Source organism: Microbispora sp. H10836 (assembly GCF_012999525.1).
Classification (GTDB): domain Bacteria; phylum Actinomycetota; class Actinomycetes; order Streptosporangiales; family Streptosporangiaceae; genus Microbispora.
In genome coordinates, this window is sequence record NZ_JABBWU010000013.1 from 169,446 (window position 1) to 227,116 (window position 57,671).

Sequence of the window (57,671 nt, forward strand, 5' to 3'; positions counted from 1 at the left end):
GCTCGACCGAGCTGATCAGGATCCTGGGCCGCTTCCTCGCCCAGTAGAGGCCCTTGATGGCGAGGTTGTCGGCCTCGGTGCCACCGGCCGTGAACACGACCTCGCTCGGGCGGGCGCCGAGCGCGCAGGCGATGGTCTCGCGCGATTCCTCGACGACCCGCCGGGCGCGGCGCCCGGCCGCGTGCAGGGACGAGGGATTGCCGACCTGTCCGAGCTGGGCCGTCATCGCCTGGATCGCCTCGGGCAGCATCGGCGTGGTCGAGGCATGGTCCAGATACGCAGCTCCCACGACCCCTCCCTGACACGTATTCAGCCCACCAAGCGTATCCGGGTAGACGGAGGACACCGATAACGTGTCGCAACTAAACCGTCCAGACGGTACAGTAGACGGCATGAGGAGGGACGAACTGCTGGACGCGGCCGAGGGCCTGCTCCAGGACCAGGGCGCCCAGGCCCTGACCCTGGCGGCGGTGGCCGAGCGCGCCGGCGTCAGCAAGGGCGGCCTCCTCTACCACTTCGCCAGCAAGGAAGCGCTCGTCAAAGGCATGATCGAGCGCCTGATCGCCGACTTCGACGCGCTGATCGAGGCGCAGTCGGAGAGCACCTACACCCGGGCGTACCTCGCCGCGACGTTCGAGGCCGTGGAGACCGGCCGGCTGCGACGATGGGCCGTGGTCACGGGCGCGGCCGGCGATCCCGAACTGCTCGCGCCGCTGCGCGGGGCGATGGCCCGCTGGATGCGGGACGGCCTGGACGACGAGCCCGATCCCCTGGCATCCCAGGTCGTACGGCTGGCCTGTGAGGGCGTCTGGGAGGTCGCCACCCACTGTGCGGCGATCATCGACTACGCCGCGATCCGCGCCAGGCTGCTCGCCCTGCTGTAGCGCGTCTCTTGTAAGCCCCCGAACTCCCACTTGGTGGTCGCCCTTCCTTCCGGCATTGCCGTGAAAGGGCGACCTGCTGGTGTCTGCCCGTAAATCCGGGCTCGGAAACCCGCTTGACACACCTGGAAAGGAAGCTGTGATGACCCGCGCTTTGAGGAAGGCCCGTCACGGGGCAGTCCTCACCTTCGTCCTGGCCGGCCTGATGTGTGGAACCTTCACCGTGCGCCTCCCGGCGCTGGCCGACCGGCTCCGCCTGCCGGAGTCGTCGGTCGGGCTCACCCTGCTCAGCTGGGGGCTCGGTGCGCTGCTCACCATGCAGCTCATGCGCGTCGTCCTGGCCAGGTTCGGCAGCCGCGGCGTCCTGCGCGCGGCCGCCCCTCTGTGCGCGGCGTCACTGGTCCTCGTCGCGTTCGCGCCGTCCTTCCCCGTGCTGGCCGTGGCCGCCGCGTTGTTCGGCATGGCCTTCGGCGCGGTCGACGTCGGCATGAACGCCCAGGGCTCGGCCGTCGAGCGCGCGTACGGCCGCCCGATCATGAGCGGCATGCACGCGGGATGGTGCGTCGGCGCGATCTCGGCGGGCCTGCTCGGCACGGCGGCCATCGCCCTGGGGCTGTCCCTCACCGCCCACATCCTGGTCGTCGCCCTGGTGTCGGTGCCGGCCGCGCTGGCTCTCAGCCGCATGCACCTGCCCGATGCCGCGCAGCGGACGGCCGGCGCCGCGTCGTCCGCCCGCTCCCGGCGCAGGCTGCCCGGGGTCGTCTACCTGCTCGGTGCGATCACCTTCGCCGCGTTCATGGTGGAGGGCGTCGTCGCCGACTGGAACGGCCTGTACCTCATCGGCACGCTGCACGCCTCCGAGGCGGTCGCCGCGCTCGGCTACCCGGTGTTCGAGGCGGGCATGCTGCTCGCCCGGCTGGCCGGTGACCGGCTGCGCGGCCGCTACGGCGCCCGCGGGCTGGTCGCGTTCTCCGGCGCCGCCACCGCGCTCACGTTCCTCGTGGTCATCGCCGCGCCGGTGACCGTGGCGGCCGTGGCCGGACTGTTCTTCATCGGGCTGTCGGTGGCGACGATCTCACCGATGGCGCTGTCGCTGGCGGGGACCGCGACGCCCGAGCCCGGCCCGGCGATCGCGCAGGCGAGCGCCATGGGCTACGCGGGCCTGCTGCTCGGTCCCGTGGTGATCGGCTTCCTGTCCAGCGCGGCGTCGCTGCGGGCCGCGATGGGTGTGGCGGTCGTCCTCGGCGTCGTCATCGCCGTGGCCGCACGACTGCTGCCCGCGTCCCGTACGGAGATCATCCCGCTGCCGGTCCGGCCGGGGGACGAGAAGACCCGCCTCCGCGCGGCCGCCTGACGCGTGGGCGGCGCTCAGGTCGGGGACCGCCGGGTGACCTGACACCCCGCGAGCGCCGACGACGAGCTCCCAGGCCCGTGCCGTGTGGACACACGGCACGGGCCGGACGCGTCACTTGCGCTTGTCGACCTCCTCGGTGAGCTGCGGCACGACCTGGAACAGGTCGCCCACGACACCGAAGTCGGCGATCTCGAACAGGGGCGCCTCGGCGTCCTTGTTGATCACGACGATGGTCTTGGAGGTCTGCATGCCGGCCCGGTGCTGGATGGCCCCGGAGATGCCGGCCGCGATGTAGAGCTGCGGGGACACGGTCTTGCCCGTCTGCCCGACCTGGAACTGGTGCGGGTACCAGCCGGCGTCGGTCGCGGCACGCGAGGCGCCCACGGCCGCGCCGAGCGCGTCGGCGAGCTTCTCGATGATCGCGAAGTTCTCGCCCGAGCCCACGCCCCGGCCGCCGGAGACCACGATCGCGGCCTCGGTGAGCTCGGGACGGGCACCCTTCTCCTGGACGACCCGCTCGACGATCCTGGCCGCGCGGGCGGCGTCCGAGAGCGCGACCTCCACCTTCTCCTCGGCGCCGGCCGCGGCGGCGGCGACGGGGGCGGTGCTGTTCGGGCGGACCGTGATGATCGGCGTGCCCTTGGTCACGCGGCTGTGGACGTTGACGCCGCCGCCGAAGATGGACTGCTCGGCGACGAAGCCCTCGCCGACGCCCACCGCGTCCGAGATCACACCGGAGTCCGTCTTGATCGCGAGGCGGCCGGCGATCTCCTTGCCCTCGCCGGTCGCGGCGAGGAAGACCGCGGCCGGGGAGCGCTCGGTCACCAGGTGCGCCAGCACCTCGGCCTTGGGCGCCGCCACGTAGTCGCCGATCTCGTCGGCCGCCGCCACGTAGATCTTCTCCGCGCCGTACTCGGCGAGCCTGGCCTTCGCGGCGTCGGAGTAGCCGGGGCCGGCCCATACGGCGGCCGGTGTGCCCAGCGACCGGGCCAGGGTCAGCAGTTCGAGGGTGACCTTCTTGACGTCACCGTCGACGTGCTCGACGAGAACCAGAATCTCACTCATCACGGGGCCCCTCAGATGAACTTCTTCGACGCGAGGAACTCGGCGGCCTTGGCCCCGCCGTCGCCCTCGTCCTTGATCACGGTGCCCGCGGCACGCGGCGGGGCGGCGGCGAACTCGACGACCTCGCTCCAGGAGTTCGCCAGGCCCACCTGGTCGGCCGCGATCTCCGCGTCGGCGACGCCGAGCGTCTCGACGGGCTTCTTCTTGGCGGCCATGATGCCCTTGAACGACGGGTAGCGCGGCTCGTTGATCTTCTCGACCACGGACACGACGGCGGGCAGCGACGCCTCGACCTTGTCGTAGCCGTAGTCGGTGATCCGCTCGACCCGGATCGAGGTGCCATCGACCTCGACCTTGCTGGCGAGCGTGAGCTGCGGGGCGCCGAGCCGCTCGGCCAGCATCGCGGCGAGCATGCCGGTGCGGGCGTCGGTCGACTCGGAACCCAGGATGACCAGGTCGTAGCCGATCTTCTTCAGGGCCTGGGAGATGGCGTAGGAGGTGCCCAGGGCGTCCGAGCCGTGCAGCGCGTCGTCGTGCAGGTGCACCGCCTTGTCGGCGCCCATCGCCAGGGCCTTGCGGATGGTCTCGGTCGCCTTGGCTGGACCCATGCTGAGGACGGTGACCTCGCCCCCATGGGCCTCCTTGAGCCGCAGCGCCTCCTCGACCGCGTACTCGTCGAGCTCGTTCACGACGCCGTCGGCGGCGTCGCGGTCGAGCGTCTTGTCATCGGACCTCAGCTTGCGCTCGGTCGCCGTGTCGGGGACCTGCTTCACGCAGACGACGATGTTCATGGCCGGTGGCCGACCTCCCCTTTCCGTACGGCTGACGCCGCGGTTCTCGGTACGTGGCGCGGGGTACGCGCACGTGATGCAAGACTGCCAGGTGCTCGCGGGCGCGCCTGTGCAGGTGGCCCGGGTGTCGAGATGACCCTGGTCCCCCCAGGCGGTATGTTACCCGTCGGTAGCTTAGGTGCAAACCTCCAGGTTTTTACGGCCGCGTCCTTCGGTTGAGGAATTCCCAGAACCCGGTCAGGCCCCACCCTACCGAACTATGTTCCAGAGGCCTCGGGGAGGTCCCTGTTGCCGGGACATCAGGGGCGGACCCGCGAGCGGAAGGTACGGCGGTAGGCGTCCGGAGGCACGCCCACCCTGCGGTTGAAGTGCCGGCGCAGCGTCGTGGCGGTGCCCATGCCGGTGGCCTCGGCGATGGTGTCGATGCCGTCGTCCGTGGTCTCCAGCAGCTCCTGGGCGTGGCGGATCCGCTGGGTCAGCAGCCATTGCAGCGGGGTGGTGCCGGTCACCGACCTGAAGTGGCGGTTGAGGTTGCGCGAGCTCATCCGCGCCCGGCGGGCCAGGTCCTCCACGGTCAGCGGCCGGTCCAGCCGTTCGATCACCCAGGGGAACAGATCGGCGAGCGGGTGGCTGCCCGGGGCCGGCACCGGCGTGGTGACGAACTGCGACTGGCCGCCGTCCCGGTGCGGGGGCACGACCAGGCGGCGGGCGACCGCGTTGGCGACCGACGAACCGTGGTCGAGGCGGACGAGGTGCAGGCACAGGTCCATGGCCGCGGCCTTGCCGGCGGAGGTGAGCACGCTGCCGCTGTCCACGTACAGGACGTCCGGGTCCACCTGCACGTGAGGGTGGCGGGCGGCCAGGTCTCGGGTGTGCGCCCAGTGGGTGGTCGCCCGCTTCCCGTCCAGCAGGCCGGCGGCGGCCAGCACGAACGCGCCCGTGCAGAGGGAGGCCACGCGCGCGCCCGACTCGTGGGCCGCGCGCACCGCGTCGACCAGATCGGCGGGCGGATCGACGTCGACGTCCGCCCACCCCGGGACGATCACGGTGTGCGCCTGCCGGAGCCGGTCGAGGCCGTGGTCGGGCTCCAGCAGGAACCGCCCGGCCCGCACGGCGCCCGGCCCGCAGACGACGAGCTCATACCAGGGATCGGCCAAGCCGGGGTCGGTCCCGAAGACCTCGTACGCCAGGGACAGCTCGAAGTGCAGCATTCCGTCGGTGACGGCCAGCGCGACAGTGATCACGTCCGAAATTGTACGAGTGATGGCGTTCCAGACACTCACGGTGGGACGCCCGTGATCGCCAGGATGTTCACAACAGATCGCGGCAGATCATGAAATAGAAGGAGAACCCATGGGATCGGGGCTCACGGTGGCGGTGTTCGGCGCGTACGGGCACACCGGGCGGTTCGTGGTGGCGGAGCTGCTCGAGCGCGGGTTCGTTCCGGTTCCGTCCGGGCGCGACGCCGGCAAGCTGACGAAGCTGGCGTCCGAATCCGGGCTGGAGGCCCGCCAGGCGTCGGTCGACGACCCCGCCTCGCTCGACCGCGCACTGGCCGGCGCGGCGGCGGTGATCAACTGTGCCGGTCCCTTCGCCACGACGGCCGCGCCCGTGATCGAGGCGGCACTGCGCGCGGGGATCCCCTACGTGGACGTGGCGGCCGAGATCGAGGCCAACGCCGACACCTTCCGGCACTTCACGGACCGCGCCCGCGCCGCGGGAGCGGTGGTCGTCCCCGCGATGGCCTTCTACGGCGGCCTCGGCGACCTGCTGGCGACCGCCGCGATGGGCGACTGGAGCACGGCCGACGAGGCGCACGTCGCGTACGGGCTGAGCAGTTGGCACCCCACCGCCGGGACACGCGCATCGGGCACGGTCTCCGGGCAGCGGCGCGCCGGCCGGCGCGTCCGTTACAGGAACGGCCGGCTGGAGTATCACCACGACGACCTGCCGACCCTGGAGTGGCCCTTCCCCGGCCCGATGGGGCCTCGTGCCGTCATCGGGGAGTTCACGATGGCCGACGTCGTCACCATTCCCAGCCACCTGTCCATCCCCGACGTGCGCACCTACATGACGGTCGAGGCGGCCAGGGACCTGTCGGCCCCGGACACGCCGGCGCCCGCCCCCGTCGACCAGCACGGGCGGTCCGCGCAGACCTTCCTCGTCGACGTCGTCGTGCGCTCCGGCGGGGCCGAACGGCGCGCCGTGGCGAGCGGCCAGGACATCTACGCCGTCACCGCGCCGCTCGCGGTGGAGGCGGTCGGCCGCATCCTCAGCGGACGGACCAGGACCGACGGCGTCGCCTCCGCCGGCGAGATCTTCGACGCCCCCGAGTTCCTCCGCGCGCTGTCCCCGCACATCTCGCTGGAACTGCGCCCCTAGCGCTGTGCGGCGACGCCGCGGGTGCCCAGGCCGGAGGCGCTGCTGGCGCCCAAGGGCGGCAGGACGATTGAGGAACTCGGCGCCAAATGGTTCTCCTAGCGGTTATTGGGTGGACTGTGACCGAAATACACGGTCGCTCTGCATACGTCGCCTTTTACGAGGTCACTACCTTTTCGCCGTTAATACCTATAAGTGACCTTGAAACGCATATACCATCGGGCCACTCGTAGGGGGTTTCGCCGACGGGGGTCGCGGATGGACGAGTTGCATGTGCGCGTGCTCAAAACCTCGTCTCTGACAGCCGGGGACGGTTCCGCCGTGCCCGTGCGATCGGCGAAGGCGAAGGCCGTGCTGTTCTACCTGGCCGTCGAGGGAACACCGCAGACGAGAACGGCCCTCGCCGGGCTGTTGTGGGGTGATCGCGCGGAGGCGAACGCACGCGGAAGCCTCCGGCTCGCCCTGATGGAACTGCGCCGGGCCGCGGGGAGCCACCTGGTCGTCGACCGGACCCACGTCGCCTTCGACCGCGACCGTCCGTACTCGCTGGACTGGGAGCACCTGGTCGAGAACGGTTCGGTGCCCACGGGCTATCGCGGCGGCTTCCTGGACGACCTCGTGGTCGCGGACGCCCCCGCCTTCGACGACTGGGTCGCCGAACGCCGGCGGCAGGCCGGGCACGCCGCGGCGCAGGCGCTCGGCGAGCGGGCGCGGGCCGCCTGGAACCGGGGCGACCGCGACGGCGCCGTACGGCTGGCGCGCCGGGTCCTCGCCGTCGACGCGCTGGACGAGAGCGCCCACCAGCTGATCATCGAGGTCATGTCGGCCACGGGCAACCGGGCGGGCGCCCTGGCGCAGTACGAGGCATGCCGCCGGAGTCTGGACCGCGAGCTCGGCGTCGCACCCGATCCACGCACCCAGGCGCTCCGGCAGCGGATCGCGCTCAATGGGCCGTCGGCTCACCCGGCTCGCGGTGTGCGGGTCGCCGCGCCGCCCCGCGAGGGTCTGCCGGGAGGTACGGCCACGCGGCGGCTGCCCCGTCCGCTGACCCGGTTGATCGGCCGTGAGGCCGAGATCGAGAACGTCTGCGCGAAGCTGCGGGACCGGGAGGTGCGGTTGCTCACGCTGACCGGTCCGGGCGGCGTGGGCAAGACGAGACTGGCCATCGCCGTCGCCGAACGACTCGACGACGAGGTGCTGTTCGTCTCGTTCAGCGGAGTGCGGCCGCACGACACCGCCGCGGAGACGGCCGCGAGCGGGGCGGACGGCGAGGTGGACGGCGAGGTGGACGTGGTCGCGACGACCCTGGCGGAGGCCGCCGGCGTCGACCTGACGCCGCCGAGACCCGCCCGCGATCTGCTGCTCGCCGCCGTACGTCGCCGCAACCTGATCCTGGTGCTGGACAACCTGGAGCACCTGCCCAGCGTGGCGCCGCTGGCCGGGGCGATCCTGTCGGCCGCGCCCGCCGTACGGATCCTGGCGACCTCACGACGCAGGATGGGCATCTGCGCCGAGCACGTCCACGAGGTGCCCGCGCTGTGTGGCGCCCCGGCGCGAGCGCTGCTTTTGGAACGCGCCAAAGCCCTGGTGCCGGACATCGCCCCGGGCACGCACTCGCTCGACCGCGTCTGCCGGGCGGTCGGCGGGCTGCCTCTCGCCGTCGAGCTGGCCGCGACGCTGACCCGGGCGATGACCTGCGAGGAGATCGCGGAGCACCTCGACCCGGGCGGTCCCGCGCCCCGCACCGCCCACGCCCCGGCGGACCTCCTGGTGCATCCGCAACCGGCGGCGGCCACGCGGCACGCCAGCATGAAGCAGGTCTTCGACACCTCCTGGCGGCTTCTCACCGCCGTGGAGCAGCGGGCGCTGGCCGCCGTCTCGGTGTTCGCCGGCGGCTTCACGCTCGCCGCCGGGATCGAGGTCGCGGACACCACCGCCCTGGTCATCGCGAGGCTCATCGATCACTCACTGGTCCGCCGCGACCACGACGGCCGGCACCGCGTCCACGAACTCGTACGGCAGTACGCCGTCGCACGCCTCGCCGACGAATCGCCCCGGGCTCGCCACGCCGCATGGTATGCCCGTTTTCTCCGGGACCGGGCGGCCAGGCTCCGCGATCACGCCGACCCGTCCGTGCTCCACGAGTTCGAGCCGGAGATCGACGACGTCCGGCAGGCCTGGCGTCACGCGGTCCACCGCCTGACCGGCCAGGATCGGGCGGCCTTCGCGGAGAGCTACTGGACGCTGTGCCTGCGCAGGCACTGCTACGCCGAGGCGCTGTCCGTGGCCTCCGACATGATCGCGGTCTTGAGGCCGGAAGACCGGGCGGCGTCGGCACGGTGGCACCGGCTCGCGGGGACGGCGCACTTCCAGTTCGAGCGCGGCGCGCAGAGCCTGACGGCCTTCAGGAGAGCGCTGGCGCTCGCCGACCGGCCGCTGCCGTCGTCCTGGGCCGGGAAGGCGAGCACGGTGGCCGGAGGGCTGGCACGCCAGGTGGTCCGCCGCACCACTCCCCTCAGCGGACGCGCCCGGCAAGGCCCGGCGCGCGAACTCGCCGCCGAGGCCGCGCACACCCTGTCCGTCCTCGGCGAGCTCGGCTACCACCGGCAGGAGCAGGACACGATGCTGCTCAGCGTGGTGCGTCACCTCGACGCGGCCGAGCGGGCGGGCGGCCCGGTCGAACGCGCCGAGGCGTACGCGAACTTCGCCGTCGTGGCCGCCCTCGCCGGGTCCGAGGCGGTGGCCCGGCACTACGGCCGCCTCGCCGACGAGGAGATCGCCACGGTGCCGGACCCTGTGGCGGTCTCCCGTGCCCGTCTCGTGCGCGGGCTGCGGCTCACCGCGGAGGGGCGGTTCACCGCCGCGCAGCGGGTCCTCACGCTGGCCCGCCGTCATCCCGCCGATCCCCGGCTCGCGGAGCACTGCCTCGGGCTCCTCGCCGACCTGGAGATCCAGCGAGGGCGCTACGCGGCCGCCGCGCCGCTGATGGCGGCGGTGGCCGAGACGTCGGTCGCGCGGATGGGCGAGACCCTGTCCGGTTACTGGGGCCTGACCGGGCAGGCGGAGGCGCTGCTGCGGCTCGCCGATCGTGACCCTGCCGACGTGAGCGCGGTCCTGAAATCCGCCGAGGAGGCGACACGGGCGTTGCCCGCGCTCGGCGAGGACCACTTCGCCCGGGCCGGGGCCAAGATCCCCGAGATCCAGCGGCTGCGGCTCGGCGTGGCACAGGCCCGGTTCCACCTGCTCGGCGACGACGCGCCCGCCGCCCGCCTGGCGCTGGACGACGCGCTGCGTACGGCCGACCGGCCGGACATGCCGCTCAGGGGCACCCTCGAGGCGTGGACGGGGCTGGCCGAGGTGCTCTGGGCGCTGGAGGCGGACGACCCGGCCGTACGGAGAGTGCTGCGCCACATGGCCCGGCTGGCTCGCCGTACCCCGTCGGCGGCGGCCCGCATGGGCTGGGCCGCGGCGCTGACGCACGAGGCGGCCGGTCGGCGGCCGAGGGCCCGGCGGGCCGCCGGGCGTGCTCTGGCCGCCGCTCGCCGTCTGGGCATCGCCTTCGACGAGGCCAGGTCGCTCGAAGTCCTGGGCGAGACCGGGGAGGCCGCCCGGATTCACGCCCGCCTGGGCACCGCGCCGCTCACCCGGCCCCGCTGAGGGCCGCCGGTCACGCCGGGAGACGGTGTCCAAAAGCGGCGGTTTCCCCGGCGTCACCGGCCGCCCGAGCCTTCAGCCGGCGAGAACGTAGCCCCCCACCGAGGACGGGATGACGAAGGAGTCGAGCCGGCGCAACTGGTGCGTGGCGCGGTTCACCCGATACCAGGTGTGCGTCCTGCGCAGGTCACCGTGCACGTGACGGTCGGACCGGGTCAGGACGTCGAGGTGGCCCGCTCTGTCCCAGCGCGCCTTCAAGGCCTCCTCGCCCGCGTGAAGCCGGATGGGGATGCTGCTCTTCTTCGCCGTGGCCAGGTTGCGGGTGAGGACCACGTTCTTGACGGAACCGCCGGCCTTCGTCCACTTCGGCGAGGCCACCGTGACGCCGTCGGGGCCGAGGTCACCCCGCATGTAGACGGACCGGCGCAATTTCACCGACCAGGTGCCGGTCGCGTAGAGCACCGCCGTCCGGTTGTCGCCGGCCATCATGCGCTTCCCGTCCGGGCTGAAGTCCCAGGACTGGTACCCCCTCGGCAGCGTGAAGACCTTTCCACTGGTCGTGTCCGCGATTCGCTCGATCTCCCATTCGGCGGCGTTCACGCCGCGCATGCCGACGAACCGGCCGCCCGGGGAGAGCGTCAGCGCGTTCATCTGGAGGTCGTCCGGCCATGTCACCGCGGGGATCTCACGTGCCCTGCCGGTGGCGGCCTCCCAGATCGTGAGCACGCCGTCCTTCCCCGCGAAGTACGCGGCCTGGGCACCGTCCTGGGAGACCGCGACGACGGCGGCGACGGTGTACTCGCCGGGCGCCACGGTCCTGCGTGCGCCGGGGAGCGCGACGACGCGGCCGTTGCTCAGCCAGAGCTTCAACGGGCCGCACGGCTGCCGGCCCCCGTCGGCCTGAAGACAGGACCCGAGACCCGCGTAACGGATCACGGGCTTGGCCGCCGCGGCCTCGGCCTGGGGGATCGTGACGAACGTCGCGGCGGCCGTCGCCGCGGCCAGCGCTACTCGGGACAGCATTTCGACATCTTCGCATAATGCGGATATCAAGGATCTCGGTCGCGCCCGGGGACGTGCAGGGCGGCAGCGGGTTCAGCTGGCGAACACGAGCATCACGAGCAGGAACAGGACGGTCCCGACGGCCATGAGGAGCGTCGCCGTGCTGAACAACGCGGAAAGCAGCGCCCACACCGCGACGGCCCCGGCACCGCCCGCGAGGTCCACCACGAGCCGCCGCCTGGACTTCCCCAGCAGCCCGAACCCCGCGTCCACCAGCAGGCCGATGCCGTAGAGCACCAGCAGGAGAAGCGACACCTCGGGGAGGTCGGCGCGCGCGGCGGCGGCGAAAAGGCCGACGACCACCGCGGAGCCGATCACCCAGCGGCGGTGCAGCCTCTCCCGGCGCGCGGCACGCGTCTCGTCCACCTCTCCCCGCCGGGTACGCCGGGAAGGCTCGCGGTCACTCTGGCGCCGATCACCGGGCCGCCACTCCTGGGTCGGCGCCTCGGACAGCGCGGGCCGCGCCGGCTCGATCCCGTCCAGCGCCGGCGCCGCCTCCTTGAGGAGCCCGGTCAGCTCCTCCGTCGCCGGCCGGTCCGCCGGGTCGGTGCTCAAGCACCGCTCCAGGAGCGGACCCAGCCAGGACGGCACGCCCGACAGGTCGGGCTCGCGGTGGACGACCCGGTAGGCGATCGCCGCGGCCGGCCCCGTCCCGTACGGCTGCCGCCCCGACGCGGCGAAGGCCAGCGTCGCCCCCCAGGCGAACACGTCGGCCTCCGGCCCGGCGTCCCGGCCCTCCAGCACCTCGGGGGCCAGGTAGCCGGGCGTTCCGGCCACCGCGCCCGACGCGGTGACCGAGGCCGACTCCAGCGCGCAGGCGATGCCGAAGTCGATCACGTACGGCTCGCCCTCGGAGACGATCACGTTCGCCGGCTTGAGGTCGCGGTGGACGACGCCGGCCGCGTGGATGGACTCCAGCGCCTCCGCCAGCCCCAGGGCGAGCCGCAGCAGGCCGGCCCCGGCGACGGAACCGTCATTGGCCACGACCGTGCTGAGCGGCCTGCCCTGCACGTACCGCGTGACGATGTAGGGCCGCTCCCCCGACAGCGAGGCGTCCAGCACCTCGGCGACGTGCGCCCCGCGAACCCGCCGCATCGTCTCCACCTCGCGGGCGAGACGGGCGATCGCGAAGCCGTCCGAGGCGACGTGGGGATGCAGGACCTTCACGGCGACCGTACGCCCGTCGGGATCGAGCGCGAGATGGACCTCTCCGAACCCCCCGGCGCCGAGCGCGGAGACCAGACGATAGGGACCAAGCTGTTCCTGAGTACCCAAGTTGTGTCTCCCCCGCTTCGCCGTACGGGACCGGGTGGGTCAGGTCCAGAAGGTCAGGAAGCGCAGGCCGATCCTGTCCATGAAGTCCCCGACCACGCCGCCGATCAGGTTGACGACCGTGTCCTGGCCCCTCTGCTTGAGATCCGCGACGATGTGGTCCACCGCCACGGACGGCGGCCGCCAGGGGACCCAGGAGGCGTCCGCGGACAGCGCCGTCATGACCGCGAACAGCGCGACCGTGCCGACCGCGATCGTCACGATCATTCCCGCTCCGGGGCTCCGGATCACCGCGCTCAGCGTCCGGGACACGGCCTTGCGGGGGGCCTTCCCTCCGGGGAGGAGGAACAGCCCGGCCACGAAGGCTCCCGCGGCGTACGCGGCGGCGGGGTCGGGCCTGACTCCGCCGAGGTAGTGGAAGCCGCCCCACACGCACATCGCGAACATCGCGGCCAGCGGGACCTGGACCACCGTCGCCAGCCCGGCCTTGATCAGCGCCCACGGCGTGCCGAGCACCGCGAGGAGCGGGTCGGTCCCGCTCGCGCCCCGCGTGGCCCGGCGGTCGGCGAGGTCGCCGATCAGGTACTGCCCCACCCGCAGGCACAGCGCCGCCACGACGGCGAACAAGCCCACCACGACCGGCAGCAGGCAGGCCAGCGCCACGAGCGTGGCCAGCAGCAGGGCCGCGAGCACCGGATGCGGCGCCCGGTAGGGGGCCCGCTTCCGCTCGGGTTCGTACGGCGCGGCGGGAGCCGGCGGCGGCGCGACCCGGGGCTCCGGGTAGCCGGCCACCCGCTGGTCGGGATACGGCGGCGGCGGGTACACCGCGGGCTGGTACGGCGGCGGGGGCGGGCCCCCCTGCCCGTACGGCGGGGCCTGCGGATGCGCCGGCGGCGGCGCGGACACCGGGCGGCGCTGCCTGGGCGCCCGGGGCTCCCGGCGGGGCCGTTCCGGCTCCACGTAGTTCACCGGCGGCAGCAGGTCGGAGTAGCTGTCCTCGTTCGCCGGGAGCTTGCTGGTCCGGCTCGCGCCGCCTCCGTTCACCCGGCCGCCCGCGTCCGTCCGCGCCACCTCGTCGAGCACCCGCGTGCCGTCGAGGATGCGCGTCCCGCCGTCACGCGGCGTCTCGCGGGCGCTCTCCTGGAGCACGGTGACCGAGGGGTCGAGCGAGCGGCTGTGCCGCAGCAGCGACGCGGCGCTGGGACGCGACGAGGCGTCGGACGCCAGGGCGAGGCGCAGCCAGCCCCGCAGCCAGGCCGGCGCGAGGTCCACCTGCGCCTTGCCTTCGAGGATGTTGTAACAGACCGACTCGAACGTGCCCGAGCCGAACGGCGCCTTGCCGGTGGCCGCGAAGAAGACCGTGGCCGCCAGCGCGTGCACGTCGGCGGCCTGGGTGATCTCGGTGTCCCGGATGATCTCCGGGGCGAGGTAGCCGGGCGTGCCGACGAACATCCCGGTCTGGGTCAGCCGCGTGGCGTTGACCAGATGGGCGATGCCGAAGTCGATCACCAGCGGCTCGCTGTCCACGAGCATCACGTTGGCCGGCTTGAGGTCGCGGTGGATGACCTCGGCCGCGTGGATGGCGACCAGGGCCTCGCACAGGCCCACCGCGAGCCGGATCACGTTGTCGTCGGCGAGCGGCCCGTCCTCCAGCACCGTCTGCTCTAACGTCCGTCCGGGGGCGTACCGCGTCACGATGTACGGCGCCGCGCCGGTCAGGTCGGCGTCGAGCACCTCGGCGACGCGCCTGCTGCGCACCCGCCGCATGGTCTCGACCTCGCGGGTGAGCCGGTCGCGGGCCTTGAGGTCGGTCGCGACGTGCGGGTGCAGGACCTTGACCGCGACCTCGCGTCCCTCCGTGTCCAGGCCGAGATGGACCACCCCCATGCCGCCCTCGCCGAGCTGCCGCAGCAGCCGGTAGGGCCCGATCCTCTCGGGAGCCTCAGTAGCCGACATGTCGTCCCCCGTCACCCATTCCCCGCCTGGTTACGCAGGTCTTCCAGCCGTTCCTGTATTGACAGAACGTCGATCGGGCCCCAGAAGTGCCCTGCTGTCTGTTTACCCAGGAGGCTGGAGATCGCGATCGCCGCCGTCAGCACCGCGAGTGCGCCGACCCCCCAGGCGAGTCCCTTGGCCGCTCCCTCGCCGGGCACCAGCGAGGCGAGCGTCCGCCGCATCTGCCTGCTCGGGCCCACCACCCCGGGCCCCGCGCAGATCGTCCACAGCGCCGTCGCGACCCCCCAGCTCAGCGCCGCGATCCGGAGCGCGGGCGTGTCACCGAAGAGGACGGTGAGCAGCAGCGTCACCGGCAGCCCCAGGACCAGCGCGTACGGCACGAGCGCGATCGTGACGCCGATCGACTTGACGAGCTCCGCGGGACGGCTCAGCACGCGCAGCACGTCGGCCGCCGCGGCGCCGGCCGGACGGCGGGAGTTGAGGTGCGGCTGAGCCATGTCGGCGGCCCGCAGCAGCACCGCGACCGGCACGGCCACCAGGCACACCAGCAGCGGCGCCATGACCGCGAGAGACGTCATCACGACGAGCAGCAGCGCGCTCGTCACGCCGTACGCCCTCGAGCGCTGCAGCAGCCCCCCGGACGGGAACGGCATGGGCGGCACGGTCGGCGGCGGCACCCGCACCGTCGGCATGAACGGCGCGGGGTTCGGCTGGTGGATGTGCGGAGTCCGCTCGTAGATCTCCGGCACGCTCCCGAACAGGGCCCGCTCACGCGCCGCCGCGTCCCCGTGCTCGCCGATCCCCTGGTGAGGGGACGCCGCGCCGCGCGGTCCCATGGTGTCGCCGGTGACCGCCTGGCGCACCTCCTCGGAGGTCACCCGGCGCGTGGGGATGTCACCCTCCGGGCGCAGCATCGGCGTCTGCCACTCGTCCGGCTGGGCGCGCGGCGGCACGGGCCCGCCGGTGACCGGGCCGGAGACCGGAGCCGGGCCGGTCCCGGAAGCGCCGGGGAACGCCGACGGGCCGGTGGTGCGGGGCGGGGGCATCCGGGTCGGGATGTCGCCCTCCGCGGGGTCCTGTGCCGGACTCCCGGGCGGGCCGGACGGTCCGAGGCCCGCCCTGCGCAGGTCCTCTCCGGTCACCCGTACGGTCGGGAAGGGGTCGCCGCCCTGGCCGCCCTGACCGCCCTGGCCGCCCTGGGGCGTCTCGCGCAGCAGCGAGACGAACTCCTCGGCCCGGCCGCCCGCGGTGGACGGCGCGCCGGCGACCGGCCTGCCCGGAAGAGACGGGTTCGCCACCGGTGCGCCACCGGTGGGCGGACCACCCGCGGAGCCGAAGCCGGGCACCTGCTGGCCGCCCGTGTCGTCGACGTTGGGCACCGTGGTGATCTCGTCGGGCACCCGGGGCCTGCCGCCCGGAGACTGGGGCATGAGCCGCGCGAGCTGCCGCACGAGCTCGGCCGCCGTCGGCCGCCTGGCCGGGTCGCGGTTGAACGCGGCGCGCAGCATCGGCTGGATCGGCGCGGGGGCCGCCTCGACGTTGGCCCGGCCCGAGGTGATGTTGAAGAAGATCATCTCCAGCGTGCCCTTGCCGAACGGCGGCTGGCCGGTGGCGGCGTAGAGCACGGTGCCCGCCCAGGCGTGCACGTCCACCTGCGGCCCGGCCTCGTGGCCCTCGATGATCTCCGGGGCGAGGTAGCCGGGCGTGCCGATGAACATGCCGGTCTGGGTGAGCCGGGTGGCGTCGACCGCCTGCGCGATGCCGAAGTCGATCAGCACCGGCTGGCCGTCCAGCATCAGCACGTTGCCCGGCTTCAGGTCGCGGTGGATGACCCCCGCGGCGTGCACGGCGGCGAGGGCCTGGGCCACCCCGACGGCCACCTTGAGCACGGCGCCGAGGGGCAGCGGCCCGTCGTTCTTGACGACCTCGTCGAGCGGCCGTCCCGGCACGTAGCGGGTGACGATGTACGGCCTGCGCCCGGTGACGTCGGCGTCGACGACCTCCGCGATGTTCGGCCCGCGCACCCGCCGCATGGTCTCGACCTCGCGCGACAGACGTCTGCGCGCGACGTCGTCGCCCGCCACCTCCGAGCGCAGGACCTTGACGGCCACCTGCCTGCCCTGCGGGTCGAGGGCGAGGTGAACCACGCCCATGCCGCCCTCACCGAGCCGCCTCAGCAGCCGGTACGGGCCCAGTCGGTCGTCCTGATTCATCGCCTAAGCACCATACCGACTAAAAGAACGCCCATGAGTGAACCATCGCGCCACATCTCCGCTCCGCACAACGGAGGAAAGACGCGAACGGGTTCCAGGCGGACGGTCAAACGGTGAGCGCGAGGATCTCCCCCCGGGTCGCCGCGACCAGCGCCTCGCCGGAAAGCGCCAGCTTGGAGCGGCGGACGCCGCTGCCGATCACGACGAACGGCCGCCGGGTCACGTTTTCGTCAACGAGCACCGGCCAGCCCTCGGGCAGCCCGATCGGGGTGATGCCGCCGTACTCCATTCCGGTCAGTTCGACGGCCTCCGCCTGCGGGGCGAAGGACGCCTTCCGCGCGTCCAGGTGACGGCGCACGATCCCGTTGATGTCGGCGCGCCCGGTGGCGAGCACCATGACGGCGGCGTACCGCGTCTCCCCGCCCCGCTTCGCGGCGACGATGACGCAGTTGGCGGAGTCCTCCATCGCCACGCCGTACCGCTCGCAGAAGGCGGCGGTGTCGGAGAGCTCGGGGTCGATCCCGGCGACCTCCACCTTCACATCGAGAGAGGCGACGGCCTTGGCGACCGGATCGGCGAGCAGGTCCGGCCGGTCGGACGCGGGAACCCATTCGAGCGGCATTCAGCCCTCCTTGACGGCTCGCTCGTGCAGTCGGGTGACCACCTTACGGGCCGACTCCAGTGCCCCCGCCTGCCAGGCGATGAGGTGGGTGAGCCAGTCGCCCGCGAAGTACACCCGCCCGGCCGGTTCCTGCAGGAGCGCGAAGGCGCCCTCGTAGGAGGGCCAGGCGACCCAGGCGCCCTCGATGTACGGCTGCCGCTGCCAGGCGATCGAGACGCTGGACAGCAGCTCCGACCGGTACTTCTCGCCGTGGATCTTCTTGCCCTGCGTGAGCGCCCGCCGCTGCCGCTCCGCGTGGGTGAGCCGGCCGTACGCGTCGGCGTCCTCGTCGAGGTTGTAGTAGCCGACGACCAGCCCGCGCGTGCCGTGGAAACCATACGAGGGGTACCAGATGTGGGCGATGTCCAGGTCGGTCTCGGTGATGCCGCCGTAGATGCGGTCGTCGGTCTCCCACCAGCGGCGGCGGTACTCCAGCCCGATCTTCCCGGCCGACACGGGGGTGGGCGTGCGCAGGGCCGCGACGACGCGGGCGTCCAGGTTGCCGGGGACCCGCGCGAGCACGTGCGGCGGCAGGGCCGCGACGCAGTAGTCCGCGCGGGTGCGGCCGCCCGTGTGCTCGACCTCCACGCCGTCGGGCAGATTGGTGATCTTCTTCACCTCGGTCGAGGTGCGGATGCGGTCGCGGCCGACGGCGTCGGCCAGCGCGACCGCGATGGCGTCCATGCCGCCGACCGGCTGGAACATCGGCATGGCCTGCTCGAAACCGAAAGGGAACGCGATCGACCGGCCGAGTCCGTAGCCGAGCACCTCCGACAGGGCCGGCGGGCCGCCGAGCGGCACCCCCGCGCCGGCGCCGGGGTACGTCGCGAAGCCCCTGCGCTCCGACCCCGTGTAGACGTAGCGCCTGCCGATGTCGCCGAACTCCGACAGGAAGTGGAGCAGGCGGTCCTTGTCCGCCGCCGACAGCCGCCGGTCCAGCGCGCCGGTCCTGGTGGCCTTGGCCAGCAGCTCGCTGATGTAGCCGTAGGTGTCGGCACGCGCGGTACGGGCCCGCACCGGGGCCTTCATCACGTGGTTGTAGACGTACGCGCCGGAGTTCTCGTTGACGAACAACTCGATGGGCACGCCCAGCTCACGGCAGTAGTCGAGGGTGACCATCCACTGGGCGATGCGGGCCGGCCCGGCGTTGAAGTAGACGCCCTCCCCGAATTTCGCCTCCTGTGTCTCACCGGACAGCTCGGGCAGCCGGTCGCCGCCGCGCAGCGTGAGGCTGCGCCCGCCGACCCGGTCCCTGGCCTCCAGGATCGTGCAGTCGTACCCCGCCTTGCCGAGTTCGTAGGCGGTGGCCAGGCCGGCGATCCCCGCGCCGAGGATCACCACGGACCCGGCGCCCCTCCCGCTGAGCGCGAAGTCGGAGCGGCTCGGCGGCGTGTAGTCCTTCGGCTGTTGGTCGGGCGCGAGCCCGAGGGCGCCCATGGCCGCGTACATCGCCCCGGCGCCTCCGGCCGCGCCGACCCCCACCAGGAAGGCGCGCCGCGTCAGCGCACCCGTACGTTCACGGGTCACGCCGTCGCTGCCCACCCTGCCTGCTCTTTCTTCTTGGGGGAAGCCGGATCCGGGGGGGATCCGGTGTCAGCCGTACCGGCCGCTGCCGCAGGCCACCTGACCGCCGATCATGGAAAAGATACCGAACAACGCCATGATCTCGTGGTAGTCGTCCGTGGTGAACTCCGTGTGCCGGGGCCCAGCTAGCCGTACGCCGGGCACGATCGAGCAGGCCGCGGCGATGGCGGTGGAGTTCCACTCCACGCCCAGCGTGTACGGCGGCTCGACCACGTAGGGCCGGAAGTCCGGCAGCCGGCCCAGGGCGCGCGCCGTGGCCTCGCGGATGCGCCGCCAGGCGACCGCCGGGGGCAGCAGCTCGGCGGAGAACTTGTCGATGCCCTTCTTCACGGCCACCGTCTCGACGTCGCCGAGCAGTTCCCCGGCCTCCTCGCACACCGCCTCGTCGCCGGTGACGAGCGCGACCGGCACGCCCATCGAGCCCGCGAAGCCGGCCACGAGCCGGGTCTCGCCGCAGATCTCGCCGTTCAGGTAGACGTTGTGGATCTCCTTGCCCATCCACGTGTGGTTGAGCACCCCGTGCGGCACGCCCGCGCGCGCGTGGTACCCCGCGAAGCAGGCGGCGGCCATGTCGGGCGCCAGGCCCTGCCCCATGCGGTGCGGCTTGCCCGGGCCCCTGACCAGCGTGGCCCGCTCGTCCAGCAGGTCGATCCTGAGGTTCTTGGTGGACCCGTGCGCGTCGTTCACCAGCACGGACGCGGCGCCCGCGTCGAAGGCGCCCTGGACGACCGCGTTGGCGTCCCCGGTCATCAGCTCGCAGCCCCGCTCGTACCCCCGGCCCCCGAGGTGCATCTCCTCGGGATCGGTCAGCCCGGTGACCCCCTCCATGTCCACCGACAGGTAGATCTTCATCGTTCCCCCCACGTCTCCACCCGGCGCGCCTCGTCCTCCGTCATCAGCCCGACGTGCTCACCGACGTACGCCTCGACCCGGGCGCGCCAGGGCTCCGGGATCTCCCGGAGCGCGGGCGGATAACAGTGCTCCAGCCACCGTACGGACTCCGGGGTCGCCCCGAGGAACTCCGCCGCCCTGGCGAAGGGGGTCTCCTCGATGCCCGGGACGTGCGCGCACCCGTATTCGATGGTCTCCTGGCCACCGTACGGCGGCGGCTCCTGCCATACGCGCGCGGCGGGCATCGCGGCGGTGATCGGCGTGTTCAGCGGCCGCCGCTCCACGGCCGCCAGGATCAGCTCCTTGCGCAGGCACTTGGAGCACTTGGCGCAGGGGCCGTCCATGTCCCCGCGCAGGCACCAGCGGACCAGGTGCGCGAGGTCGGACTCCATCGCCATCCGCATGGTCACGGGCTCGCTCAGGCCGCCGGCCGGGAGGACCATCGCGACGCCGGCCGCGGCGTACAGGCGGCCCCACGGGCCGTCGGCCGCCCACATGGGGTTGTCCGGGCTGTAGCGGTGGGTGTACCGCTCACCGCCCAGCCAGCGCGACCCCAGTTCGTGGCCGAAGGCGACGCCGCCGAGGTCGAGGTCGTCGGCCAGCAGCAGCGCGCCCGCCGTCACCGCCTGGTGCTCGGGGAACCCGGGCCGGGGCCGGCTCAGCACGAACTCGAGGTCCGACTGGACGACGTGCACCTCCCGCCCGGCCTTGTGGACGAGCTGCGCCAGCACCTCGGAGCGGTAGTGCGTCCACCGGTTGGGCACCCGAGGGTGGCTCACCCGCTGGAAGTGCACGAACGGCGCGTCGGGAAACATCGTGGCCACCGCCATCGAGTCCGCGCCCCCGCTGTAGGAGATCGCCAGCCGGGCGCCGGTCCGCGGATCCGCCCCGACCGGCCCGGCGTCCACGCCCCACCCCGTACGCATCGCCTCGGCGAGCCCCGGGGAGATCGGCCGGTCGAAGGTCACCCGCCGCCTGGTCCACGGCGCGACGACGGTCCACGCGGCGACGGCGAGCAGGTCGGGGTGCGGGGACGCGCCGGCGGCCCCGGTCCGCACGTGACAGGAGTTGGTCCGCAGCTCCATCGGGTGACCGTCGGTGCAGGCTCCCGTGGTCTCGTCCTCCGCGTCGAGCAGGAAGACCAGGCGCCAGACCTCCGCGTCACGTGTCCACCGCACGCGCACGACCGGCTACCTCGCCCGTCCGGGAGCGCCGACCCGCGCCGACAGGTCGTCGATCGCCTGCCAGATGCGCATCTCGTTCTGCAGCAGCGTGTCCACCGCCTCGGCGGTCTCGGTGGCCAGCCGGTGCGCCTCGGCGGCCTTGGGGTCGGCGGTCGCCTTGGGCGGCGCGGCCGGCTTCACGGGCGTCGCGGCGGCCCGCCGCAGCCGGTCGACCTCGTCGCGCAGCGCCACGACCTCCCGGCGGAGCATCTGCACCTCCCACAGGGCGTCCTTGAGGTCCTGCCGGTGGTCGGGCTTGGAGACGTACCGGGAGTCGAGCCGGGACAGCAGCGCCCGCCGCAGCCGCGACAGGCCCAGCACTCGCAACCGCATCATGGGCCGCCACGATAGCGGCATTTTGGATCGTTTCTTGACGCAAAGTGCGGAGTCGCTCAGAGGTCGCTGGGAATCCGCCGTCCGCCGCCGCGCAATACAGTCTGCGGTTGTGCTGTACGGCAGATCGGTGGAAACGGCCGCGATCGACGAGCTGATCGATCGGGCGCGGAAGGGCTCCGGAGGCGCGCTGGTGCTGCGCGGCGAGGCCGGCGCCGGCAAGACGGCGCTGCTCGACCAGGCGGCCTCCCGGGGCGGCCCCATGCGCGTGCTGCGGACCACGGGGGTGGAGGCGGAGGCCGATCTGGCGTTCGCCGCCCTGCACCAGTTGCTGCTGCCGGTGACCGGGTTGCTCGACGCGCTGCCGGAACCGCAGGCCCAGGCCGTGCGCGGCGCGCTCGGGCTGGCCCCGGCCGGTTCCGGCGACCGGTTCCTGCTGGCGGCCGGGGTGCTGTCGCTGCTGGCCGAGGCCGCCCCGCCGGACGGGCTGATCTGCGTCGTCGACGACTTCCAGTGGGTGGACCGGCCGTCGGCCGACGCCCTGCTGTTCGCCGCCAGGCGGCTCGGCACCGAGCCGATCGCGATGCCGCTGGCCGTACGCGGCGAGATGCCGGTGAAGGGCCTGCCCTCGCTGGAGATCGCCGGGCTGGCCGGAGCGGCCGCCGCCGAACTGCTCGACGCCGGTTTCACGCTCGCGGCGCGGGTCCGGCGTGACCTCGTGGCGCTGACCGGGGGCAACCCGCTGGCGCTGCGCGAGACGGCCCGGCTGCTCACCCCCGCCCAGCGGGCGGGCCGGGAGCCGCTGCCCGATCCCCTGCCCGGCGGTGCCCAGCTCTTCGGCGACCGGGTGGCCGCGCTGTCGGCGGGGGCGCGGCTGACCGCCCTGCTGGCGGCGGTCGAGAGCGACGTCGACCTGGTGCTGCGGGCCGCCGGGCGGCTGGGCGCGGGCGAGGCCGCGCTGCCCGAGCTCGAGTCCGCCGGGCTCATCGCCGTGTCCGGGACGCACGTGCGGTTCCGCCACCCGCTGATCCGGTCGGCGGTGCACGAGACGGCGTCCCCCGCCGGACGCCGCGAGGCGCACGCGGCGCTGGCCGAGCTGTCCGGCGGGGACCGGCGGGCCTGGCACCTTGCCGGGGCCGCGCTCGGTCAGGACGAATCGGTAGCCGCCGCGCTCGCGCTGGCCGCGGAGCGTGACCGGGACCGGGGCGGGTACGGCGCCGCCGCCACCGCCCTGACCAGGGCCGCCGAGCTCACCCCCGAACCGCTCGTGCGCGCCCGGCGGCTCAAGGACGCCGCCGTGGCCGCCTGGCTCGGCGGGCGTCCCGGCCAGGCGGAGTCCCTGCTGGCCGAGGCCCGTGAGTTCGCCGGGACGGACGCCGCGCTGACCATGGAGATCGCCCAGCTGCGGGGGCGGTTCGAGCTGAACTCCGGCGACGCCGCCGAGGCCGTGCGGATCCTGTCGGCGGGCGACACCCTGGACATGCTGGCCGACGCGGCGGAGGCGGCGTCGTACGTCGGCGACACCGCGGCCATCGTCGAGATCGGGCGGCGGGCGGCGGCCTTCCCGGAGGGGTTCCTGCGCGACGTGCTCGCCGGCATCGGCGCGACGCTCGCCGGCGGCGACGGGCACGACCTGCTCAGGCGGGCGCTCGGCCGCACGGGCGAGCTGCGCGAGGCGGCCGATTTCCTGTGGGCGTCGGCTGCGGCCAGCCATCTCGGCGAGGTGGACCTGTCCGCCGAGCTGGCCGAGCGGGCCGGGCGAGTGGCCAGGGTCTCCGGGATGACGGGCCAGTTGCCCGTGGTGCTGGAGTTCGTCGCCACCGCCGAACGGCTGGCCGGGCGCCTCGCGGAGAGCCGGGCCGTCTCCGAGGAGGGCCTGGAGCTGGCCCGCGAGGCCGGATACGCCAACACCGTGGCCGCGCACCTGGCCAACCTCGCGGCCGTGGCGGCCCTGCGCGGCGAGGAGGAGCCCTGCGGCCGGTACGCCAGGGAGGCGCTGGCCATCGCCGTCCCGCACCGGGTCGGCCTGCGCGCCGGACTCGCGGCGTACGCCCTGGCCATGCTCGACCTGTGCCTGGGCCGGTTCGGCGCGGCGCACGACCGGTTCACCGCGATCGTCACCGCGGGCTCCGGAGCCGGTCATCCGACCGTGGTCTGGCGGAGCACGCCGGACCGGATCGAGGCCGCCGCCGGCGCGGGCGACGCCGACGCCGCCCTGGCGGCGCTGGAGGCGTACGAGCGCTGGTCGGCCCACGCGGGGACGGCCGAGTCGCGGGCGCTGCTCGCCCGGTGCCGCGGCCTGGTCCTGCCGGACGACCGGGCCGTCGAGGCGCTCGGCGAGGCGTCGCGGCTGCACGCCAACCCGTTCGAGGCGGCCAGGACGGGGCTCCTGCTGGGCGAGCGGCTGCGCCGCACGCACCGGCCGGGAGAGGCCAGGGCGCACCTGCGCGCGGCGCTGGAGACGTTCCGGCGCGCGGGAGCCGCTCCGTGGGCGCGGCGTGCGTACAGCGAGCTGCGCGCGGCGGGCGAGAGCGTCCGGCGGGAGAAGGACGCGCCGGCGACGCCCGAGGTGGCGCCGGACGTGCGGGGAACGGCGCTGGACGCGCTCACCCCGCAGGAACTGCGCATCGCCACCCTGGTGGCGGACGGCGCGACCAGCAAGGAGATCGCCGCCCGGCTGTTCCTCAGCCCGCGCACGGTCGAATACCACCTGTACAAGATCTATCCGAAGCTCGGCATCACCTCGCGTACTGAACTGGCGCGGCTAGTAGTTCTACGGAAGGCGCCGGCGGCCCCGCACAGCATGCTTTAGCCCATGCCAAACATCTGGAGTGAAGAGTTCGGGGCCGCGGCCGACGCGCCGATCGTGCTGGTGATGGGTTCGATGTCGCAGGGGATCCTGTGGCCGGACGAGTTCGTGGGCCGGCTGACCGCCGGCGGCCGGCGCGTGATCCGTTACGACCACCGCGACACCGGGATGTCCGACGTCGTCGACTTCGAGAAGGATCCGTACACATGGGACGACATCAAGGACGACGTGCTGCGGGTGATGGACGCGCACGGGCTGGACAGCGCGCATCTGGTCGGCCATTCGGCGGGCGGGCTGCTCGGGCAGCTGATCGCGGTGGAGCGGCCGGAGCGCGTGCGGACGCTCACCGTCATCGGCTCGTCGCCGCTCGGCGGCGGTGAGGGCGCGGTGATCATGCGGGCGCTGATGGGCGAGCCGCAGCCCGAGGGCAGCCTGCCCGAGCCCACGCCGGAGTTCGTCGCGTTCTACCGCGAGCTGATCGCCGCGCCGCCGCCGCGGGACCGGCGCGAGCGGATCGAGCGCATGATCGCGGAGGACCGCGTGCTGCACGGCACCGGCCTGCCGTTCGACGAGGACGCCTCGCGCAGGCTGGCCGAACGCCTGTACGACCGGGCGCGGGACCTCGACGCGGCGGTTAACCACCGGCTGGCGGCGGCGGCGAAGCCGGACTTCGAGCCGGTGGGCGTCCTGCACCGGATCACGGCGCCCACCCTGGTCGTCGAGGGCACGCACGAGCCCGCCAAGCCGGGCCACGGCGCCCTGATCGCCGAGCGGATCCCCGGCGCCCGGCTGATGACGGTCAAGGGCATGGGCCACACCCTGCCGCCCGAGGTGCACGAGGAACTGGCCGACGCCGTCCTCACCCACACAGCGGCCGGGTGACCCTCTCAGCGGCCGGTGAATTTGGGGCGGCGCTTCTCGGCGAAGGCCGTCATGCCCTCCCGGGCGTCCTGGGTGGCGAACAGGCCGGAGAACTGGAGCCGCTCGATCTCCAGGCCGGTGTCGAGGTCGGTCTCGAGGCCGTGGTCGATCGCGAGCTTGGCCGCCCGGACCGCGACGGCCGGCCCCTCGGCGAACGTCGCGGCGAGTTCGAGCGCCGCCGTGTAGACCTCGCCGTCGGGCACCACGCGGTCGACCAGGCCGATGGCGAGGGCCTCGGCGGCGTCCACGTGCCGCCCGGTGAAGATCAGGTCCTTGGCCCGGGCGGGTCCGACGAGCCGGGGCAGGCGCTGCGTCCCGCCCGCGCCGGGGATGATCCCGAGGGTGATCTCCGGCTGACCGAGCTTGGCGCTCTCCCCGGCCACCCGGAAGTCGGCGCAGAGCGCGAGTTCGCAGCCGCCGCCCAGGGCGTACCCGGTGATCGCCGCGATCACCGGCTTGCCGATCCGCGCGACGGCGGTGAAGCAGTCCTGCAAGGTGCGCGAGTGCACGGCCATGTCGGCGTAGGACATGACCGCCATCTCCTTGATGTCGGCTCCGGCCGCGAAGACGCGTTCGCCGCCGTAGACGATGACCGCGTGCGTGGCCGGATCGGCGTCCACGAGCCGCGCGGCCTCCGCGATCTCCTCCTGGACCTGCCGGTTCAGCGCGTTCATCTTCGGCCGGTCGAGCGTGATCGTGGCGATGTGCTCGGAGATCTCCACCCTGACGAATTCACCCATGGCCCCACCATAGAGGGGTGATCAGCGCCCGAGCGGGAGGGGCCTTCGAGGACCGGCCCGCGCGGCGGCCTTCACCTCGCGGTAGACCCGCTCGTAGCCCTCGACCATCACGGGCACGTCGAAGTGCCTGACCACGCGGGCCCGCACGGCGTGCGGGTCCAGCGCGGAGACCGCCTCGATCGCGGCCGGCAGCTCGGCGGGCGTGTCACGGACGTAACCGGTCACCCCGTCCGCCACGACCTCGGGCACCGCGCCCCGCCGCAGCGCCACCACCGGCGTGCCGCAGGCCATCGCCTCGATCATGACCATGCCGAACGGCTCGTCCCACGACAGCGGGAGCACCAGGCACCGGGCCCGGGAGAACAGCTCGCTCTTGAGCGCGCCGTCCGCCTCCCCCAGGTATTCGACGTCGGGTCCGAGCAGCGGCTCCACCCGCTCGCGGAAGTAGGCCTGCTCGGCCCGCTCTGCCCGCCTGCCGACCAGCACGATGCGGCGCCCGGCCGCCCGCGCCGCCTCGATCGCGAGGTGCGCGCCCTTGTCCGGGCTGAGCCGCCCCAGCCACAGCACCCAGTCGTCCTTGCGCTCCCGGAACGGCCACGCCGCGACGTCCACCGCGTTGTGCACCCGTCCCACCCAGTTGAGGTCGGGCGCGTGCGCCCGCTGGGCCGAGGAGACGGCCACCAGGGACACCTCCGCGCCGAGGCCACGGTAGTAGTCGCCGAGCTCCCCGCTCACGTCGTTGTGGCAGGTGACGACCGTCGGCACGAGCCGCCCGGCGGCGGTGAGCGGCCCGGCCAGCGAGTGGTCGTGCACGACGTCCACGACCAGACCCCGCAGGAGGCGGGCCGCCTGGGCCGCGTGCACCACCTCCGGATACGACTCGCCGATCCGCGCCGAGGGCGGCTCCTCGTAGGTCCGCAGATCCACGCCGCGGCCGGCCCCGACGACGGTGACCCGGTGCCCGCGCGCCCGCAGGCCGCCGACCAGGCCGGCGATCACCGCCTCGATGCCGCCGTACGTGCGGGGCGGGACGTCGTACCACGGCGGCGCGACCATCGCGACGTGCAGGGCCCGTGCCATGGTGCTGGTCTACCCCTCTCACCTGCGGCGAAAGCGGGCGAGAGGGGTGACCGATCAGCGCAGGGTGCCGTTGGTCATGCCGACCGGCTCCTCCGGGACGGCGACGAGGCCGAGCTCCGCGACCGACGCCATCAGCGGGTGGAGCGGGACCACGCGCACGCTGTAGCCGAAGGCTCCCGTGCGGTCCAGCGGCACGACGCCCGTGTAGTGCGCCCGGCCGTCGTCGCCCGCCGAGTCGGCCTTGAGCGTGACATAGCCGGGTGACAGCAGCTCGTCGTGCGCGCCCACCCGGCCGTAGGCGGCCTGGACCTGCACGTCCTCGGGCGACAGCTCGCCGAGGGCGATCGTGGCCCGCAGCTCCAGCCGGGCCCCCAGCTCGGGGGTGTCCCCCACGCCGGTCGCCTCGACGTGCTCGACCCGTACGCCCGGCCACGCCTTGGCCACGCGCAGCTTCCAGGCCGCGAACAGCCGGGCGTCGCCGTAGCCGTCGGCCGCGAGCGTGCGGGCTGAGGCCGCCGCCGGGGTGTACAGGTCGGTGACGTAGTCACGCAGCATGCGCCCCGCGAGCACCTTCGGCCCGAGAGAGCTCAGCGTGTGCTTGACCATCTCCAGCCAGCGCCGCGGCAGGCCGTCGGCGGCCCGGTCGTAGAAGCGGTCGGCGACCTCACGCTCGATGAGGTCGTACAACGCCGTGGCCTCCAGCTCGTCGCGGCGATCGGGGTCGTCCACGCCGTCGGCGCTGGGGATGGCCCAGCCGTTGTTGCCGTCGTACCACTCGTCCCACCATCCGTCGCGGATGGACAGGTTGAGGCCGCCGTTGAGCGCCGCCTTCATGCCGGACGTGCCGCACGCCTCCAGCGGGCGCAGCGGGTTGTTCATCCACACGTCGGAGCCCGTCACCATGAGCTGGCCGAGCGCCATGTCGTAATCGGGCAGGAAGACGATGCGGTGCCGCACGTCCTCGGAGTCGGCGAAGCGGACGATCTGCTGGATGAGCTTCTTGCCGCCCTCGTCGGCCGGGTGCGCCTTGCCAGCGATGACGATCTGCACCGGCTTGTCCGGATCCAGCAGCAGCCTGCGGAGCCGGTCGGGCTGGCTGAGCATGAGGGTCAGCCGCTTGTAGGAGGGCACTCGCCGGGCGAAGCCGATCGTCAGCACGTCCGGGTCGAGCGCCTCGTCCACCCAGCCGAGCTCGGCCTCGCTGGCGCCGCGCTGCCGCCACGACTTGCGCAGCCGCCGGCGCGCCTCCTCGACCAGGCGGGCCCGCAGCGTGCCCCTGATGCCCCAGATATCGGCCTCGGAGAGCTTGTGCACGCCCTCCCAGCCCTGCGCCTTGTCGATCAGCGAGGGCAGCTCCTTGCCGGCGAGCTCCATCATCTCCCGGCCGACCCATGACGGGGCGTGGACGCCGTTGGTGATCGAGCCGATCGGCACCTCGTCCACGTCGAAGCCCGGCCACAGGCCCTGGAACATCTCCCGGCTGACCTGGCCGTGCAGCTCGGACACGCCGTTGACCCGCTGGGCCAGCCGCATGCCCATGACCGCCATGTTGAACACCGACGGGTCGGCGTCGGGGCCCTCGGGTTCCGCGCCGAGCTCCAGGATGCGGTCGACCGACACCGTCGGCCAGGCGTTCGAGCCGCCGAACTGCCGGGCGATCATCTCGGCGGGGAACCGGTCGATGCCCGCGGGGACCGGCGTGTGCGTGGTGAACACCGTCCCGGCGCGTACGGCCTCCAGGGCCTCCTCGAACGACAGGCGGGCCTCGGTGAGCTCGCGGATGCGCTCGAGGCCCAGGAAGCCCGCGTGGCCCTCGTTGGTGTGGAACACCTCGGGCTCCGGGTGGCCGGTGATCCGGCAGTAGGCCCGGATGGCCCGCACACCGCCGACGCCGAGCAGCAGCTCCTGCATCAGCCGGTGGTCGCCGCCCCCGCCGTACAGGCGGTCGGTCACGTCCCTGGCGACCGCGTCGTTCTCGGCGACGTCGGAGTCGAGCAGGAGCAGCGGCACCCGGCCGACCTGGGCCACCCAGATCTGGGCGTGCAGGACGCGCCCCTCCGGCAGGCCGATCTTGATGCGGGCCGGAGCGCCGTCCTGCTCCTTGAGCAGCGTGAGCGGCAGGCCGCCCGGGTCGAGGGACGGGTAGTGCTCCAGCTGCCAGCCCTCGGCGGACAGCGACTGGGTGAAGTAGCCGTGCCGGTAGAGCAGGCCGACGCCGAGGATCGGCACACCGAGGTCGCTGGCGGCCTTGAGGTGGTCGCCGGCGAGGATGCCGAGGCCGCCGGAGTACTGCGGCAGGGCGGCGGAGATGCCGTACTCGGGCGAGAAGTAGCCGATCGCCTTCGGCGCGCCCTCCAGCGACTGGTACCACCGGGGGGCGGTCATGTACTCACGCAGGTCGTCGGCGGCGTCGGCCAGGCGGCGCAGGAATCGCCGGTCCTGGGCGAGCTCGCGCAGCCTGCCGGCCTCGACCGCGCCGAGCAGCGCGACGGGGTCGTGGTCGACACGCTCCCAGACCTCGGGATCCACCTCGGCGAACAGGTCCATGGTCTCGGGGTGCCACGACCATCGGAGATTTTGGACCAACTCGCCCAGAGGTGCGAGCTGTGAGGGAAGGACGGTTCGGACAGTGAACCTGCGGATAGCTCTCACGGGGCCAGACCCTAGTTACTCAGCGCCACGACGCGCGACCGAATCAAACTTGTCGTACTGCGATGCCAGTTCTCGAACGCTCTCACCCCCATCAAACCGGTTCAAACCTCACCAAAGTACCTTTGACCTGGTGATGTGCACGCCGGACGATCTCCAGCGGCACGCAATGATCGATCTCCCCGGGAGACCGTCCCAAACACGGCGAGCGGTCTTTCGTTCGGCAGGGGTAAGAGTGGACTATTAGGGCAACCCCTGTATGAACGAGGAGAGGACCGCGGCCAGCGGGTCCCCGCCCTCCGTGCTGCCCGCCTGACCACAAGTAGTTCCTGCCCCGCAAGCCCCGGTGGCACCCGGTGTGCCGCCCCCGGATACGAAGTGACGATGATCGGACGCATTCCCATCCAGGACATCCAGCCCGTCGTCGACTGCGGCCAGTGGCCCGCCAAGGCCGCCGCGGGAGAGACCTTCGAGATCAGCGCGACCGTGTTCCGCGAGGGACACGACGCGGTCGCCGCCGGCGTCGTGCTGATCGACCCGAGCGGCACGCCGGGCCGGATGACGCCCATGCGCGAGATCGCGCCGGGCACCGACCGGTGGAGCGTGGAGGTGACGCTCCCCGCCGAGGGCCTGTGGCAGTTCCGGGTCGAGGCCTGGGGCGACCCGATCGCCACCTGGATGCACGACGCGGGCATCAAGATCCCCCGCAACCTCGACGCCGACCTCATGTGCGAGGAGGGCGCCCGGCTGTTCGAGCGGGCGGCCAAGGGCGTGCGGGCGGCGGACTGCGCGGCGGCGGAGGCGGGCGGCACCTGCGGGCACCGCGCCGCGCTGCTGGCCCTCGCGGCCCGCCTGCGGGACGAGGCGGTGGACCCCAGGGCGCGCTTCGCGGTGACCCAGCTGCCCGAGACGGCCGCGTTGATCGCCGCGCACCCGCTGCGCGACCTGCTCACCCGCTCCGGCCGCAACCGCGTCAGGGTGGACCGGCGGCGGGCGCTGTTCGGCTCGTGGTACGAGTTCTTCCCCCGCTCCGAGGGGGCCGTGGTCGGGCAGGAGGGCGTCGCGCCCAAGTCGGGGACGTTCAGGACGGCGGCCAAGCGACTCCCGGCGATCGCCCAGATGGGCTTCGACGTGGTCTACCTGCCGCCGATCCACCCGATCGGGACGCAGTTCCGCAAGGGCCGCAACAACACCCTGACCCCCGACCAGTACGACCCCGGGTCGCCCTGGGCCATCGGCGCGCAGGAGGGCGGACACGACGCGATCCACCCCGACCTGGGCACGCTCGAGGACTTCGACGCGTTCGTCGCGAAGTCCCGCGAGCTGGGCATGGAGGTCGCCCTCGACCTCGCGCTCCAGTGCTCCCCCGACCATCCCTGGGTCAAGGAGCACCCGGAGTGGTTCAACATCCGGGCCGACGGCTCGATCGCGTACGCCGAGAACCCGCCGAAGAAGTACCAGGACATCTATCCCCTGAACTTCGACAAGGACCCCGAGGGGATCTACGCGGAGATCAAGCGGGTGGTCCGCCACTGGATGGACCACGGGGTACGGATCTTCCGGGTGGACAACCCGCACACCAAGCCGGTCCGGTTCTGGGAGCGGCTGCTGTCGGACATCAACTCGACCGACCCCGACGTGCTGTTCCTCGCCGAGGCGTTCACCCGGCCCCCGATGCTGCGGACGCTGGCCAAGATCGGCTACCACCAGTCGTACACCTACTTCACCTGGCGCAACTCCAAGCCGGAGGTCGAGGACTACCTGCGGGAGCTGGCCCACGAGACCTCGCACTACCTGCGGCCGAACCTGTTCGTCAACACGCCCGACATCCTGCACGAGTACCTCCAGCACGGAGGCGTCCCGGCGTTCAAGATCCGGGCCGTTCTGGCCGCGTTGATGGCTCCTACATGGGGTGTGTACTCCGGGTATGAGCTGGCCGAGAACGTCCCGGTGCGTCCCGGCAGCGAGGAGTACCTCGACAGCGAGAAGTACCAGTACAGGCCGCGTGACTGGGCGGAAGCGGAGCGTGAGGGCCGCAGCCTTGCCCCGTTCATTACCCAGCTCAATTTGTTGAGAAGAGCACACCCGGCGCTCCAGGAATTGCGTAACCTACGGTTTCACAACGTCGACCAGCCGAACGTGATCTGCTTCTCCAAGCGGCTGCCCGGCGCCTACGACACGGCCACACGACGGCACGGACTAGGCGATGTCGTGCTGGCCGTCGTCAATCTGGATCCACACAACACACACGAGGCGACGGTCCGGCTCGACATGCCGGCCCTCGGTCTCGACTGGCATGCCGAGTTCGTCGTCGACGACCAACTGTCGGGCGAGTCGTACCGCTGGGGGCAGGCGAACTACGTGCGCCTCGATCCGCACGTCCATCCCGCACACATCCTCACGCTCCGCCACGGGTCAGCGCACCGTCCGTGAGCGCAGCTCTGCACATCCGGGGAGTCAACAGGTGAGCTCGACGACACCTCAGCCCAGTCACACACAGCCCATCCCGAACACCTTCAACGAGGAGGAACCCCGGGATCAGCGCTGGTACAAACGGGCTGTCTTCTACGAGGTGCTGATCCGGGGCTTCGCCGACTCGAACGGCGACGGCACCGGCGACATCCGCGGCCTCATCGAGAAGCTGGACTACCTCCAGTGGCTCGGCATCGACTGCCTCTGGCTGCTCCCGCTGTACGAGTCCCCCCTCAAGGACGGCGGGTACGACATCTCGGACTACATGAAGATCCTCCCGGACTTCGGTGACCTGGGAGACTTCATCAAGCTGGTCGACGAGGCGCACAAGCGCGGCATCCGCGTCATCGCCGACCTGGTCATGAACCACACCAGCGACCAGCACCCGTGGTTCCAGGCGTCCCGCCACGACCCCGACGGCCCGTACGGCGACTTCTACGTCTGGAGCGACACGGACGAGAGCTACAAGGACGCGCGGATCATCTTCATCGACACCGAGGCGTCCAACTGGACCTTCGACCCCGTCCGGGGGCAGTACTACTGGCACCGGTTCTTCCACCACCAGCCGGACCTCAACTTCGAGAACCCGGCGGTGCAGGACGCGATGATGGAGGTCATCCGCTTCTGGCTCGACCTCGGCATCGACGGCTTCCGGCTCGACGCGATCCCGTACCTGTTCGAGCAGGAGGACACCAACTGCGAGAACCTGCCGGCGACCCACGCGTACCTGAAGCGGGTGCGGGCCGAGGTGGACCGCATCTACCCCGACCGGGTGCTGCTGGCCGAGGCCAACCAGTGGCCGGCCGACGTGGTGGAGTACTTCGGCGATCCGGTCACCGGCGGCGACGAGTGCCACATGGCCTTCCACTTCCCGCTGATGCCGCGCATCTTCATGGCGGTGCGGCGGGAGTCGCGCTACCCGATCTCGGAGATCATGGCCCAGACGCCGAAGATCCCCGAGAACTGCCAGTGGGGCATCTTCCTGCGCAACCACGACGAGCTCACGCTCGAGATGGTCACCGACGAAGAGCGCGACTACATGTACTCCGAGTACGCCAAGGACCCCCGGATGCGGGCGAACGTCGGCATCCGGCGCCGGCTGGCGCCGCTGCTGGACAACGACCGCAACCAGATCGAGCTGTTCACCGCGCTGCTGCTCAGCCTGCCCGGCTCGCCCGTGCTCTACTACGGCGACGAGATCGGCATGGGCGACAACATCTGGCTCGGCGACCGGGACGGCGTCCGCACGCCGATGCAGTGGACGCCGGACCGCAACGCGGGCTTCTCGAACTGCGACCCCGGCCGGCTCTACCTGCCCGTGATCATGGACCCGATCTACGGGTACCAGGCGATCAACGTCGAGGCGCAGCAGAAGAGCGCCAGCTCACTGCTCCACTTCACCAAGCGGATGATCGAGATCCGCAAGCGTCACCCGGTGTTCGGCCTCGGCGAGTTCACCGAGCTGAACTCGTCCAACCCGAGCGTGCTCGCGTTCGTCCGTGAGCTGGGCGACGACCGCGTGCTGTGCGTCAACAACCTGTCGCGCTTCCCCCAGCCGGTCGAGCTCGACCTGCGCAGGTTCGAGGGATCCACGCCGGTCGAGTGCATGGGCGGAGTTCCGTTTCCCCCGATCGGCGAGCTTCCGTATCTTTTGACGCTCCCTGGGCATGGGTTCTACTGGTTCACACTGCCCGTCACGCACAGGACGGCCGGCACGAAGGAGGAGTGACGACTTCACTTCAGGGACTCCTGGCCGGCTGGATCACCGGACAACGGTGGTTCGCCGGCAAGGGGCGCGCCATCGACGAACTGTCCATCGAATCCGAGATCGAGGTCGCCGCCGGTGATCCGGCGCTGCTGCATCTGATCGTGTGTGTGCGGCAGGGGGAGCGCCGCACGCGCTACCAGATCCCGGTCGGGCTGCGCGAGCACCTGCCCGACCGGCTCGACCACGTGCGGATCGGCACCTGCCACCGCGACGGCCGCGAGGTCGGCGTCTACGACGCGCTGCACGACTCCGCCCTGACGGGGCACCTGCTGGAGGGGATGGCCGGGGACCGCCGCTTCGACGGCCTCGGCTTCCACCGCACCCACGGAGCGGAGATCGACACCTCGCTCCGCAGCCTCGTGCTGACCGCCGAGCAGTCGAACACCTCACTGGTGTACGGCGACAAGTACATATTCAAGCTGTTCCGCCAGCTCAACCCGGGGGTCAACCCCGAGCTGGAGATCATCACGGCACTCGCCGAGGCAGGCTCGGCCCACGTGGCCAAGCCGTACGGCTGGATCGAGACCGAGCTCCAGGGCGAGCCGACCACTCTGGCGATCATGCAGGAGTATCTGCAGAACGCCAACGAGGGCTGGTCGATGGCCCTGACCAGCGTGCGCGACCTCTACGCGTGCCCGGAGGGCATGCCGGCGGAGGACGCCGGAGGCGACTTCGCCGCCGAGGCGCAGCGTCTCGGGCTGGCCACCGCGCAGGTGCACCGCGAACTCGCGCGGGCCTTCCCCACGGGGACGATCGAGCCGCCCGAGATCAAGCGGATGACCGAGCGGTTCCGCCGCCGCCTGGACAAGGCGATCGCCGAGGTCCCGCGGCTCGGCGAGCACGCCGCGGTGGCCGCCGAGGCGTTCGACCGGCTGTCCGACCTCGGCCACGAGATCCCGGTGCAGCGCGTGCACGGCGACTACCACCTCGGGCAGGTCATGCGGACCATGACCGACTGGGTGGTGCTCGACTTCGAGGGCGAGCCGGGCCAGCCGCTGGCCGAGCGGCGGGCGCTCGACTCGCCGCTGCGGGACGTGGCGGGCATGCTCCGCTCGTTCGACTACGCCGCACGGCACCTGCTGGCCGGGCATCCGAACGCCGACGGACTGGAGAGCCGGGCCCGGGAGTGGTCGGAGCGCAACCGCGCCGCGTTCCTGGCGGGCTACTCCGAGGGCGGCGGCCGCATCCGCGGCGACGACGCCGTGCTGCTGCGCGCCCTGGAGCTGAGCAAGGCGGTGTACGAGGTCGTCTACGAGTCGCGGAACCGCCCCTCGTGGCTGCCCATCCCAATCGCGGCGTTCCGCTGACAAGATCAGGGTGTTCGGAGGGAAACATCTAGGGCAGGTTGGCGACATGGATTTGGACCGGCTGGCGGGGGGCGCACACCACGACCCCCACTCGATATTGGGGGCCCATCCCGGGCCCGACGGCGTCACGATCAGGGCCCTGCGCCCCTTCGCGGAGAAGGTCGAGGTGCTGGCCGACGGCTCGGCGCACGAGATGGGCCACGTCTCCTTCGGGGTCTTCGAGGTGACGCTGCCCGGCCTCGACAAGATTCCCGACTACCGCCTGCGCATCACCTATCCCGACGCCCCGCCGTACGAGACGGACGATCCGTACCGGCACTGGCCGACGCTGGGCGAGCTCGACCTGCACCTGATCGGCGAGGGACGGCACGAACGGCTGTGGGAGGTGCTCGGGGCGCGGGTGATGCGCCACGAGGACGTGGACGGCACGGCCTTCTCCGTGTGGGCGCCGAACGCGCAGGGCGTGCGGGTGATCGGCGACTTCAACCACTGGAACGGCGCCGCCCACCCGATGCGCTCCCTCGGCCGGACGGGGGTGTGGGAGCTGTTCCTCCCGGAGATCGGCGAGGGCACGCGGTACAAGTTCCAGATCCTCGGCCTCGACGGCATCTGGCGGGAGAAGGCCGACCCGATGGCCCGCCGCACCGAGATCCCCCCGGCGACCGCCAGCATCGTCGAGAGGTCCGCGTACGAGTGGCGCGACCAGGAGTGGATGACCGGCCGGGCGACACGTGACGCCCTCGTTGAGCCGATGAGCACCTACGAGGTGCACCTCGGCTCGTGGCGGCCCGGCCTGTCCTACCGCGACATGGCCAGGGAGCTGGTCGAGTACGTCGAGGACATGGGATTCACGCACGTGGAGTTCCTGCCGGTCGCCGAGCATCCGTTCGGCGGCTCGTGGGGCTACCAGGTGACGTCCTACTACGCCCCGACGTCGCGGTTCGGCTCCCCCGACGACTTCCGCCACCTGGTGGACGAGCTCCACCGGGCCGGCATCGGCGTGATCGTGGACTGGGTTCCCGCGCACTTCCCGATGGACGAGTGGGCGCTGGCCCGCTTCGACGGCACGCCGCTCTACGAGCACGCCGACCCCGCCCGCGGCACCCACCCCGACTGGGGCACGTACGTCTTCGACTTCGGCCGCAACGAGGTGCGCAACTTCCTGGTCGCCAACGCGCTCTACTGGCTCAAGGAGTTCCACGTCGACGGCCTGCGGGTGGACGCGGTGGCCTCGATGCTCTACCTCGACTACTCCCGCCGCGAGGGCGAGTGGACGCCCAACGAGTACGGCGGCAGGGAGAACCTCGACGCGATCGAGTTCCTCAAGGAGATGAACGCCGTCGTCTACCGCGAGGAGCCGGGGATCGTGACGATCGCGGAGGAGTCGACCGCGTGGCCCGGCGTCTCGCGGCCGGCGTACCTCGGCGGGCTCGGCTTCGGCTTCAAGTGGAACATGGGCTGGATGCACGACACGCTCAGCTACATGTCCCGCGAGCCGGTCTACCGGCAGTATCACCACCACCAGATGACGTTCTCCCTGATGTACGCCTTCTCGGAGAACTTCGTGCTGCCGCTCTCGCACGACGAGGTCGTCCACCTGAAGGGGTCGCTGCTGGGCAAGATGCCCGGCGACGAGTGGCAGCGCTTCGCCAACCTGCGGGCGTTGTACGGCTTCATGTGGGCCCACCCCGGCAAGCAGCTGCTGTTCATGGGCGGCGAGTTCGGCCAGGGGGCCGAGTGGTCGGAGGCGGGCGGCCTCGACTGGTGGGTGCTCGACTTCGACTTCCACCAGGGCGTACGCCGCCTGGTGCGGGACCTCAACCGCGTCTACCGCGAGTCGCCGGCGCTGTACTCCCGCGACAGCACCCACGAGGGTTTCCGCTGGATCGACGCCGACGACGCCTCGGGCAACGTGCTGTCGTTCCTGCGGTACGGCGCGGACGGCTCGGTGCTCGCCTGCGTCGCCAACTTCTCCGGCGCCCCGCACGAGGACTACCACCTCGGCCTGCCGACCCCCGGCCGGTGGGAGGAGATCCTCAACACCGACGCGTACGAGTACGCCGGCAGCGGCGTCGGCAACATGGGCGCGGTCGAGTCGGTCGAGGTGCCACGGCACGGGCTGCCCTGCTCGGCCCGGCTGCGCGTGCCGCCGCTCGGCGTCGTGTGGCTGCGGCCGGTGGAGAGCCCCACGCCCGTGAGCCCGGAGATGGACGAGCGCGCCCAACTGGAGGAGGCGGCCGGGAAGCCGGCGCCGGAGCCGGACGGCCCCCTGGTCGCCGAGCTCTGACGCCGCCGGGACGGAGGAGGCGGGCCCCGGAGAGGCCGGTCAGAGCGTGATGACGACCTTTCCGCGGGCGTGCCCCTGTTCCACGTACCCGACGGCCGCCGGGATCTCGTCGAACGGGTAGCCGCGGTCGATCACCGGGGTGACCTTGCCGTCCTCGATGAGGTCGGTCAGCCGCATCAGGTCGCCCCGCGCCTTCTCGCCGTAGGCCGTCTGGGTCACGACCACGCGCTGGGACACGAACGGCGACACCGCGAGCGTCGCGGCGATGTGGCCGACGGGTTGCAGCCACCGTCCGGCCGGCCCGCCGACGACGAGGTGCGTCCCCCGGGGCTTCAGCGCCCGCGTGCAGGCCCGTAGCCCGCGGGTGCCCGCGATGTCGAGCAGCAGGTCGTGGCGCCGCCCGCGCCGGGTGAAGTCCTCCTTGGTGTAGTCGACGACCTCGTCCGCGCCGAGCGACCGCACCAGGTCCGCGTTCCGGCCGCTGCACACGCCGGTGACCTCGGCGCCGAAGGCCTTGGCGAGCTGCACGGCGAAGGTCCCCACGCCGCCCGAGGCCCCGTTCACGAGCACCTCGTGCCCCGCCTGGACCCGTCCCTGGTCGAGCGCGATCAGTGCGGTGACAGCCGCCATCGGCACCGCGGCCGCCTGCTCGAACGACAGGTTCTCCGGTTTCCTGGCCAGTGCGCTCTCCGGCACGCACACGTACTCGGCGAAGCCGCCCTGCGTGAGCAGGGCGAACACCTCGTCGCCGGGGCGGAAGGCGGTGACTCCGGCGCCGATCGCTTCCACCTGTCCGGCCACGTCGGCGCCCAGGATGCCGATCCGCGGCCGGCGCGGGCCGAGCGTGCCGCCCATCAGGCGCGCGACGTACGGCTCGCCTCTCATGTGGTGCCAGTCGTACGGCTGGACGGAGGTGGCGCGCACCCGGACCAGCACCTCGCCGGGACCGGGCACGGGCGTGCCGACGTCGGTGAGCTCCAGGACGTCGGGCGGGCCGTACGAGCGTATGACGAAGGCCTTCATCGCATTCTCCTCGTCGCTTCGGCGGTGGGGAGATTCAGCGTAGGAAGCGCCGCGCGCAGAACGTATCGGCCGAAAGTACGCCCGATCGGCAGCCGATCGGGCGGTGCGAATCCGGCCCTTCCGCCGATGAGCCGCACCGGCCTCGCGAATCATCATCGGGGTCATGACCGAAGGAATATCGACGGAACGGCCCACACCCGCGCGGAGCGGCTCGACGGGCAGGACCCGCAGGACGGGATGGCTCGTGCCCGCCGCGCTGATCGCGCTCAGCGCCGTCCCCGTGATCGCCGGCGCCGCCCGGCTGGGGCAACTGACCGGCGGCGGGCCGATCACGCAGGACAGCGCCCGGTATTTCGCGACGCCCGCGCCCGTTGTCGCGCACATCATCACCGTCACCGTCTTCAGCCTCGTGGGGGCTCTCCAGTTCGCCCCCGGGTTACGCCGCCGCAGGCCCGCCTGGCACCGCGCCGCCGGGCGGCTCGTGGTTCCGTCCGGGCTCGTCAGCGCGTTCTCGGGGCTGTGGATGACGCTGTTCTATCCCGCACTGCAGAACGACAGCGCCCTCCTCGTGGGCCTGCGACTGGCGTTCGGCACCTTGATGATCGTGTCCCTCGTTCTCGGCTTCGCCGCGATCCGGCGGCGGGACGTCACCCGTCATCGCGCCTGGATGACCCGGGGCTACGCGATCGGCATGGGCGCGGGCACCCAGTTGCTGACCGTCGGGCCCTGGATGGCGCTGGCCGGCGAGCCCGGCCCGCTCCCCCGGGCGCTGCTGATGGGCACCGGGTGGGCGATCAACCTCGCCGTCGCCGAATGGGCGATCCGCAGAGGGACGAGGTAGGCGGCACCGGCGGCCCTTCAGGCGCGGCTCGGTGCGGGCTCCGGCTCGGCGAGCGGCGCCGCGGCACGCCGGGGGAGCAGCAGCGGGGTCGCCACCAGGAGCACGCCGGCCAGGCCGATGGCCGTGCGCGGGCCGAGCAGGCCGCCCAGCACGCCCCAGACGGCCGTCAGCAGCGCGGTCGAGGCCTTCGTCGTCACCGTCCAGGCGGACAGCGTGCGGGCGATCCGGCCGGTCGCGGTGCGCTCGAGGCGGTAGGTGGCGCAGACAGGGTTGAAGACCCCGCAGCAGAAGATGAGCCCGAGCTCGACGCCCATCACCAGCAGCAGCCCTCCGGTGCCCGGCCCCACGAAGGCCAGGCCGACGAGCCAGAGCGCGCGCAGCGCCCCGGACACGACCAGGACCTGGTGCTGCCCGAACCTGGTGACGAGCGGCCGGGCCAGCCGTGAACCGAGCAGCCCGCCGACGGAGGGCGCGGCGAAGGCGAGGCCGTACTGCCACGGCTCGAACCCGAGCCGGCCGAGCATCAGGACGGCCAGCAGTGCGTCGGCGGCCATCACCAGGCCGTTGAACACGGCGGTGTTGAAGAACAGCGGACGCAGCGTCGCGTCGGCGAGGATGTACCGCCAGCCGTCCAGCAGGTCCCCGGCCCGCATGCGCGCGGCCTCCCGGCGCTCGGGGCGCGGCTCCCCGCCGCCCGTCGCGCGGATGCCCAGGGCCGAGAGCAGGTAGCTGACCGCGTCGGCCACCACCGTCGCCACCGGGCCGAGGAGCCCGATCGCGGCGCCGCCCAGCGGCGGTCCGATGATCGTGGTCGTCCACGACGTGGACTCGAACCGGGCGTTGGCGACGAGCAGGTGCTCGGCCGGCACCAGCGTCTTCAGGTACGCGCCGGAGGCGGCGCGGAAGGTGATGTCGGCCGCCGCGACGACCACGGAGACCAGCAGGAGCTGGACGAAGGAGAGCACGCCGAGCGCGAACGCGGCGGGGATCGTCAGCAGCGCCGCGCACCGCACCAGGTCCGTCCCGATCAGCACCGGCCGCTTGCGGCGGAACTCCACCCACGGGCCGAGCGGCACCGCCACGGCCGCGCCCACCGCCGCCCCCACCGAGGACAACGCCGCGACCGCCGCCGGCCCGGCGTGCAGCACCTGGACCGCGATCAGCGGGAACGCGCCGAAGGCGAGCCAGGTGCCGAGCGCGCTGGTTCCGTACGCCGCCCAGAGCCACCCGAACCGCCGCCCCAACCGGTGCCCGTCCCGCATGTTCGACGCTCCTCGCCACCCGCCCGCACAACCGATCCGCGATCGGAACATCAAAGCGAGCATCATGACCCGAGATCAAACAACCGAAAGGCCACTCGGCCACAACCAACGGTTGTATCCATAGGGTGTCCGCATGGATCTCGACACCGTCCGGACCTTCGTCGCCGCCACCGACGCGGGGCGGTTCCAGGAGGCCGCCGCCGAGCTGGCGATCACGCAGCAGGCCGTCTCCAAGCGCATCGCCGCGCTGGAGCGCGACCTCGGCGTGCGGCTGTTCACCCGCACGCCGCGCGGCGCCGAGCTCACCATCGACGGGCAGGCGTTCCTGCCCCACGCCCGGGAGCTGCTGCGCGCCGCCGACCGGGCCGTCGCGTCCGTGCGCGCGGGCAGTCGTCCGCTGCGCGTCGACGTACTCAGCTCGCGCGGCGCGGGTTCGGGCCTGATGCGCGGCTTCCACCGCACGCACCCCGAGATCGAGCTCGACGTGGTGATGCTGCTCGACATCGAGCGGGCCGTCGCCGCCATCCGATCCGGCGCGATCGACGCGTCCTTCCGCGCCGTCGCCATGCCCGGCCGGCCGCTGCCCGAGGACATCGAGTCCGTCCGGGTGCTCGACGAGCCGCTCCAGCTCCTCACCGGTCCCGCCCACGCGCTGGCGGGCGCCCGGTCGGTGACCGTCGCTCAGCTCGCCGGGCACCGGATCTGGATGCCCGGCATCGTGCCCGGCACCGAATGGGCCGCCTACTACGCCGACCTCGTCGCCGAGTTCGGCCTCACCATCGAGGCGACCGGTCCCAACTTCGGCTCCGACGCGCTCCTCGACACCGTCGCCGACACCCCTGCCCTGGCCACCTTCATGGGCGGGCACACCCGCCTCGTCTGGCCCGCCGGCCACGGCCTGCGCCGCATCCCGGTGACCGATCCCACGCCCGTCTACCCGCACTCGCTCCTGTGGCACCGCGACAACGCCCACCCCGCGCTGGCCACCCTCCGCACCCACCTCGCCGCGGCTGTCGACCTCGACGCGGCCGGAACCTGGGCGCCGGGCTGGGCGACCCGGCGCTGAGCGCCGCGGGACCCCGGTCAGCTCCTGACGCGGCCGGTCTGATGGGCCCAGATGGCGATCTCCACACGGTTGCGGGCGCCGAGCTTGGCCATCAGGCTGGCGACGTGGGTCTTGACCGTGCTGAGCGAGATGTGCAGCTCGGCGGAGATCTCGCTGTTGGTCCGGCCGCGCGCCACGGCGGCGAGGATCTCCTCCTCCCGGTAGGTGAGCGCCTCGACGGGCTGCGGGAGCGACGAGGCGGGACCGGTGCGGGCGAAGGTCCCGAGCAGCCGGGCGGTGACGCTCGGGGCGATGAGCGCGTCCCCGTCGGCGGCGGCGTGGACGGCCTGGGAGAGCATCTCGGCGCCGGCGTTCTTCAGCAGGAAGCCCCGGGCCCCGGCCTTCAGGGCGGCGTAGACGTACTCGTCGAGGTCGAACGTGGTGATGACGACGACGGCGAGGGGGTCGGCGACGTCCGGTCCGGCGAGGGACCTGGTCGCCTCGATCCCGTCGACGCCGGGCATGCGGATGTCGAACAGGCACACGTCGGGACGCAGGCGCCGGGCGAGCTCGACGGCGCGCCGCCCGTCGGGGGCCGTGGCGACGACCTCGATGTCCGGCTGGGCGTCGAGGATCATCGCGAGCCCGGTGCGCACGATCTCCTGGTCGTCGGCGATCAGCACCCGAACACTCATGTCGCGGCCCCGTCCCGGGGGAGCACCGCGGTCACGGTCCACCCCCGATCGCGGTCCGGGCCGGCCACGCACGTGCCGCCCAGCAGGTTCGCGCGCTCGCTCATGCCGACGATCCCGTATCCCGGCGGCTCGGCCGGACGCGCGGGGCCGTCGCCGTCGTCGCGTACGCACAGGCGGACCGCCGCGTCCTCGGCGGCGACGCGCACCTCGACCCGGGTGGCGTGCCGCGCGTGCCGCAGGGCGTTGGTCACCGACTCCTGGGCGATGCGGTAGACCGCGGACTCGACCGACGGGGGCAGGCCGTCCAGGTCGCCGGAGATCTCCACCTCGACCGCCGGATGGTGGGAGCCGCCCCGGCTCGCGAGGAGTTCGATGTCGGTGATGCGCCGCCCGGGTGTCAGCTCCGCCGGCCGGTCCCGGCGCAGGACGCGGACGATGGCACGCATCTCGTCCAGGGCCCGCGCCGCCTCGGCCTCGATCACGCGGAGGGCCTCGGCCGCGGCGTCCGGGCGCGACGCCGACGTGGCGAGCCCCGCCTGCGCGCGGATGGCCATCGCGGAGACGTGGTGCGCGACCGTGTCGTGCAGGTCGCGGGCGAGCTGCTCGCGCATCAGCAGCTTGACCTGGTCCAGCTCGCGCGCCCTCACCCCGGCGCGGTACCGGAACGCGCCGCCCAGGCTGGTGGTCGCGAGCGTGACGGCGAACGGCCCGACCGCGTCGGCGGGAGCGGCGTGGTCGACGAGCACGGAGAGACCGACGGCGGTGAGCAGGATTCCCAGGCCCGTCACGATCTCGCGGCCCGACCCCCACCGGAACAACGCGTACGGCAGGATCAGCATGTATCCCAGCGTGTACACGTCGAGCGTCGCGCCGGCCACGAGGATCGGGACCAGGCTCGTGACGGCGAAGCAGATCGCCAGCATCGCCAGCGGCCTGGTCCGGCGCCACAGCAGCGTGGGCAGCAGCCCGACGGTGACGACCACCGCGAACGGCCGCATCGGAAGGTCCGGCCGCAGCACCCCTTCGAGCACCGCGAGGGGCGCGAGCACCCCGACGAGCACCCAGTCCCGCCACACGCGCCGGGGCGGATCGGGGGGACGGGGCTCGCACCATATGGAGCGGATGAGGCCGGGCACGGCTTCATCGTACGGAAGCCGGGCCGGCGGGAACCGGCCCGGACGGAGACTCCTGTGTCGCCTCCGCACCGCGCCTCCACACCGCGCCTCCACACCGCGCCTCCACACCGCGCCTCCGCACCGGGGCCCGGCGCACGGCCGGTGACCTTAGCGAAGGCTTAAGCGACGTTTAGGGGCCCGACAGGGCGTTGACCATCCGGCGAGGAATGCTTACGCTCGCAAATTAATAGGAAACTTTCCTGTCCTTTACCCCCCAAGAGCAGGAGCTCCGTTGCGCAAAATCCTCCTCGGGTCCGTGATCGCCGGTGCCGCGCTCCTCGCGCCGCTCGCGATCGGGACCGCCTCCGCCGCGGCCCCCGCCGCCGTCCCCCACAGCCAGTCGGCCGTCCTCGCGTACACGGCCTGGGCCCCCAACACCTGGTACGCCGTCGGCGCCCGGGTCACGTACTCCGGCAAGGACTACGAGGCCATCCAGGCGCACACGTCCCTGACCGGCTGGGAGCCGCCGAACGTCCCGGCCCTGTGGAGGCTCCTGTCGGGCAGCTCCCCCTCGGCCAGCCCGAGCACGTCGCCGTCCGCGTCGCCGTCCACATCGCCCTCGGCCTCGCCCTCCGCGTCGCCCTCCGCGTCGCCCTCCGCGTCGCCGACCAAGAGCCCGACGCCCCCGCCGCCAGGCGGCAAGAAGGTGCTCGGCTACTTCGCCGACTGGGGTGTGTACGGCCGCCAGTACTTCGTGAAGAACATCGTGACCAGCGGCTCGGCCGCCAAGCTCACCCACATCAACTACGCCTTCGGCAACGTCACCAACGGCCAGTGCGCGATCGGCGACTCCTACGCCGACTACGACATGGCCTACACGGCGGCCAACAGCGTGGACGGCAAGGCCGACACCTGGGACAACCCCAACGCGCTGCGCGGCGCGTTCAACCAGCTGCGGAAGCTGAAGGCGCAGTATCCGCACATCAAGGTGCTCTACTCCTTCGGCGGCTGGACCTGGTCCGGCGGGTTCGGCCAGGCGGCCGCCAACCCCACCGCCTTCGCCAACTCCTGCTACAACCTGCTGAAGGACCCGCGCTGGGCCGACGTGTTCGACGGCATCGACATCGACTGGGAGTACCCGAACGCCTGCGGCCTGAGCTGTGACTCCAGCGGTGCGGCGGCGTTCAAGAACCTGATGGCGGCCCTGCGGGCCAAGTTCGGCTCCAGCTACCTCGTCACCGCCGCGATCACCGCGGACGGCACTAGCGGCGGCAAGATCGACGCCGCCGACTACGGCGGCGCGGCGCAGTACCTCGACTGGTACAACGTGATGACCTACGACTACTTCGGCGCCTGGGCCGCGCAGGGCCCGACGGCCCCGCACTCGGCGCTCACCTCCTACTCCGGCATCCCCACCGCCGGGTTCTACTCCGACGCGGCCATCCAGAAGCTGAAGAGCAAGGGCGTGCCAGCGAGCAAGCTCCTGCTGGGCATCGGCTTCTACGGCCGCGGCTGGACCGGCGTCACCCAGGCCGCTCCCGGCGGTACCGCCACCGGCGCGGCGCCCGGCACGTACGAGGCGGGCATCGAGGACTACAAGGTCCTCAAGAACAGCTGCCCGGCCACCGGCACCGTCGCCGGCACGGCTTACGCCAAGTGCGGCTCGAACTGGTGGAGCTACGACACCCCCGCCACCATCGCCGGGAAGATGACCTACGCCAAGAACCAGGGTCTCGGCGGGGCCTTCTTCTGGGAGTTCAGCGGTGACACCGCCAACGGCGAGCTGATCAACGCCATGGCCGGCGGCCTCAAGTAACACCGTCCAACGGCTCAAGTAGCGCCGTCCAACGGCCTCAGGTAGTCCGGCGTCGGCCCCCGCGCACGTGGCGCGGGGGCCGACGCATGTGCAACATCATCCGGCCATCCCGGCTAAACCGTCGCTTATGGTGGCATTTATGGACGCGACGAGGACGATCGTTGAAACGGTGGGCAAGCTGCGGCAGCGCCGTACCGCGCCGCTCGTGTTGGAGCTGGACCTGACCGAGGGACTGTCGGAAGGCCCGCCCGCCGACCCTGTCTCCGCCCTGCTGTCCATGCGCAAGGCGCGCCTCACCGACGTGCTGTCGGGCCTGCGCCGCGCCCGCAAGGACCCTCGCGTCACCGCCCTGATCGTCAAGATCGGCGGCAATCCCCTCGGCCTCGGCATGGTGCAGGAGCTGCGCACCGCCGTGGTCAAGCTGCGCGCCGCGGGCAAGCGGACCGTCGCGTTCGCCGAGACGTTCGGCGAGTTCGGCGCGGGCACCGTCCCCTACTACCTGGCCAGCGCCTTCGAGCGGGTCTACCTCCAGCCCTCCGGCGATGTGGGCCTGACCGGGGTGGCGCTGGAGCAGCGGTTCCTGCGCGACGCGCTCGCCAAGGCCGGGGTGGAGTATCAGCTCGGCCAGCGGCACGAGTACAAGACCGCGGCCAACACGTTCACCCAGAACCACATGACCGACGCCCACCGCGAGTCGGCCGGGCGCATCGCCGAGTCGATCACCGAGCAGGTGGTCGCCGGCATCGCCGACGCGCGCGGCCTCGATCCGAAGCGCGTGCGCGAGCTGATCGACCAGGGCCCCTTCATCGGGGCGGAGACCGTCGAGGCCGGGCTGGTGGACGGGCTGAAGTATCGCGACGAGGTCTACGGCGAGACCGTCGAGGACGGCGCGCACCTGCTCTACGTGTCGCGGTACGCCAAGAACACGCTGTCCGGCAAGCTCCCCCACCCGGGGGCCGACACGGTCGCCCTGGTCCACGGCAACGGCATGATCCGCCTCGGCCGCAGCGGCCGCTCGCCGCTCGGCGGCGGGGGCTCGATGGGCTCCGACACCATCTGCGCCGCCCTGCGCTCGGCCCGGCGGGACGAGAAGGTCAAGGCCATCGTGTTCCGCGTGGACAGCCCCGGCGGGTCGTACGTCGCCTCGGACGCGATCTGGCGCGAGGTCGTGCTGGCGCGCAAGGCGGGCAAGCCGGTCATCGTGTCGATGGGCGACCTGGCGGCCTCCGGCGGCTACTTCGTGTCGATGGCCGCCGACGTGATCGTGGCCCAGCCGGGCACGCTGACCGGCTCGATCGGCGTGTTCGGCGGCAAGCCCGTCGTCGGCGAGCTGCTCGGCAAGCTCGGCGTGGTGACCGAGTCGGTCGCCGAGGGCGCCAACGCCGGGATGTTCTCGCCGTCCACCGCGTTCTCCGAGACCCAGTGGGAGCGGGTGAACGCCTGGCTCGACCGCATCTACGACGACTTCGTGGGGAAGGTGGCACAGGGCCGCGGCCTCACCACGGACCGGGCGCACGAGCTGGCCAGGGGCCGCGTGTGGACCGGCGCCGACGCCAAGGCGGCCGGCCTCGCCGACGAGCTCGGCGGCCTCGAGGACGCCCTCTCCCTGGCCCGCCGCCGGGCCGGGCTGGCCGACGACGCCCCCGTACGGACCTATCCGCGCATGCATCCCCTGGAGCGGCTGCGCCCGCCGGAGTCCAGCGAGGACAGGTCGGCCGCGCTCGCCCGGGTGCGTCTCGAGGCGTGGGGACCGCTGGCGCGGATGGCCGGGCAGCTCGGCCTCCCGGCGTACGGCCCCCTGGTGCTGCCGGGCTACTGGACGATCAGGTGATCGCGCGGTAGCGGGAGCGGAGCCGTACGAGCGGGGCCTTGGAGGCGTCGACGTAGTCGACGCCGAGGACCTCCCCGACGAACAGCGTGTGATCACCGGCCGGGACGACCTGCGTCGTCTCGGCCTCGATCGCCGCCACCCCGCGCTCCACGACCAGCGCCTCGCTGTGCGCGCCGCGGTGGTGGGCGACCCCGGCCAGCAGGAGCCGGGCGCTCGGCCGTCCGGCCGCGGCGAACCGGGAGGCGACCGCCTGCTGGCCGTCGGCCAGCACGCTCGCGGACCAGCGGTCCCGGCGCAGCAGCACCTCGGCGAGGTATCCGGCCGAGTCGAGACTGACCAGCACGAGCGGCGGGTCGAGCGACACCGACATCAGGGTCGCGACCGTCGTACCGAGGTCGTCGCGGTCGTCCTTGACCGTCACCACCGCCACGCCGGCGGCCACCTGCCCCATGGCCTCGGTGAACAGCCCCTGCCCAGGTCCCACGCCCCGGCTCCCTCCTACCGCACGGACAGGAACACGCCGTCCGAGCCCTGCGCCCCGGACATGCCGATCGTCTGCGGTGTCGCCTTCGCCGGTATGTCGAACACCAGCGTCCGGGTGGTCCGCTGTCCGGGGTTGATCTCTTCGTACAGATCGGCATTCTGGCCGATCGTCACCATGTCCTGCACGTTGTACTGCCTGCCGTCGGTGTCCAGCAGCCCGGAGTCCATGCCGTCGAACGTGGCCGGGTTCTCGCCGGTGTTCTTCACCTGCACCTTCACCACGACGAACACGCCCTGCGCCCGGTAGTTCTCTATGACGTCGCTGAGCGTTCTCTCCCTGGTCGCCGACAGCACCTTCAGCGTGAACGGCGGTTCGTGCGCCACCGACCCCAGCGCGACCGGGGTGGGCGTGGCGCTCCTGGTCGCCTTGGTCACCGGGCTGTCGGTCGACAGCGCGTCGTCGATGGCCGTCACCGCGTCGTCGGCCGCGCCGAAGAAGACGACCGTTCCCCAGGTCGCCAGGCCCATCGCGGCAAGGCCGAGGACGGCGCCGGCCAGCGCGACGCCCCCATTGGAGGCGATGCCTTTGCGAGCGCGCGAGCGGCCGGCGAAGCCGAACACGACCGCGAGCAGGCCGAGCGTGCCCGCGACGAAGAACAGCAGCGGGACGAGTCCGGTCAGGGCGCCGACGATGCCGAGCACCAGGGCGGCCACGCCGAGCCCGTTGCGCATCCCGGGGGCGTGACCGCCCGTCGGCGGCATGCCGTCTCCCGGTGCCCCGCCGTACGCCGGGGGCTGTGCGGGCTGGTGCTCGTACCGGTTGGACATGAGACTCTCCCTCCGTGTCTGCGTGCACGCTCTCCCCATCGTCACAGAACTCATGCGATCGGTAACGGTGAGTATCGAAACAGTGTCGCGCGCCGAGGACGGCTGAAGGAGCGGTCGCCGTGCGGGGAAAGGTTCCTTCAGGGACGTCTGAGGCAGCACGGGCCGGCCGGGGGGTGCCTGTGAGGAACACGACGAGGCTCACGGTGGCGCAGGCGCTGGTGCGGTTCCTCGCCCGGCAGTGGACCGAGCGCGACGGCGCCGAGCACCGGCTGATCGCCGGGTGCCTGGGCATCTTCGGGCACGGCAACGTCGCCGGCGTCGGCCAGGCCCTGGCCGAGCAGGGCGCGGGCACCCGCGACCCGCTGCCCTACTATCCGGCCCGCAACGAGCAGGCCATGGTCCACACCGCCGCCGGTTACGCCCGGCAGTCCGGCCGGCTGTCCACGCTCGCCTGCACCAGCTCGATCGGGCCGGGCGCGACCAACATGGTCACCGGGGCCGCGCTGGCCACGATCAACCGGCTGCCGGTGCTGCTGCTGCCCGGTGACCTGTTCGCCACCCGCGTCGCCTCGCCGGTGCTGCAGGAGCTGGAGGACCCCCGGTCGTACGACGTCAGCGTGAACGACTGCCTCAGGCCGGTCAGCCGCTTCTGGGACCGGGTCAACCGGCCCGAGCAGCTCCCGGCGGCGCTGCTGGAGGCGATGCGGGTGCTCGCCGACCCGGCCGAGACCGGCGCGGTGACGCTGGCGCTGCCGCAGGACGTGCAGGCCGAGGCCTACGACTGGCCCGAGGAGCTGTTCGCCCACAGGGTCTGGCACGTGCCCCGGCCGGTCCCCGAACCCGCCGCCCTGGCCAGGGCCGCCGGACTGCTGCGCGCCTCGCGCCGCCCGCTGGTCGTCGCCGGGGGCGGGGTCAAGTACAGCGGCGCCTGCGCCGAACTGGCCCGCTTCGCCGAACGGCACGGCGTGCCGGTGGCCGAGACCCAGGCCGGCAAGGGCGCGCTGCCGTACGACCACCCGCGCGCGGTCGGCGCGGTCGGGCACACCGGGACCCGCGCCGCGGACACCCTGGCCCGCGAGGCCGACCTGGTCATCGGGATCGGGACCAGGTACACCGACTTCACCACCGCCTCCCGGACGTTGTTCGGCGAGGCCCGGTTCCTGAATGTCAACGTGACGGCGTTCGACGCGGCCAAGCACTCGGCCGAGACGCTCGTCGCCGACGCCCGCGAGGCCCTGGACGCCCTGGACGGCGTGGAGTGGAGAGCGGACCCCGGCTGGACCGGCCGGGCGGCCGAGCTGGCCACCGCGTGGCAGTCCGAGATCGACGGGTTCTACGGCGGGACCGAGCTCACCCAGCCGGTCGTGCTGGGTGTGCTCAACGAGATCGCCGCGGGCGGGGTGGTGGTCAACGCGGCCGGGTCGATGCCGGGCGATCTGCACCGGCTCTGGCGGGCCTCCGACCCCGGGCAGTACCACGTCGAGTACGGCTACTCCTGCATGGGCTACGAGATCGCCGGGGGTCTCGGGGCGAAGCTGGCGGCCCCCGAGCGCGAGGTGTTCGTGCTCGTGGGCGACGGGTCGTACCTGATGATGGCCCAGGAGATCGCCACCGCCGTGCAGGAGGGCGTCAAGCTCGTCATCGTCCTGGTGGACAACCACGGTTTCGCCTCCATCGGCGCGCTGAGCGAGTCGGTCGGCGCGCTCCGGCTCGGCACGGCCTACCGCGGGCGCGGCCCGGACGGCCGGCTCGACGGGGAGCGGCTGCCGGTGGACCTCGCCGCCAACGCGGCCAGCCTCGGCGCCGACGTGCTGACGGCGGCCGACCCGCGGGCCCTGCGGGCCGCGCTCGCCACGGCCGTCGCGTCCCCCCGTACGACCGTGGTGCACGTCGAGACGGTCCCCGGCCCCGCACCCGCCGCCGAGGCGTGGTGGGACGTGCCGGTGGCCGAGGTGTCCGGGCTCGCCGAGGCGCGGGCCGCCCGCGAACGCTACGACGCGGCCAAGCGCGCCCAGCGGCCCTATCTCTGACGGGGCGGGCGCCGGCGAAACGACCCCGGCGAGATCGGCGTGATCATGCCGGCCTCTTCCGCTGATCGGGCGCGACACCGCTGGGGGCGAGCGGCGGCGTCACGGCCCGCCGATGCGGCCGGTACGGCGACGGGTGCGGTCTTGACGATCGAGGTGGGGGCGCTCACTCTGCATTCGGCGCCGGCCCGAGAACGTTCGCGGACTCGCCGCCGACCTCGTCGGATCACCTGCGAAGGGCGGGCGTTGACCCCCACGTCATCCGTGCCCCGGCCGAGGATCCACGGCTCCGCGGCCGGTCGTGCCGCCGCGCCGCGGCCGCCCCCGGCACGCCGCCGCCGTACTCGCGCCCATGAAACGTTCATCGCCGGTTGCTCGGCGCCCGGCCGGACGAGAAGGCCCGCGGCCCCTCCACCGGCAGGCAGAAGGAGAGACCGTGCGACGCACACAGGTGAAAGCGGCGCTGGCCGCGCTGGCAGTGACCGCCACGCTGTTACCGGGGGCCGCCGACGCGGCCACCGCGCCCGGGGCGACGGCGGTGCCGAAACCGGCGCCGGCCGTGCCGGCGAAGGCGCACACCGCCGGCCGGGTCGAGGTGGCCGGCGGCTCGATGCGGTACAGCTGGCCGGGCGTCTACTTCGAGGGCCGCTTCCGCGGCAACGGGGTCGGGATCGCGATCGACGACGCGGTCAACGACTACGACGTCCAGGTCGACGGCGCCACCGTCGCCACGCTGGTGACCCCCGGCCGCACCACCTACTGGGTCAGGAACCTGAGTCACGGCGTGCACAGCGTGCGGCTCGTCAAGCGCACGGAGAGCCCGTGGTCCGCCGGCCGGTTCGACGGATTCGTCGCCGCCCCCGGCGGCGCCATCCTGCCCAGGCCGGCCGATCGCCGCCGGCAGATCGAGTTCATCGGCGACTCCTACACCGCCGGCTACGGCAACATGTCCACCACCCGTGACTGCCCCGCCCCGGGCCAGATCGACAGGAACACCAACGCCGACGTCAGCTTCGGCGCCCTCACCGCGCGCGGCCTCGGCGCCGACTACCAGATCAACGCCTTCTCCGGCCGCGGCATGGTGCGCAACTACAACGGGATCGAGCCCGGCACCGACTACCGCACCTACTACGACCGCGCCCTCCTCGGCGTGCCCGGCGACGTGTGGAAGAACCCGGGCACCTGGCATCCGCAACTGATCGTGATCGGTCTCGGCATCAACGACTTCTCCACCGCGATCAACCCGGGCGAGCCGTGGACGCCGGAATCCCTGGTCGCCGCCTACACGACCGCCTACCACGGCTTCATCGACAAGCTGCGCGCCCGGTACGGCAAGCGCGCGATCATCGTGGTCAGCGCCACCTACATGTCCAACACCACGGCGTTCGCCGACGCGGCGCGGCAGATCGTCCAGGATCGCAACGATCAGGGCGACGACCGGGTCCGCTACTGGTACTACGACAACACGGATCTGGACTACGGCGGCTGCGACTGGCACCCCTCCGCCCACGACCACGAGATCATCTCCCGGCGGCTCGACGACTTCATCGCCACGCTTCCGCTCAGGTGGTGAACGCGGCCGGGGGCCCGGGAAGTGGAGCGGCCCGGGCCCCCGGCTCAGGTCACAGCAGGCCGTTCTGGGTGAGCCAGTCCTTGGCGACCACGGGCGGGTCGTCCTTGTCGACGGCGATCCGCTGCATCAACGACAGGAGGGTCTGCGTGTCGAGCTTGGCGGAGATCTCGTTCAGTGTGGAGGTCACGGTGTCGTCCACCCCGGCCTTGTAGACGAGGGGTGTGACGTTGTCGAACCCGAACGCGTTCTTGTTGTCCTCCAGCGGCACAAGGTCGTTGAGCACGATCTTGGGGTCGGTGGTGAACACGTTGCCCACCTGGACCGTGCCGCTCTTGATCGCGTCGGCGGTGGTCGCCCCGGTGGGCTTCCACTGCTTGAACTCCAGGCCGTATACGCTCTTGAAGTTCTCCTCCTGCCGCTGCTTGAACTCCGGCGGCCCGCCGACGACGAAGTCCTTGGCGACCTTGGCCAGGTCCTCGATGGTGGTCAGCTTGAACTTGTCGGCCGTGGCCTTCGTCACCGACAGGGAGTTCTTGTCCTCCGCCGCCGACGGCTCCAGGATCTCCAGCTCCGGCGGCAGCTTGGCCTTGAGACCGGCGACGATCTCGTCCTTGGTCTTGGCCGTGCTCGACTTGTCGACGAAGGCCAGCAGCGACCCGATGTACTCCGGCAGCACGGTCAGGCCGCCGCTCTTGACCTGGTCGTAGACCACCTCGCGGCTGCCGATGTTCGGCTTCTCCTCCACGGTGACCCCCTTGGCTTGGAGGGCCTGGGCGTACATCGAGGCGAGCAGGACACTCTCGGGGAAGTCGAAGGAGCCGACGACGACCTTCACGGGGGCGGCGCCGCCCGATCCGGAGGCCGACGGAGCGGCGGTCGCCGTGCTGGACAGCGGGTCGGAACCCCCGCAGCCCGATAACGTGAGCGCCGCGGTCAGCGCGACCGCCGCGACGCCGAAAATACGCCTCATACGGAATATTCCCTTCATTGTCAGGGGATAATAGGGAGATTAGCGGACCTGGCGGACTCCGGGCGAAACGACCACCCGGTCCAGGAGGAGGAAGGCGAACTGGACGGCCAGGGCGAGGGCGGCCACCAGGACCGCTCCCCCGATGACGCTCGCATAGGTCTTGGTCGCCAGGCCGTCGATGATGAACCGGCCGAGCCCGCCCAGGCCGACGAACGCCGCGACGGTTGCGGTCGAGACGACCTGGATGGCGGCGAGGCGCAGGCCCAGCAGGATCAGCGGCAGCGCGACCGGGGTCAGCGTCCGGAACAGCACCTGCCGCCCGCGCAGGCCCATGCCGTACGCGGCGTCGCGCAGGTCGGCGTCCACCCCCCGCACGCCCTCGTACGTGTTCACCAGGATGGGCGGGATCGCCAGCACGATCAGCGGGATCAGCACCGGCAGCACGGTCCCCACGCCCGCCAGCAGCACCACGAGCACGAGCAGGCCGAGCGTCGGCAACGCCCGGGCGGCGTTCGCCGCGACCACGACGAGCAGCGCGCCGCGGCCCGTGTGGCCGATGAGCATGCCGAGCGGCACGGCGATCAACGCCGCGACGAGGAAGGCCGCCGCCGAGAACTCCAGGTGCTCCAGCAGCCGGACGGGGATGCCGTCGGGCCCGGACCAGCGCGACGCGTCGCCGAAGAAGTCGGCCAGGAAGTTCACGCCGCCCTCCTCGCCCGGGACCAGGGGGTCAGCAACCGCTGGGCGAGCACGAGCAGCCCGTCGGCGAGCACGGCGAGCAGGACGATGAGCACGATCCCGACCACGATGGGCGTGTAGAACTGCCGCTGCCAGCCGTCGATGAACAGGTTGCCCAGCCCGCCCTGGCCGATCAGCGCGCCCACGCTGACCAGGCTGATGCTGGACACGGTGGCGACCCGCAGCCCGGCCAGGACCACCGGCACCGCGACCGGCAACTCGACCCGGAGCAGCCGGCGCGCGGGCCGGAACCCCATCGCCACCGCCGACTGCCGTACGGGGTCGGGCACCGAGGCCAGGCCGTCCACGACGGCGGGGATCAGGACCGCGAGCGCGAAGAAGGTCAGCGGGATGACGACGGTCGACCGGGTGAGCCCGGTGACCGACAGGAAGATCGAGAACAGCACGAGGGACGGCAGCGAGTAGGTGACGTTCATCAGCGCGGCCGTCGGCTGGTACAGCCAGCGCCACCGTACGCAGGCCAGGCCCAGCGGCAGGGCCACGACCAGCCCGAACAGCACGGGCAGGAAGGCCATCACGACGTGGTTCTCCAGCAGGGCGCTGATCGCGGTGGGGCCTCCGTTGGCCCAGTTGCGTGCGATCCAGTCCCAGCGGACCAGAGGCTCCTGGCTCACGCGGGCGCCCCCTCGCCCGGCCCGGCGTCCGGGGACGGCGCGGCCGGCGGGGACGGTGGGGACTGCGCGGCGGGTGGCGCGTACTCGGCGAGCAGTTCGTCGATCGCGTCACGCCCCGCCACGCCGCGCACGCGGCCCTCCTCGTCCACGGCGACCGCGACGCCGTTCGCCGACAGCAGGGCCGCGTCGAGCGCCGCCCGCAGCGAGTCCGTCTCCGGGTCGAAGGTCCCGTACGCCGCGAGCCCGTCCGCGGTCCGCCAGCCGAGCGGCCTGCCGGCCTCGTCGGTCGCCAGATCGGACGGCGCCGGGCGGAGGCGCACCTCCTTGGCCGAGATGAACGACAGCCGCCGGATGCCGCGGTCGCGGCCGAGGAACTCGCGGACGAAGTCGTCGGCGGGCTCGGTGAGCAGCGTGGCCGGGCCGGCCATCTGGGCCAGCCGCCCGCCGACGCGCAGGACGGCCACCGTGTCGCCGAGCTTGACCGCCTCGTCGATGTCGTGGGTGACGAACACGATCGTCTTGCGCAGCTCCGACTGCAGCCGCAGCAACTCGTCCTGCAGGCTGGCCCGCACGATCGGGTCGACGGCGCTGAACGGCTCGTCCATGAGCAGCACCGGAGGATCGGCCGCGAGCGCCCTGGCCACGCCGACCCGCTGCTGCTGGCCGCCCGAGAGCTGGAAGGGATACCGGCCGGCCAGCCCCGGGTCGAGGCCGACCAGCTCCAGCAGCTCCATCGCCCGGGCGCGCGCCTTCTGTTTGCTCCAGCCCAGCAGGTACGGCACGGTCGCCACGTTGTCCACGATCTTCCGGTGCGGGAAGAGGCCCGCCTGCTGGATCACGTACCCGATGCCGCGCCGGAGCGTGGGCGGGTCGATCTCGCGCACGTCGCGGCCGTGCAGGGTGATGCGGCCGGAGGTGGCGTCGATCATGCGGTTGATCATCCGCAGCGACGTGGTCTTGCCGCAGCCGGAGGGGCCCACGAACACGGTGATCGCCCCCGTGGGCACCTCCAGGCTGAGGTCGTCCACGGCCACCGTTCCGTCCCGGTAGCGCTTGGTGACGCCTTCGAACGTGATCACGCCATCTCGCCCTTCGAAAGAGTGTGCGATCAACCCAACATCAGGAGGCCCACTCGCTCTTCCCCGTGAGCCTCCCGGATATCAAACGCCACCCGTTCCGGACAGAACACCCGGCGGCCAGCCTAGGCGGGAACCTCCGATATCCGGGCCTAGATATCTATCAATAGGGCATCTCCTGATGCGTGGCGCGGCGATGTGTTGGCATGATTACTCTCACGCCTCTCCCATCCCTCCGCCGCGTCCCTCCGATACGGACCAGCACGAAACTCAGAGGAGCCGGTCGTGACTCCACCGCTCACCGGTCAGCGCTCCAGAAGCGAGCTGATCGCCGAGCTCTACGAGCGTCACGCCTCGGGGTTGTTCGCGTACTGCCACGACCAGCTCGGCCAGACCACGCCGGCCGCCGACGCCGTGGTGGCCGTCTTCACCACCGCTCCGACCACCGAACCGCCCTCGCGCGCCGCGCTGTACGCGCTGGCGCGCCGGGAGATCTACCGCCGGGACGTCAGTTACGCGCTGCCGGCGGTCGACTCGGTCGCCGACCCCGCCACCGCGTTGATCGAGCGGGTGTTCCGGGACATCCGGCCGCACCAGCGCGAGGTCCTGCTGCTGTCGGAGGTGTGCGGCCTCACGGCGCCCGAGCTGTCACTGGTCCTCGACGTGGCGGTCGACACCGCCGAGGAGCTGATCTCGGGGGCGACGCGACGCTTCGCCCAGACCCTGGAGACGGCGGTCACCGCCGCCAGGTCGGCGCCGTTCGTGCCCACCTCGGTCGCGGAGGTCTACGACGCCATCGGCGTCTCCCCCGTCGGCGACGTGCTGGCCCGGCTGCCCTGGCCCCGCCCTGCCGCGTCCGTGCGCGACCGGGTGCTGACGGCGCTGCCGTACGAGGAGCCGGGCAGCGCCGCGGCGGGTCAGGAACACTCCTCCGGACTGGTCACCAAGAGGCTGTGGCCGACCACGCCGACCTGGCCGCTGCCGCTGAGCGACCCCGACCAGGTCACCAACACGTGCGTGGTCAAGACCGACGCCATCGCGCAGCCGCAGGGCACCCGGCGCAAGGCCAAGCACGAGGCGACGACCGAGCCCATGCCCCGGTTGCGCGGAGCGCTGCTCAATCCGCTCGGCGAGGGCCGTCTGCGCAGGAGACGTCCCGGCCGGCCCGCGCCGGCGGAGCCGCAGGCGGCCCTGGCCGCGCCCGTGGAGCCGCAGGAGTCCCCCCAGGAACCCGCCCAGACCGCGTCCGCCACGCCGCCCGCCACACCGCCCGCCGCACCGTCTGCCACGCCGCCCGCTCCGGCCGTCGCGGAGACCGCCGCGGACACGTTCGACGCCTTCCGTCAGGCCGGCCCGTTCGACGCGTTCGGCGTCTCCGAGGCCCCCCACCGCGCGGACCCGTTCGAGGCTTTCGGCGCCCCGCCCCGCCCCGCGGAGCCCCTCCCCGCCTCCGACACACCACGTCACCCCGCAGAGCCGTTCGACGCCTCCGACACACCGCTTCGCCCCGCGGAGCCCTTCCTGGCCTCTGACACACCGCTTCGCCCCGCGGAGCCCTTCGACGCCTTCGGCACCGCGCCGTGTCCTGCGGAACCTTTCGACGCGTTCGGCGCCATGCCCCGTCCCGGGGAGCCGTTCGACGCTCCTGGAGCCGTGCCGGGTTCGGCGGAGACGTTCGACGCCTCCGGAAACACACCGCGCCCGGCGGAACCTTTCGACGCCTTCGGCGGCACCGCCGCAGCCCGCCCGGGGGACCCGCTGGACGCGTTGTTCGACACGCTCCGCTTCGCCGAGCCCTTCGACGCGTTCCGTACGGCCGAGACCGCCGGCACGCCGCCGCAGGCCGAGCCCGCCGAGCCCACCGAGCCCGCCGAGGCCCCCGCGCAGTCGGGGATGGTCGCCCCGCCCCCCGCCGCCGCCGAGGAGGCCACGGTGTTCCCGCCGGCCTTCCCGCAGTCCGTGGAGTTCCCGCTGCCGCCCGCCGAGCCGATCGCTCCGGCCAGTGTCAGGGACGACGTCAGGGACGAGGTCCCGGACGAGCCGCCGTCGGAGAGGGACGGCGAGCACGCCGCCCACACGTTCGGGACGGAGGCGGACATCCTGGTCCACCCGGTCGTCGCGGCGGTCTCCGTTCCGCTGCCCGCCGCCCCCAGGCGTCCGGGCCGCAGGCACACCGGCAAGCCGTCCGGCGGCGGCGCGAGCAAGGGCCGGCGCGCCAAGGGCGACCGGCACTACGACTGGCTGTGGGAGGTCGTCGGCATTCTGATCTGCCTGGTCATCGCGCTGGCCGTCTTCTACTTCGTGCAGTGATCGTCACTCGCCCGGAGGGAGAAGTCGCGGGCCGGGTCAGCGGGGAGGCTT

The 57,671-nt window shown here is 72.5% G+C and carries 44 protein-coding genes (2 of these 44 cut by a window edge); 17 read left to right on the forward strand and 27 right to left on the reverse strand.

Annotation, left to right across the window (positions count from 1 at the left end):
- Positions 1-289, reverse strand: partial view of a cysteine desulfurase family protein gene (locus HHX30_RS24140; protein ID WP_310741989.1) — the 5' portion only. Its footprint begins 866 nt before the window's first position; only the first 289 of its 1,155 coding nucleotides appear in the window; the start codon lies at positions 287-289; the stop codon falls past the left edge of the window.
- A 103-nt stretch (positions 290-392) separates the two neighbouring features.
- On the opposite strand from HHX30_RS24140, the gene HHX30_RS24145 reads away from it, so the two are divergent.
- Positions 393-884, forward strand: a complete 492-nt coding sequence (locus HHX30_RS24145; RefSeq protein ID WP_169984248.1) for a TetR/AcrR family transcriptional regulator — start codon at positions 393-395, stop codon at positions 882-884.
- A gap of 139 nt (positions 885-1,023) precedes the next feature.
- Positions 1,024-2,235: an MFS transporter gene (locus tag HHX30_RS24150; RefSeq protein ID WP_169984249.1), complete on the forward strand. Its 1,212-nt coding sequence runs from the start codon at positions 1,024-1,026 to the stop codon at positions 2,233-2,235.
- Positions 2,236-2,346: 111 nt separating this feature from the next.
- On the opposite strand, the gene HHX30_RS24155 is transcribed toward HHX30_RS24150, so the two are convergent.
- The 3 genes from HHX30_RS24155 to HHX30_RS24165 all read right to left on the reverse strand — a co-directional run bounded on the left by HHX30_RS24155 (position 2,347) and on the right by HHX30_RS24165 (position 5,335).
- Positions 2,347-3,300, reverse strand: coding sequence for an electron transfer flavoprotein subunit alpha/FixB family protein (locus HHX30_RS24155; RefSeq protein ID WP_169984250.1), 954 nt, complete (start codon positions 3,298-3,300; stop codon positions 2,347-2,349).
- Between the two features lie 11 nt (positions 3,301-3,311).
- A complete protein-coding gene (locus tag HHX30_RS24160; protein ID WP_169984251.1) occupies positions 3,312-4,091 on the reverse strand; it encodes an electron transfer flavoprotein subunit beta/FixA family protein in 780 nt (259 codons plus the stop codon).
- A gap of 299 nt (positions 4,092-4,390) precedes the next feature.
- Complete coding sequence (locus HHX30_RS24165) at positions 4,391-5,335, reverse strand: helix-turn-helix domain-containing protein (RefSeq protein ID WP_169984252.1); 945 nt, start codon at positions 5,333-5,335, stop codon at positions 4,391-4,393.
- Between the two features lie 109 nt (positions 5,336-5,444).
- Here HHX30_RS24165 and HHX30_RS24170 point away from each other — a divergent pair, with 109 nt between their 5' ends.
- Both HHX30_RS24170 and HHX30_RS24175 read left to right on the forward strand, forming a co-directional pair.
- Positions 5,445-6,473, forward strand: a complete 1,029-nt coding sequence (locus HHX30_RS24170) for a trans-acting enoyl reductase family protein (protein WP_169984253.1) — start codon at positions 5,445-5,447, stop codon at positions 6,471-6,473.
- Positions 6,474-6,791: 318 nt separating this feature from the next.
- Positions 6,792-10,127: a BTAD domain-containing putative transcriptional regulator gene (locus HHX30_RS24175; protein WP_169984254.1), complete on the forward strand. Its 3,336-nt coding sequence runs from the start codon at positions 6,792-6,794 to the stop codon at positions 10,125-10,127.
- A 72-nt stretch (positions 10,128-10,199) separates the two neighbouring features.
- Here HHX30_RS24175 and HHX30_RS24180 read toward each other — a convergent pair whose 3' ends face one another.
- The 9 genes from HHX30_RS24180 to HHX30_RS24220 all read right to left on the reverse strand — a co-directional run bounded on the left by HHX30_RS24180 (position 10,200) and on the right by HHX30_RS24220 (position 21,322).
- Complete coding sequence (locus tag HHX30_RS24180; RefSeq protein ID WP_169984255.1) at positions 10,200-11,147, reverse strand: hypothetical protein; 948 nt, start codon at positions 11,145-11,147, stop codon at positions 10,200-10,202.
- A 72-nt stretch (positions 11,148-11,219) separates the two neighbouring features.
- Complete coding sequence (locus HHX30_RS24185; RefSeq protein ID WP_169984256.1) at positions 11,220-12,461, reverse strand: serine/threonine-protein kinase; 1,242 nt, start codon at positions 12,459-12,461, stop codon at positions 11,220-11,222.
- A 39-nt stretch (positions 12,462-12,500) separates the two neighbouring features.
- Positions 12,501-14,414 (reverse strand): serine/threonine-protein kinase, encoded by a 1,914-nt coding sequence (locus HHX30_RS24190; protein ID WP_169984257.1) that lies wholly within the window; start codon positions 14,412-14,414, stop codon positions 12,501-12,503.
- An 11-nt stretch (positions 14,415-14,425) separates the two neighbouring features.
- On the reverse strand, positions 14,426-16,627 hold the full coding sequence (locus HHX30_RS40845) for a serine/threonine-protein kinase (RefSeq protein ID WP_211592435.1): 2,202 nt from the start codon (positions 16,625-16,627) through the stop codon (positions 14,426-14,428).
- 106 nt (positions 16,628-16,733) lie between these two features.
- On the reverse strand, positions 16,734-17,249 hold the full coding sequence (locus HHX30_RS24200) for a YbaK/EbsC family protein (protein ID WP_169984258.1): 516 nt from the start codon (positions 17,247-17,249) through the stop codon (positions 16,734-16,736).
- Positions 17,250-18,815, reverse strand: coding sequence for an FAD-dependent oxidoreductase (locus HHX30_RS24205; RefSeq protein WP_311922843.1), 1,566 nt, complete (start codon positions 18,813-18,815; stop codon positions 17,250-17,252).
- Between the two features lie 66 nt (positions 18,816-18,881).
- Complete coding sequence (locus HHX30_RS24210; RefSeq protein WP_169984259.1) at positions 18,882-19,724, reverse strand: M55 family metallopeptidase; 843 nt, start codon at positions 19,722-19,724, stop codon at positions 18,882-18,884.
- A complete protein-coding gene (locus HHX30_RS24215; RefSeq protein ID WP_311922844.1) occupies positions 19,721-20,941 on the reverse strand; it encodes a DUF6395 domain-containing protein in 1,221 nt (406 codons plus the stop codon). The genes HHX30_RS24210 and HHX30_RS24215 overlap by 4 nt, the downstream gene beginning before the upstream one ends.
- 12 nt (positions 20,942-20,953) lie before the next feature.
- On the reverse strand, positions 20,954-21,322 hold the full coding sequence (locus HHX30_RS24220) for a hypothetical protein (RefSeq protein WP_249350371.1): 369 nt from the start codon (positions 21,320-21,322) through the stop codon (positions 20,954-20,956).
- Between the two features lie 109 nt (positions 21,323-21,431).
- Between HHX30_RS24220 and HHX30_RS24225 the strand changes: the two genes are divergently transcribed.
- Together HHX30_RS24225 and HHX30_RS24230 are read left to right on the forward strand one after the other, a co-directional pair.
- Positions 21,432-24,131, forward strand: a complete 2,700-nt coding sequence (locus tag HHX30_RS24225; RefSeq protein ID WP_169984261.1) for a LuxR family transcriptional regulator — start codon at positions 21,432-21,434, stop codon at positions 24,129-24,131.
- Positions 24,132-24,134: 3 nt separating this feature from the next.
- Positions 24,135-25,010: an alpha/beta fold hydrolase gene (locus HHX30_RS24230; RefSeq protein ID WP_169984262.1), complete on the forward strand. Its 876-nt coding sequence runs from the start codon at positions 24,135-24,137 to the stop codon at positions 25,008-25,010.
- A gap of 5 nt (positions 25,011-25,015) precedes the next feature.
- On the opposite strand, the gene HHX30_RS24235 is transcribed toward HHX30_RS24230, so the two are convergent.
- From HHX30_RS24235 to glgP, 3 genes are read right to left on the reverse strand one after another with little or no spacing between them, the layout of a single operon-like run.
- Positions 25,016-25,789 (reverse strand): enoyl-CoA hydratase/isomerase family protein, encoded by a 774-nt coding sequence (locus tag HHX30_RS24235; protein WP_169984263.1) that lies wholly within the window; start codon positions 25,787-25,789, stop codon positions 25,016-25,018.
- A gap of 21 nt (positions 25,790-25,810) precedes the next feature.
- A complete protein-coding gene (locus HHX30_RS24240) occupies positions 25,811-26,869 on the reverse strand; it encodes a glycosyltransferase family 4 protein (protein WP_169984264.1) in 1,059 nt (352 codons plus the stop codon).
- 54 nt (positions 26,870-26,923) lie between these two features.
- Positions 26,924-29,521 (reverse strand): alpha-glucan family phosphorylase, encoded by a 2,598-nt coding sequence (gene glgP / locus HHX30_RS24245; protein WP_169984265.1) that lies wholly within the window; start codon positions 29,519-29,521, stop codon positions 26,924-26,926.
- A 381-nt stretch (positions 29,522-29,902) separates the two neighbouring features.
- On the opposite strand from glgP, the gene HHX30_RS24250 reads away from it, so the two are divergent.
- Genes HHX30_RS24250 through glgB form a run of 4 tightly spaced genes read left to right on the forward strand, consistent with a single transcriptional unit; the run spans position 29,903 to position 37,352 of the window.
- Entirely contained in the window at positions 29,903-31,951 is a 2,049-nt protein-coding gene (locus tag HHX30_RS24250; protein WP_169984266.1) for an alpha-1,4-glucan--maltose-1-phosphate maltosyltransferase, read from the forward strand.
- A gap of 31 nt (positions 31,952-31,982) precedes the next feature.
- Positions 31,983-33,719: a maltose alpha-D-glucosyltransferase gene (gene treS / locus HHX30_RS24255; RefSeq protein ID WP_182906375.1), complete on the forward strand. Its 1,737-nt coding sequence runs from the start codon at positions 31,983-31,985 to the stop codon at positions 33,717-33,719.
- Positions 33,716-35,065 carry a maltokinase N-terminal cap-like domain-containing protein gene (locus tag HHX30_RS24260; protein WP_169984267.1) on the forward strand — a complete coding sequence of 450 codons (1,350 nt, stop codon included), beginning with the start codon at positions 33,716-33,718 and terminating at the stop codon, positions 35,063-35,065. Before treS ends, HHX30_RS24260 begins: the two co-directional genes overlap by 4 nt.
- A gap of 46 nt (positions 35,066-35,111) precedes the next feature.
- The gene (glgB, locus tag HHX30_RS24265) at positions 35,112-37,352 is read left to right on the forward strand and encodes a 1,4-alpha-glucan branching protein GlgB (RefSeq protein WP_169984268.1); all 2,241 of its coding nucleotides are present in this window, start codon (positions 35,112-35,114) and stop codon (positions 37,350-37,352) included.
- Between the two features lie 39 nt (positions 37,353-37,391).
- Here the strand turns inward: glgB and HHX30_RS24270 are convergent, their stop codons facing one another.
- Complete coding sequence (locus HHX30_RS24270) at positions 37,392-38,375, reverse strand: NAD(P)-dependent alcohol dehydrogenase (protein ID WP_169984269.1); 984 nt, start codon at positions 38,373-38,375, stop codon at positions 37,392-37,394.
- A gap of 163 nt (positions 38,376-38,538) precedes the next feature.
- Here HHX30_RS24270 and HHX30_RS24275 point away from each other — a divergent pair, with 163 nt between their 5' ends.
- Positions 38,539-39,216: a DUF2306 domain-containing protein gene (locus HHX30_RS24275; RefSeq protein ID WP_211592437.1), complete on the forward strand. Its 678-nt coding sequence runs from the start codon at positions 38,539-38,541 to the stop codon at positions 39,214-39,216.
- 17 nt (positions 39,217-39,233) lie between these two features.
- Here the strand turns inward: HHX30_RS24275 and HHX30_RS24280 are convergent, their stop codons facing one another.
- Positions 39,234-40,478 carry an MFS transporter gene (locus tag HHX30_RS24280; RefSeq protein WP_169984270.1) on the reverse strand — a complete coding sequence of 415 codons (1,245 nt, stop codon included), beginning with the start codon at positions 40,476-40,478 and terminating at the stop codon, positions 39,234-39,236.
- Between the two features lie 133 nt (positions 40,479-40,611).
- On the opposite strand from HHX30_RS24280, the gene HHX30_RS24285 reads away from it, so the two are divergent.
- Positions 40,612-41,544, forward strand: coding sequence for a LysR family transcriptional regulator (locus HHX30_RS24285; protein ID WP_169984271.1), 933 nt, complete (start codon positions 40,612-40,614; stop codon positions 41,542-41,544).
- A 17-nt stretch (positions 41,545-41,561) separates the two neighbouring features.
- Here the strand turns inward: HHX30_RS24285 and HHX30_RS24290 are convergent, their stop codons facing one another.
- Complete coding sequence (locus tag HHX30_RS24290) at positions 41,562-42,218, reverse strand: response regulator transcription factor (protein WP_169984272.1); 657 nt, start codon at positions 42,216-42,218, stop codon at positions 41,562-41,564.
- A complete protein-coding gene (locus tag HHX30_RS24295; protein WP_169984273.1) occupies positions 42,215-43,354 on the reverse strand; it encodes a sensor histidine kinase in 1,140 nt (379 codons plus the stop codon). The genes HHX30_RS24290 and HHX30_RS24295 overlap by 4 nt, the downstream gene beginning before the upstream one ends.
- Before the next feature lie 271 nt (positions 43,355-43,625).
- Here HHX30_RS24295 and HHX30_RS24300 point away from each other — a divergent pair, with 271 nt between their 5' ends.
- Both HHX30_RS24300 and HHX30_RS24305 read left to right on the forward strand, forming a co-directional pair.
- Positions 43,626-45,149, forward strand: a complete 1,524-nt coding sequence (locus HHX30_RS24300; RefSeq protein WP_169984274.1) for a glycosyl hydrolase family 18 protein — start codon at positions 43,626-43,628, stop codon at positions 45,147-45,149.
- A 139-nt stretch (positions 45,150-45,288) separates the two neighbouring features.
- Positions 45,289-46,980, forward strand: coding sequence for a S49 family peptidase (locus HHX30_RS24305; protein ID WP_169984275.1), 1,692 nt, complete (start codon positions 45,289-45,291; stop codon positions 46,978-46,980).
- Here the strand turns inward: HHX30_RS24305 and HHX30_RS24310 are convergent.
- On the reverse strand, positions 46,973-47,431 hold the full coding sequence (locus HHX30_RS24310) for a flavin reductase family protein (protein ID WP_169984338.1): 459 nt from the start codon (positions 47,429-47,431) through the stop codon (positions 46,973-46,975). The genes HHX30_RS24305 and HHX30_RS24310 overlap by 8 nt on opposite strands.
- A 47-nt stretch (positions 47,432-47,478) precedes the next feature.
- A complete protein-coding gene (locus tag HHX30_RS24315) occupies positions 47,479-48,291 on the reverse strand; it encodes a DUF4190 domain-containing protein (RefSeq protein WP_169984276.1) in 813 nt (270 codons plus the stop codon).
- A gap of 179 nt (positions 48,292-48,470) precedes the next feature.
- On the opposite strand from HHX30_RS24315, the gene iolD reads away from it, so the two are divergent.
- Together iolD and HHX30_RS24325 are read left to right on the forward strand one after the other, a co-directional pair.
- Positions 48,471-50,321, forward strand: coding sequence for a 3D-(3,5/4)-trihydroxycyclohexane-1,2-dione acylhydrolase (decyclizing) (gene iolD, locus HHX30_RS24320; protein WP_311922846.1), 1,851 nt, complete (start codon positions 48,471-48,473; stop codon positions 50,319-50,321).
- A gap of 433 nt (positions 50,322-50,754) precedes the next feature.
- The gene (locus HHX30_RS24325; protein ID WP_211592438.1) at positions 50,755-51,891 is read left to right on the forward strand and encodes an SGNH/GDSL hydrolase family protein; all 1,137 of its coding nucleotides are present in this window, start codon (positions 50,755-50,757) and stop codon (positions 51,889-51,891) included.
- Positions 51,892-51,940: 49 nt separating this feature from the next.
- Here the strand turns inward: HHX30_RS24325 and HHX30_RS24330 are convergent, their stop codons facing one another.
- The 4 genes from HHX30_RS24330 to HHX30_RS24345 are packed head-to-tail and all read right to left on the reverse strand — an operon-like array spanning position 51,941 to position 55,313.
- Entirely contained in the window at positions 51,941-52,861 is a 921-nt protein-coding gene (locus HHX30_RS24330) for an ABC transporter substrate-binding protein (RefSeq protein ID WP_169984279.1), read from the reverse strand.
- A 39-nt stretch (positions 52,862-52,900) separates the two neighbouring features.
- The gene (locus HHX30_RS24335; protein WP_169984280.1) at positions 52,901-53,563 is read right to left on the reverse strand and encodes an ABC transporter permease; all 663 of its coding nucleotides are present in this window, start codon (positions 53,561-53,563) and stop codon (positions 52,901-52,903) included.
- Positions 53,560-54,234 (reverse strand): ABC transporter permease, encoded by a 675-nt coding sequence (locus tag HHX30_RS24340; protein WP_310741984.1) that lies wholly within the window; start codon positions 54,232-54,234, stop codon positions 53,560-53,562. The genes HHX30_RS24335 and HHX30_RS24340 overlap by 4 nt, the downstream gene beginning before the upstream one ends.
- Positions 54,231-55,313 carry an ABC transporter ATP-binding protein gene (locus tag HHX30_RS24345; protein ID WP_169984281.1) on the reverse strand — a complete coding sequence of 361 codons (1,083 nt, stop codon included), beginning with the start codon at positions 55,311-55,313 and terminating at the stop codon, positions 54,231-54,233. The genes HHX30_RS24340 and HHX30_RS24345 overlap by 4 nt, the downstream gene beginning before the upstream one ends.
- A 282-nt stretch (positions 55,314-55,595) precedes the next feature.
- On the opposite strand from HHX30_RS24345, the gene HHX30_RS24350 reads away from it, so the two are divergent.
- Positions 55,596-57,620 (forward strand): RNA polymerase sigma factor, encoded by a 2,025-nt coding sequence (locus HHX30_RS24350; RefSeq protein ID WP_169984282.1) that lies wholly within the window; start codon positions 55,596-55,598, stop codon positions 57,618-57,620.
- A gap of 36 nt (positions 57,621-57,656) precedes the next feature.
- Here the strand turns inward: HHX30_RS24350 and HHX30_RS24355 are convergent, their stop codons facing one another.
- Positions 57,657-57,671, reverse strand: partial view of an acyl-CoA dehydrogenase family protein gene (locus tag HHX30_RS24355; protein ID WP_169984283.1) — the end only. It continues 1,158 nt past the right edge of the window; 15 of the gene's 1,173 nt are visible here — the last part of the coding sequence; its start codon lies off the right edge, out of view; its stop codon occupies positions 57,657-57,659.

Excerpts from the sequence above, each read along its gene's own strand:
- HHX30_RS24145 (WP_169984248.1), top strand. The coding sequence starts at position 393 with ATGAGGAGGGACGAACTGCTGGACGCGGCCGAGGGCCTGCTCCAGGAC.
- HHX30_RS24150 (WP_169984249.1), top strand. The coding sequence starts at position 1,024 with ATGACCCGCGCTTTGAGGAAGGCCCGTCACGGGGCAGTCCTCACCTTC.
- HHX30_RS24155 (WP_169984250.1), bottom strand. The coding sequence starts at position 3,300 with ATGAGTGAGATTCTGGTTCTCGTCGAGCACGTCGACGGTGACGTCAAG.
- HHX30_RS24160 (WP_169984251.1), bottom strand. The coding sequence starts at position 4,091 with ATGAACATCGTCGTCTGCGTGAAGCAGGTCCCCGACACGGCGACCGAG.
- HHX30_RS24170 (WP_169984253.1), top strand. The coding sequence starts at position 5,445 with ATGGGATCGGGGCTCACGGTGGCGGTGTTCGGCGCGTACGGGCACACC.
- HHX30_RS24180 (WP_169984255.1), bottom strand. The coding sequence starts at position 11,147 with ATGCTGTCCCGAGTAGCGCTGGCCGCGGCGACGGCCGCCGCGACGTTC.
- HHX30_RS24190 (WP_169984257.1), bottom strand. The coding sequence starts at position 14,414 with ATGTCGGCTACTGAGGCTCCCGAGAGGATCGGGCCCTACCGGCTGCTG.
- HHX30_RS40845 (WP_211592435.1), bottom strand. The coding sequence starts at position 16,627 with ATGAATCAGGACGACCGACTGGGCCCGTACCGGCTGCTGAGGCGGCTC.
- HHX30_RS24200 (WP_169984258.1), bottom strand. The coding sequence starts at position 17,249 with ATGCCGCTCGAATGGGTTCCCGCGTCCGACCGGCCGGACCTGCTCGCC.
- HHX30_RS24210 (WP_169984259.1), bottom strand. The coding sequence starts at position 19,724 with ATGAAGATCTACCTGTCGGTGGACATGGAGGGGGTCACCGGGCTGACC.
- HHX30_RS24220 (WP_249350371.1), bottom strand. The coding sequence starts at position 21,322 with ATGATGCGGTTGCGAGTGCTGGGCCTGTCGCGGCTGCGGCGGGCGCTG.
- HHX30_RS24230 (WP_169984262.1), top strand. The coding sequence starts at position 24,135 with ATGCCAAACATCTGGAGTGAAGAGTTCGGGGCCGCGGCCGACGCGCCG.
- HHX30_RS24235 (WP_169984263.1), bottom strand. The coding sequence starts at position 25,789 with ATGGGTGAATTCGTCAGGGTGGAGATCTCCGAGCACATCGCCACGATC.
- HHX30_RS24240 (WP_169984264.1), bottom strand. The coding sequence starts at position 26,869 with ATGGCACGGGCCCTGCACGTCGCGATGGTCGCGCCGCCGTGGTACGAC.
- HHX30_RS24250 (WP_169984266.1), top strand. The coding sequence starts at position 29,903 with ATGATCGGACGCATTCCCATCCAGGACATCCAGCCCGTCGTCGACTGC.
- glgB (WP_169984268.1), top strand. The coding sequence starts at position 35,112 with ATGGATTTGGACCGGCTGGCGGGGGGCGCACACCACGACCCCCACTCG.
- HHX30_RS24270 (WP_169984269.1), bottom strand. The coding sequence starts at position 38,375 with ATGAAGGCCTTCGTCATACGCTCGTACGGCCCGCCCGACGTCCTGGAG.
- HHX30_RS24275 (WP_211592437.1), top strand. The coding sequence starts at position 38,539 with ATGACCGAAGGAATATCGACGGAACGGCCCACACCCGCGCGGAGCGGC.
- HHX30_RS24280 (WP_169984270.1), bottom strand. The coding sequence starts at position 40,478 with ATGCGGGACGGGCACCGGTTGGGGCGGCGGTTCGGGTGGCTCTGGGCG.
- HHX30_RS24285 (WP_169984271.1), top strand. The coding sequence starts at position 40,612 with ATGGATCTCGACACCGTCCGGACCTTCGTCGCCGCCACCGACGCGGGG.
- HHX30_RS24290 (WP_169984272.1), bottom strand. The coding sequence starts at position 42,218 with ATGAGTGTTCGGGTGCTGATCGCCGACGACCAGGAGATCGTGCGCACC.
- HHX30_RS24305 (WP_169984275.1), top strand. The coding sequence starts at position 45,289 with ATGGACGCGACGAGGACGATCGTTGAAACGGTGGGCAAGCTGCGGCAG.
- HHX30_RS24310 (WP_169984338.1), bottom strand. The coding sequence starts at position 47,431 with ATGGGGCAGGTGGCCGCCGGCGTGGCGGTGGTGACGGTCAAGGACGAC.
- HHX30_RS24315 (WP_169984276.1), bottom strand. The coding sequence starts at position 48,291 with ATGTCCAACCGGTACGAGCACCAGCCCGCACAGCCCCCGGCGTACGGC.
- HHX30_RS24330 (WP_169984279.1), bottom strand. The coding sequence starts at position 52,861 with ATGAGGCGTATTTTCGGCGTCGCGGCGGTCGCGCTGACCGCGGCGCTC.